Here is a 53283-nt window from a genome sequence, read left to right as displayed (position 1 = left end):
CAAGGAGAAAGCGGAAACGGAAAGCGTGGGCGGTTTCAATGCCGACATCCCGCTGCCCGCAGAGGACGGGATTATAGCGGACAAGCAGACCGCCTACGAGCAGGCGATGATGAGCCGGAAACGGCAGGACAGGATACAATCCCTTCAGGACTTCGGTTTCATAGGGGACGAAGAAACGGAAGAACCGCAGGCGGAAGCCGGACTGATGCCGGAAGAAGATCCGAAGCCCGTGCGGGGCGGCGGCGCTTCTTCCTCGGCGACCGCCTACCGGGACATCAACCGCCAGTTGAGCACGTTTTATGAAACGCCCCCGGAGGACAGGGAAAAAGAGGACTTGAAACGGCAGGTGGCGGAACTGACCGAAAAGCTGGAACGCCAGCGGGAAGCCACGCCCACCGCTGACGAACAGATGGCTCTCTTGGAAAAGTCATACGAGCTTGCCGCCAAATATGCAGGCGGCGACAGGCAGGCGGCACAAGTGCCAGTCGTGGGCGACATCGAAAAGAAGCCGGAAGCGGTGTCCGTGCAGGCAGTACGGGACAACGCCGTTTCAGGGCTGCAACAGCCCATGAGCGATGCCGATTTTATCCGTGCTTACAGCCAGCCACGCAACTACGGCTTCAACACGGCGGTAGGAACGGGTTACGCAATGGGCAGGAATACGATAGCCGCCTGCATCCATCAAGACCAGACGCTGACGGACGGGCAGACGGTAAAACTCCGTCTGCTTGAACCCATGCAGGCGGGCAGCATCGTCATCCCGAAGAATACCCTTGTGGCGGGTACGGCAAAGGTACAGGGCGAACGTCTCGACATACTGGTGTCCTCGATAGAGTATGCGGGAAACATCATCCCGGTGGAACTCGCCGTGTTCGACACGGACGGGCAAAAGGGGCTTTCCGTCCCGTCCTCGATGGAGCAAGAAGCGTTCAACGAGGCGATGGCGAATATCGGCAGCGGGCTGGGTACAAGCATTTCCTTTACGCAGAACGCCGGGCAACAGGTGGCGATGGACGTTACAAGGGGGCTGATGCAGGGTGCGTCCGGCTACCTTGCCAAGAAGTTCCGAACCGTGAAAGTGAAGCTGAAAGCCGGGTACAGGGTGATGCTTTACGCCAAACAGCAATAATCATTTGACAAACCACTAAAATTTCCAATTAACGATGAAACAGATTTTTGTAATGTGCGCCCTCCTGCTGGGCGTGTGTGCGGCAAACGCACAGGAAACCGACACGGTGAAATATGCGGCAGGCAACGACTTGTACCGGGGTATCACCCGAAATCTGCCTTACCGACAAATGGTAACGCCCTACGGCGTGGAAGTGACTTTCGCCAAGACGGTGCATATCATTTTCCCCTCCGCCGTCCGCTATGTAGATTTGGGGAGCAACCACATCATAGCGGGCAAGGCTGACGGTGCGGAAAACGTCATCCGGGTGAAAGCCACGACCGAAGGCTTTCCGGGAGAAACGAACTTCTCCGTCATCTGTGAGGACGGCAGCTTCTATTCATTCAACGCCAAGTATGCCCGTGAGCCGGAAATGCTCAACATCGAAATGAAGGACTTCTTGGAAAATGAAGATACGTCCGACTTTTCGCATACCCGCATGAACATCTATTTCCGGAAACTGGGAAATGAAAGCCCGCTGCTGGTAAAACTGATAATGCAGAGCATCTACAAGAACAATGACCGTAAAGTGCGACACTTGGGCAGCAAGCGTTTCGGCATACAGTTTTTAATCAAGGGGATTTACACCTATAACGGGATGCTTTACGTGCATACGCAGACGAAGAACAGTTCCAACGTGCCTTTCGATACGGACTTCATCAAGTTTAAGATTGTCGATAAGAAAGTGCCCAAACGCACGGCTATTCAGGAAACGGTACTGGATGCGGTACGCAGCTACAACGAGGTGATAGAGATTGCCGGGAAAAGCACAGTCCGGACGGTGTACGCTCTGCCGAAGTTCACCATCCCGGATGACAAATTGCTGCTGGTGGAGCTTTACGAGAAGAACGGCGGTCGGCATCAGACCATACGGGTGGAGAATGCCGACATCGTGAACGCCGAAGTGATAAACGAACTGAAAATAAAGTAGGGAATGAAGAAACACATCTTTATAATGACACTCTTTGCGCTGTGCCTGAATTTGAACCAGGCACACGCACAAAGATACCTTCCGGGCATGAAAGCCTTGCAGGTAACGGCGGGCATGGCGGACGGGGTACATTGGAACTCCGACACGGATTTTGCCTGCCACATCGGGGCGGCATACAGTGTTTACACCAAGAACGCCAACCGCTGGGTGATTGGCGGGGAATACCTGCATAAGAAGTATGACTACAAGGATATGCGCATTCCGGTAGAACAGTTCACGGCGGAGGGCGGCTATTACCTGAAATTCCTTTCGGACAGGCGAAAGACTTTTTTCCTCTCGCTGGGGCTGTCGGCTCTCGCCGGGTATGAAACCAGCAACCGGGGCGACAAGCTGCTGCCGGACGGGGCTACGCTGCTGGACAAGGACTGTTTCATCTACGGCGGTGCGCTCACGCTGGAACTGGAAACCTACCTGACCGACCGGGTGGTGCTGCTCGTCAATGCGAGGGAACGTATGCTGTTCGGCTCGGACATCGGCAAGTTCCACACGCAGGTAGGCATGGGACTGAAATTCATTATCAACTGACCGCTATATAATAATGTATATGAAGAATGTAATGTATAAAATCATCGTGGGCTGCTACATCGTGGCCGCCCTCGTGCTTGTAACCTCCTGTAATGACAGCTTGGACATTCAGCAGGCTTACCCGTTCATGGTGGAAACGCTGCCCGTACCCAAGAAACTGAAAGTGGGCGAAACAGCCGAAATACGCTGCCAACTGGTGCGTGGCGGCGATTACCAGCCTACGACCTACCAGATACGCTATTTCCAGCCTGACGGCAAAGGAAAGCTGGAAATGGATAACGGTACGGTGTTCCTGCCCAATGACCTGTACCCGCTGGAAAAAGAGACCTTCCGGCTCTACTACACATCGGCATCGACCGACCAGCAGACGATTGACATCTATATCATCGACAGCTTCGGGCAGATGCAGCAGGTTTCGTTCTCGTTTAATAATAACAACGAGGAAAAATAAGTTTGTAAAACAATATAATGTGTTAAGAAGCATTGGATTTTTTTCTTTCCAATGCTTCTTTGTAGTATCTTTACAATAAAAAAGAATATGCCTCAAATAGAACCATTATATAATAAATTTATTACGCATATTGAATTATTGCGCAATGCGAATATTTTAACAGAGATGGATAACGATTATATTTGTCCAATTTGTTTGCGAAAATTCTCTAAAGAACAGATTTCTGCTTTGTCATTAGAAGATGCTCCACAAGATTCTTTAGGTGGACACAAGATCGCTATAACTTGCAAAGATTGCAATAATTCGTGTGGGCACAATATCGATATTCATCTTGTAAATTTTCTAAAACGATTAGATGAAGTTGATTTTGTAGAAGGTTCTACTCGACGTATAGAAATACCTAATAATGGTAAAAAGATAAATGCAATGTTAGAGGTCGGTAACAATAAAGAATTAAAAGTCATTCTACCTCAAAAAATTAATAATCCACAATGGCTACAAGAACATATAAACAATGTCAAAGAGGGGGATATTATAGATATAAAGAATCAAAGGTTAGATATTGATATGAAAAAGGTATCAACAGCTATTCTAAAAAATGCATATATCATTCTATTTTCTCACTTTGGATATTCTTTTTTACTTGATAAGCATTATGATAGAATCAGAGAACAGATAAAAAATCCAAGTAGATATATTGTACCTGATTTATGGACAAAGCAGTCCATAAATATGCAAGATGGAATATATTTATCTAATGATAATAGACATCGTGGATTCTTTATAATATACACATGTCAATATAAAACAGCTAAAAAACATCACTTTTGTTGTTTTATTCCTACACCTTTAATGCCATACGAGTTTGCATATCATTTCTTTGATGAATACCAACCGAATACACCTATGTATATGCAAACTATAAATGGTGATTTTTTAACTGATGAAAAAAACATAAAGACACTTAATAAGTGGGTATATAGCTGGGATATGAAATTATAGTATTAATTATAAATTTGAAGTTATGGAAAAAGTAAAGAAGTTTAAAGAGCTTTGTTCCGAGATGGAACGGCGAGAAAAGAATCTCAACGAAGAGTTAAAAGAATATATTCAAAAGGCTAATAATGTTTGTAAATTAGGAGGGTTTGTTTCATATGAAGATAAAATTATAGATCCTTTTGATTCTATTCCTGATGAATTAAAAAAAGAATATGAATATATATTTTCGCAAATACATGAACATGTACGGTCTCAATCTCAATGGAATAATGAAATAAATCAAGCCTATAAGGAAGCACAAGATGAAATTTTAGATTATGTTCAACAAAAAACACAATCTCAAGATATGGTTAATCATATACGACAAACAATGGGGAGAATTGCACAAGTTAATAGACTTGTAGCAATAGAATATGGAGAACAATCTATTTCTAATATTTAGACAATAAGCAGAATCTGTATAGAATAAGAAATATGGATAGCCCGCTGAAAAGTATCGGCGGGCAGGTTCCATGATAGAGAAAACAAAAGGTTTCTTTGTAATTTTTTTCACCGCAAACGGGCTCACGGAAGAAAGTAACGTAACGGCGGCAAGAATTCCACTGTTCTTTATTAACTGATTTTAAGGCTCTGTATGGGTACATTTTTCTCTAACCACACCTTTACCTGTTCAAAGTTGTATTCTCCCGTTATGACCGCCGTATGGTCGTTTATGGCTACAAACCTGACACTTTCATAGCTGTTTATCCAACCTTGCAAAGAAGAAACACCCCAAGTAGCAACATCTTCAAAAACGCTGCGGTCTATCTGGCTGATAGGCTCACCGAAAACTACTGTCATCGTCTGAAAGTCCGGTTCGTCTGCCAACAGTCGCAAATGGTGCAGCGTGCCGAACTCGTCCGTCTTGCGTCCCCATGCCCAATCTTCCGTGTACAAATCATCGCCCCACTGCTGCGGCTTATCGAAATGCACTTTCACGTTTACAGAATACTTGTTTTCCTCGATGTCCTCAATAACGCCCGTTACCATCATGCCCGTAAAAATACACTCGCAACGTCTGCCGATTAGTTTCTTGTTTACTTCTGTCGTTTTCATACCCTTAAAATTTATCTGTTATTACCCTGTTCTTTCTTTTCTATCCATTTATCCCGCCTGTGGCGGCACTCTGCCAGCGTTTTAACCACTGTGGAAAACAGTTCCCCGTCCGTGTGGCGGTAGTCGTACTGGTAAAATATCCGTCCCTTGAATGCGACCGGACGGTATTTTACAAACTTTTCCTCTCCCGGTGCTTGGGTGATGCTCACCCCGTTTCTGTTCAATGACTGCATGATATTCTGTTTTTATTCGTTATATACTCAATAGGGAAAGCAACAGCAGGAAAAGCAGAGCCACGCACAACGCATAAAACGCCGACAGGCAGACCCGGAGCAGGAAACAGGCGGCACGAAATACAAGATATGCCGTTACCGCCGTGATTGCTCCGGCTGTGCAGGCGAGCCGCCACACAAGGCAGAACAATAACACCCGCAGGATGATTTTATAAATGCTTTTCCGTTTCATCGTTTCTCTGTTTATGCGGGCAGGGCTTTTAATCCCGTCCGAATGGTCGTTTAAGCCGCCCGGAATACAAACCTGTCATCAAACCAGTAGTCGCACATGAACAAATCACGGGCAAACTGTTTGTAGTCGAAATAGGTTTTTGCGAACTCCGGCAGGTCGTAACATTCTTCCACGATTTGGTAGGCGAAATCTTCTTCATCGTCATATTGTCCCTGATATTCGTCCTGAAAGTCCCGTACAAGGTCGTCCGCATCTTCCTCGCTCAAATCATGGCTTTTGTAGTTGCACCACACGAAAAAGGCTTCCTGTTCGGTGTCGCCCAACTTTTCCACCGCATCCCGCAAGGTGAAGAAGTTCTCGGAAATCCAGCTTTCGCCGATTAGGTTTTCCGGTACGTTCTCCCAGTCCTGAAACATATACTCCGCATCTTCCTCGTCCTTGTGAAGCTCCCGGCAGGCTTCGTAAAAATCTTCCTTGTCTGAATAGTCCGACAGGTCAAGCCATGCCCCGAACAATGAACCGTTGTTGTACTTGCCATAAGTGCCTACATAAACTCTTGCTTCCGATAATGTTGCTGCTTCCATATCCTGTAATTTTTAAGTTTTTAATTTTATGCGGATTTGAGAGGTGAGGGAGTTGAAGTTTCACTGAACTTTTTTCCTGTTTCCCGTAAATCCGACTTTTTTTTTATGCGTCTTCCGGTCGGGTCGGTCGTTTTCGTTTCACATAGGCTTAAAAGGGCAGTGTTTAGAGTTTGCAGGGTTTTGTGGAAAAAATACCTCGCAACGAATGTCGCAGGGAAGATTTTTTTCGCCAAACCTGAAAAGGCTTGACCTTGCAAACCCGTGAAGAACACGTAACTACCTTTGCCTATTGAAATGATAAAAACGACCTCCCGGCTGGAGGACTGCTTAATGAGGAAGATTTACAGGTTGGGAAACAGGGAAAAAGTTCTTGTTCCCCATTCAGTCCATTAGGGAATTGCCTATGCGGGCGGGAAAAACAAGTGTGTCGGGAGTTCACCTTCCGATACTCTTGTGCGGGTTTCCAAAGGCTCTTTTCACGAAAGACAGTCTGCGATGCCATGCACCGCTGGCGTTTCGGGGAATGTGCCGGAGGGAAAGGAGATAAAAAATGCGGATAGCCCGGTGGACTGCCCGCAAAATAAATGGAAACCACTTGTTAGAATACAGTATATTAAACAGCATTTTATTACCAAAACCGTTACCTGTCTGTTTCCGGTTTGTCATAGGTAACGAATCCGATTCTGCGGCGTTGCTTCTGCTCTTGGGACTGGCTCAAAAGCTGCGTCAATGCCTGATAGATGTCGTTGAACTGCGTATCGGTGCTGGCTTCCAGTTCCTCAATGCGTTTCAACAGTTCTTCATACCCTGCGACCATCTGACGCATAAGGACAAATGCCCGCATAATGGAAATGTTCACTTCGATGGCGGTCTGGCTACGCAATACGGATGAAAGCATGGCTACGCCCTGTTCGGTGAAAGCCATAGGCAAGGCTGCGCCAAAGTTGTAATCAGGGGGTATCACATTTTGTGATACCCCTATGGATAACAATAAGTTGGCTTCCTCTTTCGAGAGGACAAACATAAAGTCGGATGGAAAACGACCAATGTTGCGTTTGACCGCCTGTTTCAAGGCACGTGTCTCTACTTGGTAAAGTTCCGCCAAATGAAAGTCAAGCATCACTCGGCAACCCCTGACTTCAAAAATTTTGTTTTGAATGATCTGCAAATCCATAAACTTCAAGATTTTATTGTGATTAAACGCTTGTTTTCCTTTCATTCAGCCTTTGGGCGAACATATCCATGTCGGCACTCAGTTTCGTGTCGATGATTTTAGCGTAAATTTGTGTGGTTCTGATGTTTGTGTGTCCCAACATCTTGGAAACGCTCTCAATGGGTACGCCGTAACTGATACTGAGGGTCGCAAAACTATGGCGGGCAACATGATAGGTGATTTTCTTGTTTATACCGCACACCGTTGCGATTTCTTTTAAGTAATCGTTCATCTTTTGGTTGCTGATTATCGGGAGAATTTTGCCGTCAGGCAATTTCCCGTCATATTTCTGCAAGATGGCTTTGGGAATATCCAACAGACGGATATTGGACGTTACGTTTGTCTTGTGCCTTTTCTTGATTATCCACAGGTTACCGTCAAAGGAAACCTTTATGTTCTCTGCCCGCAACTCGCACACATCCACATACGACAAGCCAGTATAACAGCTAAAAATGAACATATCACGCACCTGCTCCAGCCGCTTGCTAGCAAAGGTTTTCTGATAGATGCGGTCTAATTCTGCCTGTTCAAGAAAATCTCTTTCTACATACTCAAATTTCAGTTTATATGCCCCGAATGGATTAAAAGTAATCAGTCCCAAGTTGTGGGCAAACAGAACAACAGTCCTAAACCGCTGCATAAATTTCATGGCTGTATTGTGGGTACACGGATAATTTTCTCGGATAAACAGGTAGAAGCCCTCGATGAACACGACATTTATTTCCCGAAAGGTAATATCTTCCAAATTATATTTATTGTGGATATATTCTGCAAGGCGATTTTTGGTAAGCTCATAACGGGTATATGTTTTTTGCGTGGCTGTTTTCCCGACTTTCAGCGCATATTGTTCGTTATGCTGTGCGAACACTTGCAGGAGGGTCTTAGACTTTTCCTCCTTGCCTAAAAAGATGTTGCGTACTTTCTCTGCTGTTACATAGCCATCCCGTTCTAAAATGGTTTGATAGTGTCTGTGTAAGGTCGCCTTGATGCTATCCAGCATTTCATTCATGCGGGTAAATTCTGACCCTCTGCCAGTTACTTTTCCTGTTTGTGCAGACCAGTTCTTAGGATTGACTTCAAGTTTGGTGTTGAATTGGACTAATTTTCCGTCAATGGTAATACGTGCCATAATAGGCATATTACCGTTCTTTTTTACCTTGTCTCGTTTCAGGAAGAACAATACTCGAAATGTTGATTTCATACCTCATTGTTTTAAGTTACAAAACTACTTTTATTAACTCATAATGAGATAAATACAGGGTCGCCAATTCCCGACAACATTTCGCCATTTTCAGTCAAATCGTACCCCTTTTTTGAAGATTTTGTCGGGGGTACGAATAAGCCACTATTTTTTGTCCGTCAGTGACCTTTTCGTGGCGGTTTGGGTAGCCAAAAGGCAATAAAAAAAGTCCCACAAAATATTGATTTTGTAGGACTTGTCTTTTTATTGTCGCCTTTTGGCTTTTCTTTTGGTGATCCGCCTGGGGCTCGAACCCAGGACCCCAACATTAAAAGTGTTGTGCTCTACCTGCTGAGCTAGCGAATCTCCTGTTATATGTGCATCGATTTCTCAAATGCGTTGCAAAGGTAGTGCAATAATTTTAACTGCCAAATTTATCAAAGCTTTTTTTCTTCATTTATTAACTATACGAAAACTAAATATATAATTTTCAACTGTTTAAATATATTATATTTTTTAGTTTCATACTACACGATTTTAAGAATCTTCCAGTTCATCGTCATCATAAAGATTATTTAGCTCAAAAGCCAAACTATCCAACTCTTTTTTCCAAGCATCTACTACTTCCTTAGGAGTATCAGGTGCAGCTTTCGCAATATTATTCTGCGCTATCTCTATCTCCTTTTCAAGTTCCATACGACGGCTCATACCAATAAACATTTTGATTTTAAAACCAATAACAACCGTCTACGCAAAAAGTTTTACAATTACAAATTCCTTAATTATGTGTGTAACACAATTTTCGGTATACAGGAATATTTTGAATCATCTTAAAGCCTCAGCCAAAAATATCATTGCTTTCATGCTTTATCATCCAAATTATCCAGTACAATACAAAAGAAAAGAACCTTCAGACTCAGATTCCGGATTGCCAGAACAACAAGCATGCCCAATGACTGATGCTGCTCATGTAAGAGCTGGAAAGCATATTGCAGATACGCACCTAAAAACGCAAAACCTGAATTAGCCCCAAATATTCTCAAAAAGGCAAAAGAGTTTGGAGTTAATATCGAAAGTAATCTTATCTGGGAATGGGCAAAAAAGTAAAATATCTTCCTAAAACCTTAGAAAGATATAAATTAATGATTCGTTTCCGTACTTCCCAAACACCAAGCGAAACTCATTAAAATTTTTTATCCCCATTAAATTAAAAACAAAAAATCTTTTTAATAAAAAAGATTTTTATCCTTCACACTTGTAAATGGATATTTATCATTAAATTTGTATCGTCTCATTTACTTAAAAACATGCTATGCGTGCAGAAGAAGGATACAAAGCCTCCGCTGTGCACGCAATAGTTATGTGCCTAAAAGTAAGTGAGACGACTTTTTTCGGCGGAGGCTCTTTTTAATAAATAAAACAAAACCCTTTAATTTTAGTACCAATGTCATTCATACTCGTAGCCGATAATCTATTAAAGTTACATAACCAGCTTTTAAAATTTGCATATTCTCTAACATTAAACGACGATGATGCAAAAGACCTTCTTCAAGATACTATCCTTAAAACATTAGAAAACCACGAAAAGTTTATAGAAAATACAAATTTTAAATCTTGGGCATTTACCATAATGAAAAATTTATTCATAAACAAATATAGAAAAGAATCTGTTCATAATAACACGTTCATTGATTTAGACGAAATTGCGGATAATATCATGGGACCAGATAGAACAGATTATTTATACGATTATAAATTTATAAATAAAGTTATTTCCAGTATAAATAATGACAAACAGAAAGTTATATTTGGACTTTATATGTCAAAATATAAATATGAAGAAATAGCTCAAGAAATGAATTTACCTCTGGGAACGATAAAAAGGGAACTCCACACAATCAAACTTGACTTGCAAAAGAAACTTATAGAATTCAAAGCTGATTCCCTCAATAAATAATCGGGAACATCTATTGTGTAAGTTATAGATAAATGTTCCCGATTGTCAAGTTATGTCTATATAGAGAAATCCTTGTTAAAATAGAAAAATTTATTTCTTAAAGAATCTATTATACAAACCTTCGAATGCTTTACCATGACGAGCTTCGTCTTTACACATTTCATGAACAGTATCATGTATTGCATCCAATCCCAATTCTTTAGCACGAGTAGCGATTCTTTTTTTATCTTCACATGCTCCGGCTTCTGCATCCATACGAGCCTTTAGATTTGTTTTGGTATCCCATACTACTTCACCTAAAAGTTCAGCAAATTTTGCAGCATGTTCAGCTTCCTCCCAAGCAATACGCTTATATGCTTCTGCCACTTCAGGATAACCTTCGCGATCAGCTTGGCGACTCATAGCAAGATACATACCAACTTCTGTACATTCTCCATTAAAATGAGCTTTCAATCCTTCTAATACCTCAGCATCTACTCCTTTTGCGACACCAATTCTATGTTCGTCTGCAAACTGAAGAGCTCCTTCAGTCTCCACAACTTCTTTAAATTTGCTTCTAGGTTGTTTACATTGCGGACAAAATTCGGGAGCTTCTTCACCTTCATGTACATAACCGCATACTGTGCAAATCCATTTCTTTTTCATAATTCAATTCCTCCTAATTAAGTTTTAAGATATAATTATTCAATAAAGGTCGTCATTGACGACACTTTTTACAATAGCCTTTATAATAAACTTGAACTTCATCAACTTCAAACTCTCCTACTTTTCCCGTAGGTATAATACTAAAATACTCTTTTGGTAAATCATATATTTCTCCACAAATCTTACATTTAAAATGCCCATGCTGAGAAATATCTGCATCAAAACGAGTGTTTTTCTCATCGATCGTCAGCACTTGGACAGCTCCTTGATCCGCAAATAACTTTAATGTATTGTATACCGTCGTTTTAGAAAGAGTCGGAATTTGCGGATATAAATCATTAAATATTTTATCAACTGTCGGATGTACTTTATGCTCAAACAAATAATCCATAATAGCAATCCGTTGCATAGAAGGCTTTATTTTATGACTTAATAAATATCCGTGTATGAATTCCTGTTTCATTATAAAATTGTAATCATTACATTTTTAATTTCATTGCAAATATAATAATATTTTTTTCACATTATACTTTTATTTGCCAATAATTAACATAATTTTCTACTCAACCATACTACTTATATAGTCAACAACCGGTTAAAAATAAACTATATTTTCGACCTTATTTCAACAGATTATATCTTTAGAATCAGAAGTTTAAACTCTTGCTATATAAAAAATAATACTATTATTAGAAAGCTCCTATCAGTCGAGATATCAAGAACAAAAAAATATTTATGAATTCACTCTTATTGTAGAAATTTTTGTTTACAAAAACAACTATGAAATTGAAATATCGAAAGAAAATTTTAAAAATATAGTATTTAAAAAAAAACGCATATTTGTTCCGAACGTCATAACGAAACTGGCCCTATTAATGAATCCTTCGTACACAAAATACCTTATAATTTGAAAATATACATGCCTGTATTAATACCATACTGGCATGAGTCACAAATTATAAGGTATATTCAAAATATATTTTTCACTTCCAATTATTCATTTTTATAGAAATTACAAATCATCTGAATAATAAGCTTTAGGAAGACTACGACAATTATATTGTGAAGCCATGATTTCCCCATAAGCACCTGCCGAACGTAATGCAATGATATCCCCCCTCTGTGTTTGATTAAGGGAAACTATCTTACCAAAACAATCCGATGATTCACATATCGGCCCTACAACATCATATTCTTCCTCAATTTTATCAGACGTTATGTTCTCTATTTTATGATAAGCCTGATAAAGTGCCGGACGTATCAGATCCGTCATTCCGGCATCAACTATTACAAATTTTTTATTTACCCCCTCCTTTACATAAAGGACTTTGGTTATCAATGAACCACTCTGACAAACGACTGCCCGCCCCAATTCAAAATGAAGCTTTTGTTTAGGACGTAACTTTAAATGTTTATAAAACGTTTCAAAATAGTGATGAAAATCCGGTATCGAATTACGATCTGGGTTTTCATAGTCAACTCCAAGACCACCTCCAACATTGATTATATCTACAATCAACATTCGCTGATAAAGATGTTCCTGTATTTCATTGATACGTATACACAGACTTTTAAAAGCATCCATATCCGTTATCTGTGAGCCAATATGAAAATGAAGCCCAAGCAAACGTATATTTTTCAATTCAGACAAATGATCCAATACTTGGTCAAGATGAGAAAGGCTTATACCAAATTTATTTTCATTTAAGCCCGTCGTTATATAATGGTGTGTATGTGCATCGATATTCGGATTGACACGCAAAGCAATCGGAGCCACCATATTTTTAGCTGCCGACAGTTCATTTATTACATCTAACTCAGGAACCGACTCTACATTAAAACAAAAAATTCCGGCATCAAGCCCTAAATTTATCTCCCAATCAGCCTTGCCCACACCCGCAAATACAATCTTATCAGCAGGAAAGCCCGCCTTCAAAGCGGCTTTTATTTCACCTCCGCTTACACAATCAGCCCCCAATCCGTTTTCTCTAATAATCGATAATATACGATTATTTGCATTCGCTTTGACAGCATAGTGCACATGAAAATTATGCCTCCCCGCCTCTTTGTTTATTTCAAATAAAGTATCTCGTAATAATTGGGTATCATAGTAATAAAAAGGAGTGCTCAAATGACTAAATTTTTCAATAGGAAACGTTCCTTTCATCGCTTGTCGTTTTAATTTTTAAAATCAAAAAACACGGGTTATGATAGGCCCGTGTTTGGTATTATTTATTGTTAAAAAGAGAATCACTTAGAGCTTGTAAAGCCTTTTTCTTATCTTCTGCTTTTATCAGGAAAGATATATTGTAATTGCTCCCTCCGTATGATATCATACGTACCGGCACATTTTTCATTGCCTCCATCGCATTCGATTCAAATCCTATATTATTCCATTCCAAATCTCCCACAACACAGATGATTACCATATCTTCATCAACTGTTACTGTGCCAAATTTTTTCAAGTCATCCAATATCTCCGTCAAATGCTTTGTATTGTCTATCGTAACAGAAACACCTACTTCCGAAGTTGTCACCATATCGATAGCAGTTTGGTAGCTCTCAAATATTTCAAATACTTTACGCAAGAATCCATAAGCCAAAAGCATTCGACCCGACTTTATTTTTATAGCTGTGATGCCATCTTTGGCTGCAACAGCCTTAATTTTTCCCTGCTCAGTCTGATTATAAATCAGTGTTCCCGGAGCATTAGGTTCCATTGTATTCAACAAACGTACAGGAATATTATTTAATTTAGCGGGTAAAATACATGTCGGATGCAATATCTTAGCTCCAAAATAAGCTAACTCTGCTGCTTCCTCAAAATGTAATTGACGCACAGGAGAAGTATGCTCTACAAAACGTGGGTCATTATTATGCATACCATCAATATCTGTCCAGATTTGTATCTCTTCTGCTTTTATAGCTGCCCCCACTAACGAGGCGGAATAATCGCTTCCTCCTCTCTGCAAATTATCAACTTCACCGTAAGCGTTCCGACAAATATATCCTTGCGTTATATATATATCTGCACCTTTATTTGCCCCCAACAAATCATTTAACTTTGTCTTGATATAATTAGGATCCGGCTCGGCATTTTTATCGGTACGCATATAATCAAGAGCCGGAATAAGAACAGACTTTATCCCTTTCTCTAATAAATACAAATTCATCATAGCGGTAGAAATAAGTTCTCCCTGAGAAAGGACAACTTTTTCTTCAAACATGGTAAACAGGTCTTTTGTAAAAGAACGGATATAATCAAAATGAGTCTTTACAATTTCAGCAGCTTTCTGTTTATACTCCTCCGTCGTATAAAGTTCATCTATAACACCGGCATATTTCCGTTCCAGTGCATTAATCGTCTCATTTGCACCATCAGAATTTTTCTTATACAAATAATCTGATATCTCCACGAGAGTATTAGTCGTTCCCGACATAGCCGAGAGTACAACTATCTTTTGCTCTCCATCGCAAATCAGGTTGGCAACATCCTTGATTCTCTGTGCTGATCCTACAGAAGTTCCACCAAATTTTAAAACTTTCATTTTCGTTTTTTAAATTGTTACGTTGTTATATTTACCTGTTATAAATTACGTTTTTTCAAATTGCCTGCAAAGGTATTGTTTTTATACTGAATTACAAATAGTTGATATTAGTCTTTTGTATTATTGACTTCTACAAGTTTTTTGTTTTCACATTTCAAAATTCTGCCCGGAAACTCATCGACCAAATGATGATTATGAGTCGTCATAATCACGGCCGTCCCTGTCTGGCAAATAGAATGCAATAATGAAACAATCTGTTGTCCGGTTTGGGGGTCAAGATTCCCTGTCGGCTCATCGGCCAAAATTATTTGTGGTGAGTTCAACAAGGCTCGGGCAATAACAATTCGCTGTTGTTCACCTCCCGATAACTCATGAGGCATTTTATATGCTTTCTTCTGCATCCCTACCTGTACGAGAACCTGCTCTACCCGCTCTGCAATATCAGCTTTATCTTTCCATCCGGTCGCTTTTAATACAAACTCAAGGTTTTCATTTACCGAACGATCGGTCAATAACTGAAAATCTTGAAAAACAATACCGATTTGCCGGCGCAACATAGGAATGTCTTTTCTTTTCAGCATCTTCATATTATATCCCAAAACAGAAGCCTCCCCTTCCAAAATGGGAATGTCAGCATACATTGTTTTCAAAAGACTGCTCTTTCCCGTCCCGACTCGTCCAATAAAGTATACAAATTCTCCTGCATATAATTTAAAATCTACCTCTTTAAGGACAATAAGTTCTTTCCGGCAAACTTCGACTTTGTTATATTGTACCAGCAATTTTTCTTCCATTTCAAGATTATTCTTTATGTCTTGACTGCAATTCCCGTGCCAAATCTTCGATTCTATATCCTTTTGATGTAAGTAACACTATCAAGTGATATATCAAATCCGATGCTTCGTATATCAACCGGTCGTCCGTACCGTTCGTTGCTTCTATAACAGTCTCTACAGCTTCTTCCCCCACTTTTTGAGCCATACGATTAATACCTTTATTAAATAAAGATGTCGTGTATGAGCCTTCAGGCATTTCTTGCTTGCGACGATCGATAAAATCCTGCAAATATTTTAAAAACATGATGTCTTCCACATTCTTTTCATCAAAACAGGTATCACTGCCCGTATGACAAACCGGACCTACCGGACGAACTTTTATCAAAAGGGTATCCCGATCACAATCTTCTTTTATGGAATCCACCAAAAGGAAATTTCCACTCTCCTCCCCCTTTGTCCATAAACGATTCTTTGTACGGCTAAAGAATGTGACTTTGCCCAATTCTTGAGTTTTTTGCAAAGCCTCTGCATTCATAAATCCTAACATCAGTACTTTCGAGGTATAACTATCCTGAATTATTGCAGGGACCAAACCTCCCATCTTATCAAAATCTATATTCATTTTTATAATCTTTATTTTCTCCATCAATCAAATCCGAAAATATGAAAATCGTTTATTTACATTTTACTTTCGGATACATATATTTTCCTTTTCCAGATATTCTTTCAATTCGCCAATAGATATTTCTCCAAAATGAAACACACTGGCGGCAAGGGCTGCATCAGCCTTCCCTATCTCAAAAGCATCTCGAAAATGCTCCTTTTTACCGGCTCCTCCCGATGCTATTACCGGGATATTTAGCATTTCGTTCAACTGGGCTAAGGCACTATTTGCATAACCATTTTTCACTCCATCATGAGTCATACTGGTAAACAATATCTCTCCAGCACCTCTTTCCTGTGCCTCCTTTGCCCACTGAAATAGGTCCCTGCCTGTAGAAACACGCCCCCCATTCAAATAACAACACCAATTTCCCTTTTCAAAGTTAGCATCTATTGCGACAACACAAACCTGAACCCCGAAATTTTTTGCAATTTCAGTAATCAATCGAGGATTTCTCAATGCTGACGAGTTCAACGATACCTTATCTGCACCAGCATTCAATAAACGGTCAACATCAGACATCTCATTTATTCCTCCTCCGACAGTAAAAGGAATATTCACATTTGCTGCTACTTTACGAACCAGTTCTGTAAACGTTTTACGCCCTTCATATGAAGCTGTAATATCAAGGTACACCAACTCATCGGCTCCCTGCTCACTATATGCCTTGCCTAAGGCTACCGGGTCTCCCGCATCTCTAAAATTAACAAAGTTTATTCCTTTGACCGTTTTCCCCTCTTTTATATCCAAGCAAGGTATTATTCTTTTTGCTAACATTCTTTAATTATTCATTTATTTAGAAAAAGCGTTGCAGGTCTTTCAGCCGTATATGTCCTTCATAAATCGCTTTTCCGAATATCACCGACTGGACACCTGCACCTTCAAGCTCCTCAATATCTTGTAGCGAACTTACGCCACCGCTTGCTATCAAACAAATATCAGGCAAAGCGACAAGCATTTTTCTATACAAATCCAAAGACGGCCCTTGTAACATTCCGTCTCTACCGATATCTGTAGTTATTACCTTATTTATACCTGATTCCATATACCCCGAAACAAAAGGTATCAATTCATAATCTGAGGCCTCAAGCCAACCGGAAACTGCAATTTTATTATCTCTCACATCAGCTCCCAATATAATACGGTCAGGGCCATATTTTTCAATCCAAGAAACAAAAGTTTCACGGCTTCTGACTGCAATACTTCCTCCGGTAATCATCGATGCCCCAGAATCAAAAGCTATATCCAAATCTTTATCAGACTTCAACCCTCCACCAAAGTCAATAATTAAAGATGTATGACCGGCAATGCGATCAAGTGTTTTATAATTTACAATATGCTGTGCCTTGGCCCCATCCAAATCGACCAAGTGCAACCTACGTATTCCATTGTCTTCGAACGCTTTAGCTACATCCAGAGGATCTTCATTATAAATCGTCTTCCGCGAGTAATCTCCCTGTGCTAAACGGACACATTTACCATCAATAATATCTATAGCCGGTATTATTTCAATCATATCTTCCTACAAATTCAAGAAATGGGTTAATATACTTTCGCCAACCTTGCCGCTTTTTTCTAAATGGAATTGGGTCGCATAGAAATTATCCTTGTGTAGCGCTGCACTAAAAGGTTGTATATAATCTGTCACGGCTGTCGTATATTTGCATTCGGGCACATAATAACTATGCACAAAATATACATATTTGCCTTCAAGGTCCACCGGAAACATGTGGCTATCGACACGTTCTATACTGTTCCATCCCATATGCGGAATTTTCTCATTTTTCATCGGACAGAAACGCTTTACATCTACATCAAATATATTCAGACAATCGACATCTCCTTCCTCCGAATGACGGCACATCAACTGCATACCGATACATATACCTAAAACGGGTTGAGTGAAACTTTTTATCAGTTTATCCAAACTCTTTTGCCGTAAGTAATGCATAGTAGAAGCAGCCTCGCCCACCCCCGGAAATATTATTTTATCAGAAGATTTCAAAACCTCCTCATCATCAGTGATTACAGCATCTACCCCTACCCGTTTCAAGGCACAATCGACCGAATATATATTTCCGGCATTATATTTTATTATGGCGACCTGCATTATAGCTCTATCCTTTAATTGAAAACAACTGTTTTATTTTTATAAACCAATATCTTTCTTTCAATATGTTTCTCCACAGCCCGAGATAACACTATTTTTTCCAAATCTTGACCTTTGTGCACAAGATTAGATACCGTATCTTTATGAGAAATACGAGTAATATCTTGTTCTATAATAGGACCTGCATCCAAATCTGTCGTTACATAATGACTAGTAGCTCCAATTAATTTTACTCCTCGTTCAAAAGCTGCATGATAAGGCTTTGCCCCCACAAAAGCCGGAAGGAAAGAATGATGAATATTGATTATACGATTGGGATAATGACCTATAAAATCTGCAGAAACAACCTGCATATATCGAGCCAATACGATAAAATCAATATTATACTTTTCAAGCAAGGTCAATTCAGCAGCTTCTTGTTCAACTTTATTTTCCTTATTTATCGGGAATATATGATAGTCTATATTAAACCTTTCGGCAACGGTAGCTAAATCTGGATGATTACTAATAATAAGTGGTATCTCAACATTCCATTCCCCAGCTGTGTACCGAGCCAACATATCATATAGACAATGGGACATTTTCGAAACAAAAATTGCCATTCTTGGCATCGTATCACTAAAATAGAGATTAAAACTCATATTGTATTTTTGCCCATAAAGAGTATTAAAATAATCTTCAATTTTTTCTTTGGGTATACTGAAATGTGTCAAATCCCATTCCACTCTCATAAAAAATACATGTTCTTCCCGGTCAACATGCTGATCAAGATAAAGAATATTACCTCCATTTACATTTATAAAGTCCGTTACTACTGCAATAATTCCAGGTTGGTCGGGACAATGCATTAATAAAACAGCATTTGTAGACATATTTTTTTGTTTCGACATACTTATTTCAAATTTAAATTGCAAATATAACAAAACAAAAGCGAATATCCATATTTTAACAAAAAATTGTTTTAAAATCCAATTTATTTCTTTCGTTTTGCAAGTTTATACATCCTATTTCAATATTACAATTCCCCTCACAACAAAGCCTTCCATTCATCAGGTTTAAAACCTACCCAGACTTCTTCTTTCCCAATCAGTAATGGACGTTTAATCAACATTCCATTCGAAGCTAATAATTTCGTGATTTCATTATCACTCATCCCTGACAACTTATCTTTCAAAGCCATCGACTTATATAACAAACCACTGGTATTAAAAAATTTACGTATAGGCAACCCACTTTTCGGAATCCATTCTGCCAACTCTTGCTCTGTCGGATTTTGTTCTACTATATGCCGCTCTATAACTTCTATTTTATTTTCCTGCAACCACCGTCTCGCTTTACGGCAAGTATCACATCCTGGATACCAAATAAAAAGAATCTTGTCCATTATTACCTATCATTTAAAACTGTAAAACTAAAAACGCTTACTATTTTAATATAACCTTATGATTTAAAAAATATCTTATCCTATAACAACACCCCAAATAAACGCACCGGATATTCTTCTATTTCTTCAAAATTATATATTTTTCTCATTATTTATTCTTAAGTAACTTGAATAAATAGGGCATCATACATAGATACATTCTTTATTTCAACATACTGCTTCACAAAAATAGTGATATCAGAAAAAAATATATCCTATTTCGCAAATTTTATATTCATTACTATGAACTTTTTGATAGGTTTAACTGTATCTTTGTCTACAACTAAATAATTTAATATGAGAAAACTTTTGTGCCCACAATGTAAAATTCCTTCTTTTTATGTAAAAAATGACCAAGGAAACACTTTGCTCGTATACATTACCGATTCGTTTGAAGTCGTTCCTAAAAATCCAAATCAATCTACCGAAGGATTTGACCTATCCACAATCTATTGTCTCGGATGTTCTTGGCATGGGGCACCTCGAAAGGTGGTAAAATATTAAAATAATAAAAATTTCTTATTGAGAAACATTAAAACCCTTTGTTATAGCATAAGCATCCCAATAATCCATTTCTAAAATTATCGAGTCTGTCTGATTTTTATCAAGCATATAATAAACTGAATCCTTATCCCAACTCTTGAATAAATTTTCAATAGAATCTATTTTTTCTTGTCGAATTTGACGAAATAAAGTCTTTAAATCATGTCCATATGGATTACTTATCGCAAAGTTTCCACTTTCAATCCTCATATTTACTTGAGGGGCTGTTATAAGTTGGTCATCAAACACAAACCCTATACGTTTACCAATAGCCTTTTCTGTTGCGTCTGCCCATTTGCCCACTTTATGTTTACTTATCGTACCTACTATTTGATACTTCATCGGATACCCGGCTGAGTCCAACCGAACAGCCGCAAATTCTTTTACCGTAACAATAGGGTTCTGAGATAGACTATCTTCTTGCCCTTCTATAATGTAATACCAACCGTTCTCTCTATGTTTTTCATGTATACCTTTGACTTGACACAGAAAAAATATCAATCCTAATAATATGAATGATGTAACCTTCATTATTCCCAATGATTTATAATAAACTCTTTACTTTTTTAAACAAAGTATATATCCACAATCTTTGTTACAATTACAAACTTTCTGCATTATTTTTATTTCTTCAAATTTATTTTTCAAGCATCTGCATAATTTCAGTTTACGAATCATTTCCAATACTTTTACCATATTTCATCTTATGCTTTTTTACTTTACAAATATATATAAAATATTGATTTTCTTAATAGTATATTATAAAAAACCATGCTCTTATATCAAAAAGTAATTATCTTTGTACGATATATATCAAAAAACATGACAGACAATACATCTTTATTGCATACAAAAATAAAAAGACAGCTCAGGCAATGGGCCAAACAATACAATACTAAAGACTTTATCCTATCTGACCCTATCCAATTTCCCCATCGATACAGCCAAATAAAAGACATCGAAATAAGCGCATTCTTAACAGCATGGATATCCTATGGTAATCGCAAAATAATAATCGCAAAAGGACATGAGTTGGACCAAATGTTCAATGGCTCTCCTTACAATTTTCTAATAGAACGAAAATTCCAACCTTTTAAAAATAACAAAAGCAGTTTCTATCGTTTTTTTAAATATGACGATTTATATCAAATATGTGACAGATTATATAAATGTTATATACAATATGAATCCTTACAAGATGCCATAAGTAATTCTCCGGGAAAGTACCCCATTCAAAAAATACAATCAGCATTCGCCGGTATTAAAGGGATTCCAGTCCTGTCAGGGACATCGGCCTGTAAACGCCTGGCTATGTTTCTTAGATGGATGATACGAAAAGACAATCTTGTAGATTTCGGTATATGGGATAAATTTTCGCCCGCTGATTTAATTATACCCTTAGACACCCATGTACACCAAACTGCACTGAAATTGGGTATCACCCACAGAAAAATCGCTGATATGAAAACCGCTATCGAAATAACAGAATACATGTACTCTATATTTCCCGAAGACCCATGTTTAGCAGACTTTTCTCTATTCGGATATGGTATAGCAACAGCCAACAACATGAAGAAACAAATTATCCATCCAAATGACTAATTTCCTTCCACATATATTTATGTAAATCGACACAACCATTTGTCCTAAAGCATATTCCCTCCTGCTCAAGCAAAGCCCTCTGTTCCGGCCAATTCGGAGCTATGCGCCCTTGGCTGTTCACCACCCGATGACATGGCAAACCTGACGCTTCAGGAGTATGAGCCATAGCATAACCGACCATACGTGCACATTGGGGAAATCCGGCCAACCGCGCCAGTTGCCCATACGTTACTACGCTGCCAAAAGGTATCTCACCTACTATTTTATAAACCTCAGATTCTAATTTTTTCCTATCTACTTTGCCCATAATTTTCAAAACTTTTTCAGTAAAAAAGAGTTCTGTACATTACTCGACAATAACTATGAAGAAATCTTTATATATTTGCCCAAAGAATTACTTCGATGTAATTCAATTAAAATTTGTGGTGTAAGTTAATAAATAATTTCTTTATTCATCTATTATATCTATAATGAAAACTGAAAAAGAAAAAATGTTGGCCGGAGAAGTATATTCGCCTTATGACAAAGAGCTAATGCAATTGCATAAACAAGCTCTTATATGGGTTGAGCAATATAATAAAGAAGCTTTTACTGACTGTATGGAAAGAAAGGAGCTATTGAGAAAACTCCTTCCTAACACTCATCCATCATTGACAATACAACCACCTTTTCTCTGTGATTACGGCATTCTGATTTATGGAGGAGAAAACAGCTTTATCAATTATGGTTGTACGATACTCGACACAGCCCCGATAACATTAGGAAAAAATCTCCTTATCGGCCCCAATGTACAGATTTATGCTCCAGTACATCCCTTCAACTTCAAAGAAAGGGCGACAGGTGTAGAATGCGGAAAGCCTATCTCCATCGGTGATGACTGCTGGATTGGCGGAGGTGTAGTTATCTGTCCCGGTGTAACTATAGGGAACCGGTGTATCATTGGAGCAGGAAGTGTAGTAGTAAAAGATATTCCGGACGACAGTTTTGCTGCCGGCAACCCGGCTATTGTCAAAAGAACCCTTCTTTAAAAGGAATACCCCCCCGGCAAATAGATGATTTCCTTCAGTACAAAATACACAGTATCATATCACAAATCATAACGTTTTATTCTGTACGGTTCTCTAACTTTCGCTTCTATTATAAAAACAACCCATAAACCACCGTAATCGTCAATAGCTTTTCCAAATATATATTCAGAGAGATTTACTGTCTACAAACCACTATCTAAAGCCTCAAAAGAAACACTACAACTTTTCCATTTCTACAATACATGTAAAGTCTGTTTATAATAACAACATCCCTCTTTCTCCCTTTTAAAAAAATCATAGACAAATCTTTATATACACCAAACATTAACGAGGATTAAATTGTTAATACCTTACAAATCATCAACCTAAAAACAAATATGAACAAAAAACAACTAACATCTGAAAACGGCAGACCTATCGCCGATAATCAGAATATCCAAACAGCAGGAGTCCGTGGACCCGCAATGCTTCAAGACCCATGGTTCATGGAAAAACTCGCACACTTCGATCGTGAAGTAATTCCCGAACGCCGCATGCACGCCAAAGGCTCAGGAGCATTTGGTACTTTCACGGTAACTAACGACATTTCCCAATATACAAGAGCTTCCATTTTCTCCAAAATAGGAAAAAAAACCAACTGTTTTGTACGGTTTTCTACTGTCGCCGGTGAACGAGGAGCTGCCGATGCAGAACGTGACATACGGGGTTTTGCCATGAAATTTTATACCGATGAAGGAAACTGGGATTTGGTAGGAAATAACACCCCTGTATTTTTTCTCCGTGACCCGCTAAAATTTCCGGATTTAAACCACGCCATAAAACGCGATCCCTATACCAATATGCGCAGTGCCAATAATAATTGGGATTTCTGGACTTTACTTCCAGAAGCATTACACCAAGTTACTATTACAATGAGCCCACGCGGTATCCCCTTCTCATACCGGCATATGCATGGATTTGGTAGCCACACTTACAGTTTCTATGATAAAGACAATAAACGGACATGGGTCAAATTCCACCTTGTCACTCTACAAGGAATCAAAAACTTGACCGATGCAGAAGCCGAAGCAATCATTTCTAAAGATCGGGAATCCCATCAAAGAGACCTACACGAAGCCATAGAACAAGGAAATTTTCCCCGATGGAAAATGCAAATACAACTTATGTCCGAAGAGGAAGCCAAAACCTATAAAATAAATCCTTTCGACTTGACCAAAGTATGGTATCACAAAGACTTTCCCCTACATGACGTAGGTATATTGGAACTAAACCGTAACCCTGAAAATTATTTTGCCGACGTAGAACAAGCAGCATTCAATCCGATGAATGTAGTAGAAGGCATAGGCTTCTCTCCGGACAAAATGTTACAAGGACGCTTATTCTCGTATGGAGATGCCCAACGGTACCGCTTAGGTGTGAACCATAATGAAATCCCGGTAAATAAACCTCGTTGTCCCTTCCACGCTTATCATCGTGACGGTCAAATGCGTACAGATGGTAATTATGGTGCAACTAAAGGATATGAACCTAACAGCTATGGCGAATGGAAAGATAACCCATCCAAAAAGGAACCACCACTAAAAACCAATGGCCCTGTATACAATTATGATGAAAGAGAGTATGATAACGACTACTTTACTCAACCAGGCAAGTTGTGGCGATTAATGTCAAAAGAAGATCAAAAAACGACTTGTGAAAATACAGCTCGGGCAATGGGCGATAGTGAACTATTCATCAAACAACGCCACGTGCGTAATTGCTCTTATGCTGATCCCGATTATGGAAAAGGGGTGGCAGAAGCATTGGGTATAGACTACGACGAAGCTTTGAAAGCAGAAGACCCGGCCCATCCCTCCTGGGACCCACGGTTTTCGAAATGACTCAACGAGGCTGTCTCAAAATAGAAAAAATAGATAGACTTACTCATAATCTATAAGTTGCAATATAAAATCTCCTGCTTTTGCTTTCATTTATCTCAATGATATGGCCAAAATCAGGAGATTTTTTACTTTTATGTTTCAATCTATAAAATTTTTACTTTAGCAATTCTATTTTGAGACACCCTCATCTATATTTATAGATAAAAGTCTCACATGTTATACCCCAAAACATAAACTTTATCACTTACAAAAGACTTATTATCCGCACCTATCTTATATTATCATCATTTGCAAATTGCATTTATTTTAGCACAATTACCTATCGAAAGGTTTTATCAAAATAATTTACCGAAAAAATACACCTATAATCTCTAATACCAATTTACCCTATGCCTTACAAATTTTTTATTCGAACAACTCTTTCATTTTACCATCTTTTACATAACCATTAGCATAATTGCCTATGATATTATAATTTTTATCATAAATATACCCATTAGAATAATACCCTCTAATATTCCTCTCATTATCAAAAATATATCCATTTGCATAATTGCCCACAGTCACCCCCTCATTATCCAGTATATACCCATTTCTATATGTCATAAGCCCCATCTTGCATGCCCCTAAACATACAAAACACACCATCAACAATATAACCCTCATAAACTTCTGCATACCATAAAAATTCAAAACTCCATTTCTTTATCAATCGATTTTCGCCCTTTTAATTTACTGATTTTCTTATCTTTATAAATTAAAATATCAATTTACGCCTAAGTAAAACATAAATCACAGGCTATTATCTTTACCAATTGCAAATACTTATTTCCCCTATCCTACCTACAAAATAGAAGAAACTGCCCCCTAATACAAAAATAGGAAAAATAATGAATAATAAAATCAAATAATCAAAAGAAAACAAATTATTATCTTTGCTATAACATTAGTCTAAAAAGGAGGATACATTATGTTAGCATATACATACGTTGAAAACGGCAAATTTGAGTTGCAAGAAAAAAACAAACCAAAGATAAAAGAACCGCAAGATGCAATAATTCGCGTGACACTTGGTAGCATCTGTTCCAGTGATCTCCACATCAAACATGGAAGTGTACCCCGTGCAATACAAGGAGTAACCGTCGGACATGAGATGGTAGGAATTGTAGAAGAAATTGGCCCTGATGTTATTTCTGTTAAACCTGGAGACAGAGTCACTGTAAACGTAGAGACTTTTTGTGGCAAATGTTTCTTTTGTCGTCACGGATACGTAAATAATTGTACCGATCCCAACGGGGGATGGGCACTGGGATGCCTTATCGATGGAGGACAAGCAGAATATGTAAGAGTCCCCTATGCTAACCAAGGGTTAAATCGTATACCCGACACGGTCACCGATGAACAAGCCCTATTTGTCGGTGACATACTGGCCACCGGTTATTGGGCTACCCGTATCTCCAAAATATCTGAAGATGACACAGTCCTCATTATCGGGGCCGGCCCTACCGGAATCTGTACATTATTATGTACTATGCTGAAAAAACCTCGGCGCATCATTGTATGTGAAAAGTCACCTGAAAGAATCCTATTTGTCCGCAAACATTATCCCGAAGTATTGGTAACAGAGCCCCAAAACTGTAAAGAAGTTGTACTTAGCAACAGCAGTCACGGTGGAGCCGATGTCGTATTAGAAGTCGCCGGAACCGAAAATACATTCCATTTAGCTTGGGAATGTGCTCGGCCCAATGCTATCGTCACCATCGTTGCACTTTATGATAAACCCCAGATACTGCCTTTACCAAGTATGTATGGCAAAAATCTGACTTTCAAAACAGGTGGAGTAGATGGATGTGACTGCGCTGAAATCCTTAAACTAATAGATGAAGGGAAAATAGATACCACCCCACTTATCACACACAAATTTCCTCTAAATGAAATAGGAAAAGCTTATCATATCTTCGAAAACAAATTAGAAGGAGTAATCAAAATAGCAATAACAGGGAACAATACCATTTAAAACTTTGTGTCTTCCAATCAATAAATATAAAATACAATGAGAAAGAATTTTGGAAACAAAACATGGCTATACCCGATGCCTGTCTTTATTGTGGCAGCATACGACAAAAATGGAAAACCCAATGCCATGAATGCAGCATGGGGAGGTGTTTATACTGATAATATGATTGGTATATGCCTTGCTGAAGAACACAAGACCACACAGAACATTCTCGACAGCAAAGCTTTCACTGTAAGTATGGCCACGGTAGATAATGTCATAGCCTGTGATTATGTAGGCATCGTTTCCGGGAACAAAGAACCGGACAAATTTGCCAATGCAGGTTTTCATGAAATAAAATCAGAATTCGTAAATGCTCCTATTATTGAAGAACTACCCATGACATTGGAATGTGAGCTTGTTTCATACGACCCTCGAAGCAACTATATGATAGGTCGAATTGTAAATGTTTCAGCTACAGAAGAGGTGATAAACGAAAAAGGGAAAATAGACCCGTTCAAATTACAACCCATTCTCTACGACCCATGTAACCACAATTACCTGTCTATTGGAAAGAAAATTGGAAAAGCCTTTTCTGATGGAAAAAGCTTAAAGTAAAAAATTGGAAAATCTATAATCAATTTTATATTACTAAATATCAACAATTTACAAATCATTTTGAATATAAACAAATGATTGGAGGCACAATCTTTATACCCAAACTATTATTGCTTGAAATCAAATAATTACATAAAAGAACATCTAAATTATAAACAATACAATTCTAAAAAACAAACACAATTAAGCCTAAAACTACTTGCAACAAACTATTCCCCCAATTATTGAGGAATAGATAAAATAAATCGGGTCTTCAATGAATATTTATATACAGGAGGTATACCAAAACTAAAATGTCCACTCCAAAAAATTACAGATTGTAACTATAACACTAAAGAAAGGGGCGCATCAAACTCTGTATTGAGTAATGATACGCCCCTTTTTCTTCAGTCTTTTAAGATGCTCAAATTTCAAATTATAAGTTCATATTTTCAAAAATTGAATTTTGATACACCCTCATTTTTATTTCCTAAATGGAATAACCATATTCCATGAACGAGAAGCATTCTCAAAACCTCCGGGACCATCCATTGTCGCGAAAAAAATACAACAAGGTTTACCCTCCTCAAAATAGATGAAAGGACGTTCCAATTGACCTTGCATTTCTACAGTACCATCTTCCCACTCCACAGTACGTGAATAAGCTTTTGAATCAGCATCAATCATCCAATGTGAACCATCCGTAGAGTGAGCCAATGCTCCACCTCCCCGTTCTCCCGTATATTTAGCAACATGGTCTTTGAATATGACATGATATCCCCGCTTATCCTTCCAAAGAAAAGGATCCTCTGCCTCTCCTTGCCCATCAACCTGAAAAATCGGTTGTCCACCATTTAATACAGTATAAGGTCCATAAATATTGGGAGCATGTGCTATTCCAAGAGACATATCTGAATATTTACCATTTTCCCTATATGCACGCCCCTTAAACAGAATTGTCACAGACCCATCTTCTTCTATAACAGGCGATGGATTTGAAATCAAATAACTGTAAAATGTCCCAGGTTTTGTTGTCAACAACGGTTCATCAAATCTTTTCCATGGACCATAAGGAGAGTCAGATACAGCCAGACCAATACGTTTATTGGACCGTGCCACAGTACACCAAGGACTGTCCAATGTCAATTCATTATAAGTAGGTTCCACAAAAGGATGCGTTGAGCCCATATAAATTAAGAAATACTTACCACCATACCGTAAAATACGAGGATTGTGGGTAGAACGGCCATCCCAATATTCTGCACCACGAGCCGGTAATGCAATATCACTGAATCGATAAGGCCCCGTAATAGATTTAGATACCGCATGAACAATCTCTGACGCAACCATCCATCCAGGATGGAAAGGCAATGTCTTAGGAAATCGGGAAACATATAAATGATACATTCCATCATCACCTTTTACAACAGAACTTCCCCATACCCAATAATCAGGTTCTTCATAAACCGGTGCACATAAGGCCGGAGCCAAATAATGAAAAATTTCATTGTGGGAATTCTTCTTAAGCTCCACCAAATTCTCAATTTTCTGTGCATATGCAGATGATAACAATAAAATTGACAGTATAAATATAAAAAATCTTTTGTACATAAATATTTGTTTACATAAATAATGATTCACAAAATAGAAGATTTTTATTCACATTTATGTGCACAATCGTACATAAAAAGTATATCTTACATTCATAATATCCTTTAGTTTCTCAACTTTTCATTTTATCGCCTTTTCCACTCTTTACTGCACAAATTCTTGCATTACTGTTTTTACTTGCCCACAAAGGAAAAAAGCCAGACAAAGACGTCCAGGAAAAAACAAAAGCGGTCACCTAAACCAAACAAACAACACCTCAAAAAACATCCCATCCCAAGCCACACACACCACCATAACACAAAAAAGGACGCCACCAAATACCCGGTGACGCCCTCCCTACCGATATAACCAAACAAACAATCAATCCATCTGCATCTTCTCCGTCGAAGCCGGAACCTTTCCCCCCTTACGAGTCAGAAAACGCTCCTGCACAGTCTGCATCAAATGATAAAAATTAGGTACAAACAAAGTCCCCAGCAACGTATTGAATGTCATTCCGAACACCACCGCCGTACCCAGCGCAATACGGCTCTCGGCACCCGCACCCGACGCAAACATCAACGGCATCACACCCAGGATAAAAGCAAAAGAAGTCATCAATATAGGACGCAACCGCACCCGGCCAGCCTCTATCGAAGCCTGAGTGATAGACTCCCCGTTGTTGCGGTAATCGATGGCAAACTCCACTATCAAAATCGCATTCTTTGCCGAGAGAGCAATCAGCAATACAATGCCTATCTGGCTGTAAATACTGATAGGCAAACTCATCACCATACAACCCAGCACCACACCCAACAAAGCCAGCGGCAAACTCAAAATCACGGCAATCGGGCTCGTCCAGCTCTCATACTGGGCCGCCAGCACCAAAATCACAATTACGATAGCCAGCACAAATATCAAGCTCACCGACGAACTCGACTGCGTCTCCTGGTACGCCTCCGAAGTCCAACTATACCCGAAATTCGTACCCAGCACATTCCGCGTCAACTCCTCCATACCCTCTATGGCCTGGCGCGTACTATACCCCTGAGCCGGTATCGCCGTAATAGCAGCAGCTGTATACATATTGTACCGCGTCACCTGGTCGAGCCCCTCCTGTTCCTCAAGAGTCGTAAACGACGAGAACGGTACCATATCCCCCTTCTGGTTACGCACACTCAATTTCATCACATCATCGATGACCGCACGGCTCCGCGCATCAGCACCCAGTTTCACCTGATACACACGGCCGAACTCCACAAAATCATTCACATAAGCCGTACCCATATAAGAAGACAAAGTCGTAAACACATCCTTCAATACCAGGCCCTGCATCTTCACCTTGTCCCGGTTGATATTCAAAAAATACTGAGGCGTATTACCCTGGAACATCGAATTCAACATCATCAAAGACGGCTCCTCCCGTACCCGGCCCAACAAGGCATTCACAGCATTCTGCAACTCCGTAGCACCCAAGTTGCTACGGTCCTCCAGCTCAAACTCCAGTCCGCCCGTAACCCCCAGTCCCGAGATAGCAGGCGGGTTCACCGCAAAGACAGTAGCCTCCTCGATAGCCGACGCATCCGCATTCAGCCGTTTCACCACCGAAAACACACTCTCATCCTTCGACTTGCGCTCGTCCCAGCTCTTCAACATCACGAAAAACGTAGCACCATTAGACGAGTTGCCACCCTGCATCATCGAGAAGCCATCGATACACAAATACGTCCTCACCTCCGGATAAGAATCCAGTATCCCCCCGATACGCCGCGTCACCTGCTGCGTACGGTCCAGCCCCGCCGCATTAGGCAACTGCACCGATACCACAAAATAACCCTGGTCCTCCTGAGGGATAAAAGAAGTAGGCCATTTCACAAACATCCACAACGTCACGGCCGAAACCGCGACAAACACCAACATCGTCATTCCGGGACGCCCCAGCAAAAAAGTTATCACACGCACATACCCCCGCAACGTAGCATCATACCCCTTGTTGAAGACCCGGTACACAAACGACTTCGCCTCCTTCGTCGGTTCCAGAAATATAGCACACAAAGCAGGAGTCAAGGTCAAAGAATTAAATCCGCTGAAAAAAGTCGCTGTCGCTATCGTCAAGGCAAACTGCTTATACAACTGCCCCGTAATACCGCCGATAAAAGCCGTCGGGATAAACACCGCCAGCAACACCAGCACCACCCCCACCACCGGGCCCGTAATCTCCTTCATCGCAATCGTCACCGCCGTCTTACGGTCATACTTGCCCGTATCCAGAAGCCGCGTAGAGTTCTCCACCACCACGATAGCATCATCCACCACAATGGCAATAGCCAGTACCAACCCGAAAAGAGTAAGCGTATTTATCGAAAAGCCGAACAACTTCATCACCGCAAACGTACAAATCAGCGACACCGGAATCGTAAGCGACGGGATTATCATCGCACGGAAGTTCTGCAAGAAAAGCAATATCACCAGCATCACCAGCAAAGTAGCCTCAAGAAAAGTAACCAGCACCTCATCTATCGACGCCGATACAAACTCCGTCGTGTCCAGTACCACATCATACGTGATATCCGTAGGGAAATACCGCTCCAGTTCCTCCATCTTGGCCCTCACAGCCTTCGCCACATCCAGAGAATTAGAACCCGGCAACTGATATATCGCGATAGCAGCCGATTGCTTCCCCTTCTGCGTAGACGTGACCCCGTACGTCGAGCTCCCCAAATCTATCGTCCCCAAGTCCTTCAACCGCAAATAACTCCCGTCGGGCAAAGTCTTGATGACAATATTGCCAAACTCCTCCGGAGTAATCAGCCGTCCCTGGGCCGTAAGAGTAAACTGGAAATCGACAGGCCCATTCATCGGAGGCTGCCCCACCGTACCCGCCGAGACCTCCATATTCTGCGACTGCACCGCCGCATACACATCCGACGGCGTCAACTGCCGTATACGCATGACCTCCGGGTCCAACCAGATACGCATACTGTAATCACCCGCACCGAACACATTCACCGAGCCCACCCCCGGCAGGCGCGACAACTCGTCGGTCAAGTTCAAAGTCGCATAATTCGACAAATACAGGCCATCATACTGCGCATTATCCGACTGCAACGAAAGGAACATCACGATATTCGTAGACTGCTTCCTCGTGATGATACCCTGCTGTATCACAGCCTCCGGCAAACTCCCCTGCGCTATATTCACGCGATTCTGCACCAAGACCGTAGCCATGTCGATATCCGTACCCACCTCAAAAGTCACCGTCAGCGTATACTGCCCCGAACTCGATGACGACGAACTCATATAAATCATCCCGTCCACACCGTTCACCTGCTCCTCTATCGGAGCACCCACAGTACGCGCCACCGTCTCCGCACTCGCACCCGGGTACGTAGCCGTCACCTGCACCGTAGGAGGAGTAATGTCAGGAAACTGCGCCACAGGCAACGTATTCAACGTCACCACACCCGCCAGCACCATCAATATGGCGATGACAGTAGCAAAAATCGGTCGGTCTATAAAAAATTTCGAAATCATAACCATCAGTTTTACAGAGAAAACACACCCCTCAATCCTTACTCTCCACCGGAGCGATCAACATCCCGTCACGCACCTTCAGCAAAGCCTTCGTCACATAACGGTCGTTCGCATCCACCCCCTTTACAACCTCTCGCAAAGTATCGTTCACCAGCTCGCCCGTCTCGATATGACGGTAAACCACCCGGTTCGAGTCATTCACCAGATACACATACTTGCCCAGCTGGTCAGTACCTATCGAAGCATCCCGCACCAGTACCGCCTCACTATTCTCCCCATAAGGCAAGCTGATAGTCACATACAACCCGCTCTTGAGTTCCCCCTTCGGATTATCGATTTCAGCACGCACATTCAACGTACCCGTCGACAACTCCACATTCGGAGAGAGATAATCCAGCCTCCCCACATACTCCTCCGACAAAGGCTCCTGAAACGACAATTTTACCTCCTTGGGCATACGTCCCCTCAATTCCCCCTCCGGAGAAGCCATAATCATCCTCAAATACTGGTTATCCTCGATATTGAAATAAGCATACACCTTATCATCCTGATACAACGTAGCCAACGTCGTAGCCTGCACAGCCCCGCTGATATAACTCCCCACATCGAACAAGCTCCTCGACACACGGCCCGTAAACGGAGCACGTATGTAGCAATAACCCAGATTAGTACGAGCCGTCGTCAACTGCGCATTGGCATCCTTCAAGGCAGCCTCCGCCTGCTGTACATTCGACTCCGCCTGTATCAAGTCAATCTTCGATATCGCGTCGCTCTGCGCAGCCTCCCTCATACGGGCATAACTGTTCCGCGCATACGACAACTTCGCCTCAGCCGACTTCACGCCCGCCTCAGCCTGGCTCACCTGGTCCTGATACAACGTCGGCTCTATCGTAAAAAGCAAGCTCCCCTTCTGCACCATGCTCCCCGGAGCAAAAGACACACTCTGCAAATAACCATTCACCCGCGCCACCAGATTCACCGTCTTCTCCGAAACCAGATACCCCGGATAAGACTTATGCAAAGTAACAGGCATCACCAACGGCTTAGCCACAGATATCTCCGGAACAGGAGCCGATACCTGCCCTCGCTCTTTCGAATGACAAGCAGTCATGCACACAACGACCGCCATCACCACACCCATACCACTATGATAAAAAATACATCTCCCCATTTCCATAAAATTATATAAAAACATCCTTAACAAAATCCCGCATCCGCACGACGACATCACTCACTCACCCAGCCCCCGCCTACCGAACGGTACAACTGTATCAAATAAGAAAGAGTGCTCCCCTGAGCCGACACCAGCGAATTCTGGTAACTCAACACCGACCGCAAAGCATCCAAGACATTCTGGAAAGTAGTCAATCCCCGCTTGTACAAGTCCAGCGACAAGCGCAAAGTAGTCTCCCCCTGCACCACCACCTCCCGCAAAGCAACCACCTGCTTCAGCGAATGAGTATACCCCGTCATGGCATTATCCACCTCCTGCACAGCCGTCAATACCGTCTGGTTATACTGGCGGATACTCTCGTCCAGTTTAGCCTTCGCACCCGCCAAAGCCTGAGTACGCTGCATACCCTGGAACAAGTTCCAGCTCAACGTCGGAGCAATCTGGTAAGTCAGGCTCTTGCGATTAAAAAAATCATCCATATCACGAGCCGCAAAACCGATACTCCCCTTCAAATAAAACTTAGGCAGAAAATCCGAACGGGAAGCACCCGCAGAAGCAGCATAAGAAGCCACAGTACGCTCCGCCGCACGAATATCAGGACGCTGTCTCAACAAGTTCGCAGGAATACCCACACTCACGATACGGAGATAATCAGGAATCGGAGCCGGTACACGCAACACAGGACGCAAACTCTCCGGATACACCCCCAACAAGACCGCAATCGCATTTATCTGCTGCTCTATCGAAGCCTCCAGAGCCGGCAGAGAAGCCTTCGTACTATAATACACCGACTTGGCCTGCGACACATCCAGCTGCGAAGCCAAGCCCGTATCATACCTCACCTCCGTAATATGCAATATAGCCTGTTGCGAAGCAATATGCTGCTCCGCCACAAGATACTGCTGCTGCCACGTCCGCAGCTGGGCATACGCCGAAGCAACCTCCGCGCACAACGATACCATCACGCCATTATAATCCTCACGTGTAGCCCGGTACAACTCCTTCTCAGACCGCACCCGGTTACGAATAGAACCGAAGAGGTCTATCTCCCAGTTAGCCGACAAGTCAGCCGAAGCATACTGCGTTATCCGGCTTATCCCCGGTATCACTATCTGAGACGAGTTCCGGCTGCTCTGCTGCCGCATCCATCCCGCCGTAAAGTCCACACTCGGATAGTACGCCGCCTGCTCCCCACGCATCACCGCATGAGCCTGGCGGATACGGTCCCCGGCCTCCAGCAAATCATAATTATTCGCCACAGCCACAGAAATCAAAGAATCCAGCCGCACATCGCCCAGCTCCTTCCACCACCGGTCCTCTACCGGCAACTTCTGTACAAAAAGCGTATCCGGCTCCCAAGCCTCAGGCAACGCCCTGTCCAGATACCGGCCGTCATTCTGAGCAGCCACCGCCCCACACATCAGTATCAGGCAAGAAGCCACCGCCCCAACAAAAAAATAATACCTTCCCAATATACCCATAATCAAACCTTACCGTTTTAGAAGCCATTAATAAACCCGTCGAAAACAGACAAGAACAAGCCCAAAAACATCCCGCAGGAATACGGACATGCCACCCCGTCCATAAAAAATACAACCAAGGTTCGAGACTATAACAAACGATTTTACGATTTGTTTATCACCCCTTTCCCTAAAATAAACCTCAAAGCGCAACTAAAATTCCCCTCTCAAGAGGGGAATCCTCACACTCAACCCATTCATTACCAACAAAAAAGCACCACCCAAAACCTCCCCTCTCGAGAGGGGCAGGGGGTGTGTCACGCCCAAGCATAGCTACCTGAAAATCAAAAGCAACCACCAAAAGCCAACAAACGCCACATCTCCAAACAGCAGAAAAAACACCTCATCCCATGCCGCACATCTCACCATAACACTCCCCTTCATCCCCAATCAAATAACTCATTATCAAACAGAAAGCTGTATCCAAAACTCCCCTCTCGAGAGGGGCAGGGGGTGTGTTACGCCTGCGCACAGCCACCTCAAACCTNAAGCCCAAAAACATCCCGCAGGAATACGGACATGCCACCCCGTCCATAAAAAATACAACCAAGGTTCGAGACTATAACAAACGATTTTACGATTTGTTTATCACCCCTTTCCCTAAAATAAACCTCAAAGCGCAACTAAAATTCCCCTCTCAAGAGGGGAATCCTCACACTCAACCCATTCATTACCAACAAAAAAGCACCACCCAAAACCTCCCCTCTCGAGAGGGGCAGGGGGTGTGTCACGCCCAAGCATAGCTACCTGAAAATCAAAAGCAACCACCAAAAGCCAACAAACGCCACATCTCCAAACAGCAGAAAAAACATCTCAAACCAACAAACTCTGCCTCTAAAAAAACACAAAGTAAACTCGGTCCGATTACTTTTATCAGAAAATGTAATCAAGCTCTCAAAAAATGATTACCTTTACGCCCTCGGAAAAAGTTGTATTTAACGAGAATTATTGTTCACACCAAGAATGAATTACGAAGAACTGATAAAGGAACAACGAGCCTTTTTCAACAACCGCACGACCGGTGACATATCTTTCAGAAAACAATCTCTGACAGCACTGCAAAAAGCCATCCGGAAATACGAAAAAGAACTATCCGAAGCCCTGCGCAAAGACTTGGGAAAAGCCCCGTTCGAAAGTTACATGACCGAAATAGGATTCATCCTTTCAGAAATTCGCCATACACTCAAGCACCTGGACAAATGGGCCGCCGCAAAACGCTGTAAAACACCCCTGTTTCTCTTCGGTTCCACCAGCCACACCCGGCCCGAACCATACGGCATCGTACTTATCCTGTCCCCCTGGAACTACCCCGTACAACTGTTGCTCGCCCCGCTCGTCGGAGCCATTGCCGCAGGCAACTGCGCCATACTCAAACCCTCGCCGCGTACCGTTCATACCAACCACATATTAGGCAAACTCATTTCCGAAACCTTTCCCCCGCAATACATCGCCTTTCTCGAAACCGACAACCGGCAGACCGATAACCTGCTGAAACAACACTTCGACTACATATTCTACACCGGAGGCGTCGCATTCGGCAAACGCATCATGATGGCCGCAGCCAAAAACCTGACCCCCGTAACATTGGAATTAGGAGGCAAGTCACCCTGCATTGTCGACAACGACGCCCATATCCAAATCGCAGCACGGCGCATCGTCTGGGGCAAATACCTCAATTGCGGGCAGACTTGCGTCGCCCCCGACTACATTTTCGTACACCGGGAAGTAAAAGACAAACTCATCACAGCCCTACAAGCAGAAATCGAAAGACAATACGGGAAATCCCCCCAGGAAAGCCCCGACTACCCCCGCATTATCAGCCAAGACCATTTCTACAACCTCCTGCTCCTGCTCAAGCAAGGACACATCGTCGCCGGAGGCAAATACGACGACAAAGACCTCTATATCGCCCCCACCGTAATATCCGGCATCCTCCCCGAAAACCGCATCATGAGCGAAGAAATTTTCGGGCCCATACTCCCCCTGCTCGACTTCGACGATATAGACAACGTCATCGACTACGTCAACAACCAGGAAAAACCCTTGGCGCTCTACTACTTCGGACAAAACAAGAAAAAAGCCCGGTACGTACTCCAAAACACATCATCCGGCGGAGCATGCATCAACGATGTCGTCACCCACGTAGCCAATACCCACCTCCCCTTCGGAGGAGTAGGAAGCAGCGGTACAGGAGCCTATCACGGCAAATACAGCTTCGACACATTCAGCCACACCCGCTCCATCGTGCAAAGCACGACCCGGTTCAATATCGGCATGAAATTTGCACCCTACGACGGGAAACTCAAATGGTTGAAAAAAATCATGAAATAAAAACAACAAACACATAAACCCTTCGATTATGGAAAACTTTACATTCGAGAATCCCACCAAACTCATTTTCGGAAAAGGCACCATCTCCAGACTGGCCACCGAAATAGCACCCGAAAAAAGAATCATGGTATGTTACGGAGGCGGCAGTGCCAAACGCAACGGTGTATACCAACAAGTAAAAGACGCACTCAAAGACCATTTCAGCATCGAGTTCTGGGGCATAGAACCCAATCCCGACTATGACACCGTAATGAAAGCCGTGGCACTGGCACGCCAAAATGACATCGACTACCTCGTTGCCGTAGGCGGAGGCTCCGTAATAGACGCCACCAAATTCATAGCCCATGCCATTCCCTACGACGGAGAAGACCCCTGGCAACTCGCCATACACAACGAGCTCATCACCCGAAGCACCCCGCTGGCAGTAGTCCTTACCCTGCCCGCAACCGGTTCCGAAATGAACCACCGCGGAGTACTCTCCCGCCGTCGCACAAAAGAAAAAGTATCATTCATCACCCCCTTCTCCTTCCCCCGGTTCTCCATACTCGACCCCGAAGTCACCTATACACTGCCCCGCAAGCAACTGTCAAACGGCATAGTAGACTCCTTCATGCACATCATGGAACAATACATGACCACGACCGGCAACAGCGTACTCATGGACCGTTGGGCCGAAGGCGCCCTGCTATCGCTCATCGAGATAGGCCCCAAAGTATTGGAACACCCCACCGACTATGACACCATGGCTAACTTCATGCTATGCACCACAATGGCACTCAACGGGTTCGTCGGCATGGGAGTACCCCAAGACTGGGCCACGCACCGCATCGGTTACGAACTCACCATACTCTACGGTTTAGACCATGCCGAGACACTCGCCGTTGTATTTCCCGCACTGCTCACCATACTCAAAGAGCAGAAAAAAGAAAAACTGGCACAATACGCCGAGCGAGTATGGCACATACAAGACGGCAATACCGACCAGAAAGCCGACAAAGCCATAGAAAAAACCGTAACCTTCTTCCGGCAGATGGGACTGCGTACCCGCATGAGCGAATATGGCATCCCCGCCGAAGCCGTCGATATCATCTACCAAAGACTCAAAAAAAGCGGAGCAGTCTACGGAGAAAAGAAAAATGTCGATGCCGAAATGGCACGAGCCATCTTCGCCCAAAGCCTTTAATACCTTATTATTTCCCCTCTCCAGAGGAAGAAACAATACAATAATACCCTAATTTACAAAAAGACAAGCACCATCAAAACCTCCCCTCTCGAGAGGGGCAGGGGGGTGTGTTACGCCCGTGCATAGCTACCTGAAAATCAAAAGCAACCACCAGAAGCCAACAAACGCCACATCTCCAAACAGCAGAAAAATCATCTCATCCTAACCCGCACCTCTCACCATAACACACCCCTTTATCCCCTCTCAAGAGGGGAATCAAAAACACCACAAACTCCTAATTTTCAAATAGAAAAGCACTATCCAAACCTCCCCTCTCGAGAGGGGCAGGGGGTGTGTGACGTCTGCGCATAGCCACCTAAAACCAAAAACATCCACCCGAAGCCAACAAACGCCACATCTCCAAACAGCAGAAAAATCATCCCATCCCAGCCCGCGCCCCTCATCGTAACACACCCCTTCATCCCCTCTCAAGAGGGGAAATCTCACACCACAAACCACTCATTACCAAGAAGAAACAAACGCCAAAACCGCATATCCCTCATAAAACAAAATTCACTCCCGGCCCCTCTCGATATAATCCATCAATACCGACAGTACATTATCTATATCTCCCAATACCTCATTATCCTCAAAGCGGAGGACTTCAAGACCCAAACTTTTTAAAAAGGCCTCTTTCGACGCATCATTCAACATACTCTCCTCATAATGATGTGAAGCACCATCCAGTTCTATCACCAGAGACAGCTCCTTACAATAAAAGTCCACGATATAATTCCCGACGACTTTCTGCCTGATAAAACGTACTCCCAGCTGTTTCCCTTTCAAATAACGCCATAAAAACACCTCCGATTTTGTACCATTGGCTCGCAATTCCGATGCCAAAGACTTCAGATTTTTGTTATAATGAATTATCATGGTATGATACTATTACTCTTTTACCACAAATATAAAAAATAATCCTCTTCCATTTTTCTTTCCTTTATTCTTAATGACATATTCTGTATTCCTACAACAATTTCCGACCTCTCTTAGCAAGAGGGAAAAACAATATACTAAAATCCTCACCATCAAAAAGAAAAACAACATCCAATTCTCCCCTCTTGAGAGGGGCAGGGGGTGTGTCACGCCCGTGCATAGCTACCTGAAAATCAAAAGCAACCACCAAAAGCCAACAAACGCCACATCTCCAAACAGCAGAAAAAACAACTCAAACTATGCCGCGCCTCTCACCGTAACACACCCCTTTATCCCCTCTCAAGAGGGGAATCAAAAACTACACAAACCACTCATTTCCAAGAAGAAAGCAGCATCCAAAATCTCCCCTCTCGAGAGTGAAGTGCCCCCAAAAAGTTGGACGGGTTATACATTATCCGGTAATGGAAAGGGTTCGGTATTGTACCGGGCTCTTTCCCTTTAACCGGGATTTTATTCTCCTATGGTTATAATAATCGATATATTCCTCCAAAGCTCTCGTGAAGGCTTCAGGGGATTCGAAGTTTTCGGCATAGAGCAGCTCGGACTTCATGATGGCGAAGAAGCTCTCGGCCATGGCGTTGTCCAGACAATTGCCCTTGCGTGACATGCTTTGGACCACGTTGCGCTCTTCGAGCCGTTGGCGGTAGCCGTAATGCTGGTATTGCCAGCCTTGGTCGGAGTGCAGGATTAGTCCTTCCAGGTCGTCATTCCGGGAAAAGGCTTTGTCCAACATATCGTAAATCTGTTCCATGTTGGGGGTTTCGGAGAGGTTATATGAGATGATTTCTCCATTGAACATGTCTATTATCGGCGAAAGGTACAGCTTGGCCGGACCGATGTTTATCTGCGTCACGTCCGTGGCCCATTTGCGGTTGGGGGCTTCGGCCCTGAAGTTCCTGGCGATGATGTTGGGGGCTGTCTTGCCGGCCTGGTGCCTGTATGAGCGGTAACGGACTTTGCGGATTCTGCTCTTGAGCTCCATTTCATCCATGAGCCGACGTACGGTCTTATGGTTGGTCGTGAAGCCTCTGTTGCGCATCTCGGCCGTCACCCGACGGTAACCGTACCGGCCCTTATGTTCATGGTAAATGGATTTGATAAGTTCCTTTTCGTGTGCATACTTGTCCTTGTCTTTCAGATGCTTAAGATGATAGTAGAACACTGAACGGGCCATCCTTTTTAACTTTAGCAATAAGTCAAGGGGGTATTCCGGCCTTAGTTCGTCGATGGCTTTTGCCCATTCTCTCGTGCCCGGGCTTTCTTTTCCTCGACTAAGGCCTTCACTTTTTTTAGCAGCGCATTCTCGGCTCTGAGCCGCAGGTTTTCTGCCTGGAGTTTCTCCAGTTCTGTCTGTGGTTCTTTTTTCTTGGGTCTTGCCATGGGGCTCGGCTGTTTTATCCGGTAAAGGGAACCTCCTGTGCGGGCCTTTCTCAGCCAGGATTTTATGGTACTGCGGTCTACATCGTAACGGAGGCTCAGTTCTTGCAAAGATATTCTTTTTTTTGTATGTTCCCATATTATTCTTTCTTTTTCTTGGGTGTTGAAGTGGTATTTTGGGGTACGTATTCGGAGGCCTTGGTCTCCGTACTTTTCGTATCTCAGCAGCCAGTCTCTGACCATATGGCGGTCGAGATGTAGGGCCTTGCACAGGCTCGAGAGGGGACGGCCTCTCTTGATTTGCCTGACTATGTCCCGCTTTTCTTCTAAGGTGTGTTTCATTATTGTACTGTTTTTATTGGGTTTTTTGTCCAACTTTTTGGGGGCACTTCAGAGGGGCAGGGGGTGTGTGACGTCTGCGCATAGCCACCTAAAACCAAAAACATCCACCAAAAGCCAACAAACGCCACATCTCCAAACAGCAGCAAAAACAACTCAAACTATGCCGCGCCTCTCACCGTAACACACCCCTTTATCCCCTCTCAAGAGGGGAAATCTCACACCACAAACTCCTAATTTTCAAATAGAAAAGCACTATCCAAATCTCCCCTCTCGAGAGGGGGTCGGGGGTGTGTCACGCCCGCGCACAGCCACCTAAATCAAAAAACAAATACATAAAGCCGACAGATACCACCTCAAAAAACTCCTCATCCCCAAAAATAAAATAAGAAAAATTAACAATCCGACCCACGCAGTATTTCTCGATTTCCGCATTTAATTAACAAACTCAAAGCTCTAAGAGCCTCTCAAATCTGACTCAGGCAAAATTCAGATAGGCTCTAATTTCATACTCAAAACAAACAAGAGCAAACCGGGCTGTAACCCTCCCCGCAGGGGTTTACAGCCCGGTCTTTTATCTATCACGAAACCCGTTCGCCTACATATTCACAAACTTCCACACATACGAGCGTCCATCAGGCCGGCAATAACGAATAACATACACACCCTTCTCATAACCCGAGAAGTCCATCCGCAGCTCATCCGGGACAGCCGTAGCCACACGGCACAGCCGTCCCCTCGCATCATACACCACAACCCGGCCTCCCGGTTCCATATTCCGCACAATCGCAGTCGCTGAGCCCCGTTCCCATACATACACAGGCCCGTCATCACGCCCCTCGTCCAAACCGCTGTAATCATTATCCGCCAACGACACCTCTATACACTGTCCCATTCTGTCGGTGACATCAAACACCACATCCGTCCTGTCGCCATTCGCCTCCAGCCTTACCCGGCCATCCTCTCCGACCATGCGGTAACTGCCCGCCAGAGACAACCGTACAGACGTCTGCTTCCAAGTCGGGTCAGCCAGCGAAACATAAAGCATCCCCCTATCCTCCCGTACCATTACAGCAGCCGGAGCATCACAAACGATATCATCCACCTGTCCCGCCTGCCAGAAGTTGATACCCATGACACGCAGTCCCGTCTCCCTGACAGCCTGTATATTATCCGTATTACAAACCACCTCTATCTCCGGGCGGGCAGCATACGCCTCAGTCTCCTCCCTCGTCGACGACGGCAGCAGCACATACGCATACCCCTCGTTCTCAGGACTCGTACCATGGTCGAAATACAACTGCGTAAACCCGTTATAGTCCCTCTTGGCATTCACCGTCGACGGCTGCGGGAAATAATAACCGCCCGTACCCTCAAGGCTTATCCACCGAGGATTCGGCAACGCCTCAGACCAGCCCTTCGTAGACGGCTTCAGTACCCCATCCACATAAAGGCTCTTCAAACTGTTCCGGTTCTCGACAACCGTCTCGGCAGCACGCTCCTCTGTCATGGAAATACCCGCACCCAGCGCGACAACCTCATTATCGAACATAAACCATGACTTCCGGCCTTCGAGCGAGCCCACCTCACTGACCAGATGCATACCCGCAACACCATAAACACCATTAAGGCTCGCACCCCCCGTCCAGTCCTGAGCATTCACCGGAATACCGAAAAGTCCGTAATTGCTCGTCTTCAAGACAGAACGCGCAAGCACATCCACCGTCGTCCCCGGCAGCCGCTGCATATTCACCAGGTTGAAGTAATTCACATACTGGCTTCTGTCAGTACTATTATAAATATAAGTCATCCCCTCACCCAGATACCAACCCCGCGTATTCTCGTTGTTCAAAGACTCAAACTTGCCGATACGCGACGACGACATGGAAATCCCGAAACGGAAATCCGGCCGGTTATGTATCACCCGGTCACCCGCCGCCATGACCACATTAAACGGAGTCACCCCCGCTACCGGTACAGAAACATCACCCAACAAACGGTCTACCCGCGGCTTGTCCAATATCGGGTCGAAGCCCGAATACACATCCGGATAATAACCGTTATCCGTCAACATCCTCTTGCATACCCCTTTGATATCCCTTTTCTGGTCCGCATCCGTCAGCAAGTCCGCCGACTCCGCGATATTAAGAGCAATCGCACGAGCCACATCATGCGGATTCCGTTTCACACCCCGGCCCATATACATCATCATCATCTCACCCTCATATATCGTCGGGAAATAAGCCTTCGTCACCCACGTATAAAGACTCTCCACAATCTCATCGGGCAGCCCGATTCCCGAACCTTCCAATATCGCCGACACCTTGGACGAAGCCTCTATAATCTCGCTCCCGTACCCGCCGATATAAGGCAGCGCAATATGCTGTATAAAAGTACCATCCTCATAAAGGCCCTCTTTCTTCCCTATGGCAGGCATATAATCATGATAATCGCCCTGCGCCTTCCACAACTTCTCAAACTCCGCCTGTGCCGTCTTCCGTTGGGAAACCGTCGTCTTGTCCACAAACGCCCTCACCAAGCTTCTCAGCGCAATATCGATATCCTCCGCACTATTGCACAACACACCGCAGTACAACAACCTCACACAAGCCGTAGCCTGGTTGCCGTACGTATAATTACCCCGCTCCACAAAATTCCGCAACTGGGCCACTATCGTGTTGAAATAATTCGTCTTCACCCGTTGAGGCAACACATCATACAACAACGAAACGATACGCGCATAATAATCGGGAGTTCCCATATGCCACTCCCAGAAATTCCCGATACGCGAAGTATTCTCATTGAACGCATACTCGTACATGAAGTCCAGCCCCGCCACAATATCATTCAGCAACTCCTCATCATGATACAAGCGCCCCTCATAACAATAAGCCTGCGCCATGGTCAGCAACCGGCCGTACGTATAATACACATGCCCCGGAGTATTCGAAGCATCCCCCTTGAGCTTGTTGTAATCAGACCACAAATACGTCGACGGGCTCTTCTCCATTGCCGACCAATAATTCTTTGCACTCGTCGTTATAGAACCGATGCGGCTGCTCACACTCCCGTCAGACACATCATACCCCTTGCCCAGCACAATCTTCTCCAGCATGTTCTGCCGCATCAGAGCAAAAGTCTGCTCATCTATCACCGGCTCCTCCGGTACATCATCCTCCGGCAAACCCTCCCCATAAGCGCTGATGCTGATACTCTTTATCGAAGGCCACGCAGCCTGATTATAAAACAACCCGATGCGCACCTTGCCCGGCACGTTGATATCCATCTCCACCTGAGTCACGTCGCCCGACTTGTTCGGTATCGACAGTCCCCCCTTCCATTCCCAGTCACTGCTCTGCCCCTCCACAAAGTAATTCACCTGGATAGGCCGGGCCGTACCATCCGAGACATACCCGCACAAGCGTATACTCCCCACACCATCCGCCATGGTAGGGAAATAAATCTTGGCCATCTCCTTTTGGTTATTCCCCAAAGGCAACACCGGGTTATTATTATGCAAACATACCGACGCCTCCCAAGCAGGCGGGAAAGTACGCTCCGCAATCACAAACTTGTAAAAGCCGATATTATCCTTCTCCTGCAACTCCTCGTTCATCACCAAGTCCGTCGTCGACCATTTCGTAAAATCCACATCCACCGAATGCACCGGAGTACCCCAATACGTCCCGTCAGGACTGTAATTCTCTGTCTCGTTAGTCGGTCCCACCTGAGCCCGCACCACACCGCTCATTACAAAGGTCATCAGACCCGCAACCAAAAGTAAACGTTGTTTTTTCATAAGGTAAATCATTTTTTAATGTATTAATGTTTAAACAAAGGGCAACCCCTTCTTTGAATTCCTGTTGTAAAATTATTCCCCGAAAACATCTTTTATTTGACCTCTTAGGCAATTATGTAGCCCATTTCGGCAAAAACCGGCCAATCACCCCCGCCCCCTCATCTTAGCCAGAAAAGCAGAAGGCGTATCACCGAACTCCGCCTTAAAAGCCTTCGTAAAATAAGACGCCGACTCGATGCCCACCAGTTGAGGAATCTCCTTGATAGCCAAGTTCTCCTCCACCATCAGCCGGGCAGCATACCGCATCTTGTAACTCCGTATAAACTCCACCACCGACTTGCCCGTATTCGCCTTCACCAGCGAGAACAATTTGCGGCGGCTCATCATCATCTCCCGCGCAATATCCTCTATATTCACATCCCGCGAAGCAATCTCACGCCTCAATATCCCCGTCAGCCTCTCCATGAAATCATTCCCCGCCTTATTCTTCACACGCTCCCCCGTATCGATAAAATAACTCTCCGCATAATGCCGGCGAAAGCCCTCCCGCAACGCCAGCAAGTTGTTCAAAGTCCCTACCAGAAGCTTGAAGTCCAATGGCTTCTCCACATACGCCTCCGCTCCCGAAGTACACCCCTCCAGACGATTCTCCGCACCACTCCGTACCGTCATCAGCACAAAAGGAATATGAGACCACCTCTCGCTCCCTTTCACCTCCCGGCAGAGCTCCACCCCATCCATCAAAGGCATCATCCAGTCGCTCAATATAAGGTCTGCCTCCCTCGACTCCAGCACACCGAGAGCCTCCCGGCCGTTACCCGCCGGCACCACGGTAAAATAAGGCGACAAGCGATGCTCTATCATCGCCCGCAAGTCCTCATTATCCTCTACCAGAAGCAACGTCCGCTTATCCGAAACCGCATAATCCAATGCAAAATCCGATACAACCCCGGCAGAAGCAGGAACCGGCAGAATAATCTCCTCCGTCACCGCCTCCGCCTGTACCGGAGTACAATTCTCATCCCCCTCCTTCAAAGGCAGCCCCACCACAATGTCCGTACCCTTGCCCCGCTCGCTCGATATCGTTACAAAACCCCCATGCAACAAGACCAGCGACCGCACAAGAGCCAGACCGATACCCGAGCCCAAATGCTCCTCGCCATCCTCATCATCCACCCGGTAAAAGCGGTCGAACACCTTAGAAATAGAATCTGCCGAAATGCCTATCCCTGTATCCTTCACCACAAAGCCGAAATAGTGCCGGCCCACCACCAGCTCGCCCTCCGTATGGCTCACCGCATACTCCGTCTCAAACCGGCACACATCACTATACGTCTCCAGGCACACCCGTCCCCCCGCCGACGTATATTTCACCGCATTATCCAGCAAGTTCAGCACAATTTTCTCCACCATCTGGTAATCAAACAAAAGACCCTCCGGGACCGACGCACTCGCCATGATGCGGAACACAATCTCCTTCTTTATCGCATACTCCCTCAACTCCGAAGCACAACTGTGCACCAGAGCATTCAAGTCACCCCGCCCCAGCTTCACGCTCATCATACCCTTCTCCACCATCCTGAAATCAATCACCTCGTTTACCAGCTTCAGCAGACGGGTAGAATTACTCTTCAAAGCCTGCATATAGCCCTCCGGTATCCGCAACTCATCCTCCTCCATACTGTCGATAGTACCCAGAATCATAGTCAAAGGAGTCTTGAAATCATGCGTAATATTCGTAAAAAAACGCAACCGCGCCTGGTGGCTCTCCTCCTGGTCCCGCTTCCGGCAAGCCGCCAGATAAATCTCATTCTCCAACCTGTGGTTGCGCAACCGGTTCCTGTTATAGAGATACAACGCCAGCAAAAACAAGCAAGCATAAAAAGCATACGCCCACCAACTCGCCCAAGGAGCAGCCTTCACCACGAACGTCACCGACCGGGGCTCGCCCCACACACCGTCATTATTAGAAGCCATGGCCTCAAACACATATTTGCCAGCCGGCAATTTAGGATAAGAAATATACCTGCGCGACACATCCACCTCCACCCACTCGTCATTATACCCTTTGAGACGATACCGGTACCGGTTCTTCAAAGGCAACACATAATTCGTCGACGACAATTCGATAGACACATTATTTTGATTATGAGACAATTCCACCCTATCCCCCCTCGACAACTGCGAAACCACCTGACAGAAAGAAGACCCATTGAAGACAGACTCGTTATTGAGCTGGAAATCAGCAATCAGTACCCTCGACCTGAAACCATTGATATGCACCCTCCCCGGCTCGATACAAGTAAAACCCTCCGTACCGCCAAAATAAATCTCGCCCTTCGTATCCGAATACACCGCATGAGGATAGAACACCAGCCCCTGGATGGCATCATTATTATCATACCGCAGAAAACTATGCTCCGACTTGTCAAACCGGAACAGCCCCGAATTGCTACCCAGCCACAAATTACCCTTGCTGTCGGCCGAAATACTGTTTATCGTTATCAAGCCGAACTTCAATATCGCATCATACACCGTACACTTCCCCGTCGCCACACAATACTCCACCAGCCCTTTATTCTGAGTACCTATCCACAAAGACCCCCTCCGGTCGTCGAAAAACAACGAACGTATATTATAAGACCCGTCCCTCGAAACCGGTACCGTCTCGCTCTTCCGCCTCCGGATATCAAACCGGAATATATCATCATACGACGCCAGCCACAAATACCCGTCCTTACTGCGGCAAACATCGATAATACGCTTATTCTCATACCCGATATTCTCATTCCCCAGAAAATAATGATTCGAACGCTCGCCCCCGAACGGGAAATAAGTCAGCATCGTACCACTCACCTGGTATACCACCCACATGCCCGAGTCAGCCTCCGCCACCACCTTGCTTATCTCATTCGACAACACCCTCCGGTCCGAAGAATTACTGTTATAGTTCCTGAACACCCCGCTCCGCGTATCCAAGCAATCTATACCGCCCCGGTACATCCCTATCCACAAATTGCCCGACCCGTCCGCCAGCAACGTCTTCACATAATCATAACTCAAGCTGTTGCTCCCCGACCGGTGGCTGTAAGCATGCACTATACCCCGGTCACGGTCATAATAATACAACCCTCCGCCCTCCGTACCCAGCCACAGACGGTCGCCCTGGCGCACAAAAGCACTTATCGGACGAGGCGTGAATCCATACTGGTCCAGCGTCTGCGTATCGAAGCCCGTCGTCTCATTCAATGCCAGATAACTGATACCCCCCGAATACGTACCTATCCACAAATTACCCTGCTCATCCCCCGCAATCGTCCATACCGAATTATTTACAAGGCTGAAAGGCTCCTTCACATCCCGCGTAAACAACCTATGCTCCTCGCGCTCCGGGTCGAACAGGTACAACCCCTGCTGAGTACCTATCCACATACGGCCCTGATTATCCACATAAAGGCACTTCGCCGGAACCTTGTTTTCCGCCTCCTGCAACAAAAAATCATACCTCTTCTCAATCCTCTTCTCCCGGACATTCAAGACAAACAACCCCTTCGTTTCCGACAACACCCACAAGCGGTCACCGACAAAGCGAGCCGCCGCAATCCGGGTCCTCTCCGGAAACGCATACACGACATCGATTTCCCGGTCACGCCCCTTAATGCAGAAAATCTTGCCCCAGTCCGTCCCTATATAAATATCCCTGCCCCCGGGAGCCGAGCACAACACACTGTTCATATACGTACTCTCGCTGTCCATCATATCAAAATGAGTATAATCGCCCGTCTCTGGGTTATACAGCCCCAGCTCGTCCCCCGTAAACCACAACGAGCCCGACCCGTCCTCATAAATACGGGTCACTGCACCCCCATACACCCTCTCGAACATATCCGAGTCCTCATTATACAGAAACACGCCTTGGGACGTCGCCAGATACAAACGCCGCTTCGAATCCGAAAAAACAGACTGGAAGTACACCGACGACGAAAACTCATTACGCACAGCCATACGCTTCGAATACCGCTTATAATTGAACCCGTCGAAATGGAACAACTCGTCCGCCGTCACAATCCAGATAAAACCATTCCGGTCCTGGATTATCGACTTCACACCGTCATACCCCAGACCACCCGAAGGCGACATCGTCCTGAACTTATACTCACGACCATCACCGGCGTACACGCAAGCAAGACACAAAAGCCCGCACAAAACAAGTCCCAGCACCCTCGCACGATATGACAACACACTCCGACCCATATTCACAATAAGCATTTACATTCACTCAAAAAAACTACTCGATAACCAGGCGCACCACACCCCGGTCAATTTTCCTGTCCAGTCGGATAGCTATCCGCGTCATTTCCGGGCCGTTCTCCTGAAGCTGCTCCGACGTCACCGAGAAACCGCAATCCCCCGGAACCGTCACCCTCACCCTCACACGCTCGTCCTTACCCTCTATCTCGATGCAGTCGCGCCCCTTCATCGACCAACGGCCGAACGTTATCAAAGCCGACTCATACGCCCGGGGCCACTCGCAATCGATACTGTCCTCCACTATCAAAACACCCCCGCCCGAACGGTCATACGTAAAAGACCGCGTCAAGCCCCGCAAGCCATCCACCGGATAGGCCGAAGTCAAGTCCAGCATAAACACATCCCGCTCCTCCGTAAAGTCCGCCCTTGCCACCCGGGCACGAGCCTCCGCCCCCGGCAGCTGGCACACCCCGTCCACACACGGCACAGGATGCCCGTAAGACGACAACGTCTTGAACGTATAACGCTTGTCCGTCCACATGTCACCCGCATAATTATAAGGACCGCCCGCATCGCCTATCAACATCTCGCCGCCCTTTACCACCACGAAAGAACCCAAATCATTATGATTATGATTCTCCCCGTTATTTCCGCCCTTCAACGCCACCGAGACTGTACCTTCCGGATTCCGATGCCGGGATATCAGCACCCCCGCACAATCGAAATACTGGCGCAACCGGTCCACCTTCCTCCCGGCACTCCCCGCCACCGCACAAGACGCCGTATTCGGGAAACACCTCATTGCCGTCGCAGACAAGACCGGTTCCACATCCGTCTCCCAAGCAGGCTCCGCCGCATAACGCTCCAAGCCCAGCCCCAGATTCCGGTTACAATACCACAATATATAAGGCATCACACCCGTTCCTATCTTACAATCGGCAAACGCCGGATACACCCCATTCTGAATCTCGAAATTTACCCCGTACAAAGCGATTTTACCTATCTTGTCATCATCAAACAAATCTATCCTTCCCCCCGTACTCTGATACAACTCCTCCCTCAGTACGATATAATTCGAAAAACCATAATTAAAATAACCCAGCCCCTCGGTACAATAACCATCATCCGTAAAGCCCAGAATGCTGTTGCGCGAATAATACTCAGCAGCAGCCACATAATAAGCACGCTCATGCACGTCCTCTATCAAGGACAAAGCCGCCCCCGTCACCCCGTTCAAGCAAACCGAGTTCCAGTTATCCGTCCGGTGAACCCACGAATTATTGCCCCGGCCCGTCTCCAACGTCTCCCTCGTAGGGACAAAGACCCGGGAATAAACAGAGTCCACCACAGCACGCCTCACGCCGGCCGACAACTTGTCCCCCAACATATACAGCGCCTGACCCAAATCCTGGGCAAAAAGAGAAGCCACCAAATCCACATGATAACGGCGACCGTAAAAATTGTCCAGACTGCGGTCATGCGCCGGCAACACCCAGGAACGATGCGAAATCAACTCCCGCAACGTGTACTCTATCGCCGGGACATACTCCCCCCGATTCTCGATACACTCCGCCCACACAAGATAAGACAAGCGGCCCTTCCGCCGGTTTATCATCCGCTCACCCGGCGGACGCACCCCATTGCGCGAAAACTCAAGATACGCCTCATCATCCCAGGCAGGCATCGCAGAGTCCCTTATCTCCCTCGCCTTATCCAGAATCGGAGACACATCATACCTGCTCGCAAAACCCGCCCAGGCAGCCCGGTTCCGGTACGTAGGGCCGAAACCCCGAGGCTCCCGAGGCAACATCCCGCACACCTCGCGGATACGCCCCTCCATCCGGCTCCCGAAAGGCTCCATTACAGGAACATGAGCCGTCACACCACCCCAAAAAGTCAAAAATACCAATACAATAAAAACACGCTTCATCTCCATAATCCCTTATATTTTCCGGCCGGGAATACACCCGTCACTCCTTCACACTATCAAGATACACCATAATCTCCTTGCCCGCCAGCATAAAAGCCCCCGCACCATACACCTCGGTCATCTCCTTTGTCACCCTCTGGGGGTCAGCACCCACCGGCTGCACCCAGCCCAACATCCCGTCCGGCTGTACCGAAGCCACCAGAGCCTCCCAGCCCCTGCGGGCATAAGGCAGATAAATATCCTCGTCCAGCAAGCCCGCATTTATCCCCCACCACAAAGCAAACGTGAAAAAGCCCGTAGAACTCGTCTCAGGAGAAGGATACGAAGCCGGGTCCAAAAGACTCGCATGCCAATACCCCTTCCCATCCTGGAAAGTAACGATACGGGACATCATCTCCTTAAACAACTCTATATACCGCCCCCGAGAGACAAAATCATCCGGCAACTGCGGGATAAGCAAAGACAAGCCCGCAACCACCCACGCATTGCCACGGCCCCAAAAAACCTTCTCTCCATTCCTCTCCCGCTTCCCGAAATAACTCGAATCCCGGTAAAACAACTTCTCCCTCTTGTCGAAAAGAAAACGGTAAGACATCCAGTACTCCCGGTCCATAAACTCCCGCAAGCGAGGATTGCACGTTATATTCGCAAACGCCGCAAACACAGGAGGAGCCATATACAAAGCATCACACCACGACCAACGGTCTTTCGCATGAGGCGTATCTATATAAAAACCCGAAGGAGACGGATGATTCATGATAAACTCCAGCCTCGAAACCGTCGGATGAATAATACAATCCTCCTGCCGCTTCATATAAAGCCGGGCATACATCAACGCGACGGCCAGGTCATCAGCAAAATATATACGGTTGGCACCACCCGACAACTGGTACCTGTTACGCTCACACACCGACTCGTACCACTCGATAAACTCCCCGTTCCCGTCAAACTCCGCCCATGAAGCCAGAGCCGACAGAAAAACTCCGTTCTCCCAACTCAAATCACCATTCGATTTCCAATAACGCTTCTCGTCCATACGCGGATAAGCCTCTATCTGCCACGCAGCCACATCCGTCACTACCCGCCTCACATCAGCCTTATCCAGCTGGTCCGAATACACCCTCGCCCCCGCCGGCGAGCACCACACACAACACCAAACAACCAAAAACAATATTCCAAATCGTCCCATAAACAATAAATTTCCAAAAAAATTTCCACAACACACTACAAAGCCAGAAAACGAGTATGCAAAAGATGGGCAATACCATTCCTCGGCCTTAAATTCGTCGTATGGCACTTACTGTAATTCACCGTACCGTCACTGTTCACATCCCCCGCCTGCATCGCGTTCAAGTCCTGGCTCGATGTCGGCGGATTAGGATACAGCCGCAACCGCACCGACAACACCCCGTTGCAAGTAAGCACATCTATCGGAGTCGTCGTCAAGTCAGCCGAATGATACAAACCCGGCAACGTATACCCCTTCAACATCGTCTGCAATACCGACTTCGGGACAGAAGCCACAGAAGCATATTTCTTCGTAGTCAACCAACTCGCAAACTCCTCGTCATCCAGCAGGAAATAAGTCATATTGTCCGTCTCGTAAAACTCCTGCATCTCCGCCCGGTTGATAGCCTCGTACATCAGCACCAAATCCAGATTGCTGCGGCTGCGGACAAACTCATAACAAGTCATATCCATCTCCTTCGTCACCGGAGACGACTCATTCTCATAATCGAACTGGTAATCCAAACCGAAAAGACAGCAAGAAGACAAGCCCGCAACCATCCACACAGCAAGCAGATATACCACACATTTCATAAACCCTCTCATAAACCTA

48 protein-coding genes, 1 tRNA gene and 1 pseudogene are annotated in these 53283 nt (G+C 44.2%); 16 read left to right on the top strand and 34 right to left on the bottom strand.

Features of this window, described 5'->3' with window-relative positions:
- The 6 genes from traM to BN2628_RS16560 all read left to right on the top strand — a co-directional run.
- The coding region (traM, locus tag BN2628_RS16585; protein ID WP_055100228.1) for a conjugative transposon protein TraM at positions 1-1129 on the top strand (1129 nt) is incomplete at its 5' end.
- 34 nt (positions 1130-1163) lie between these two features.
- Positions 1164-2099 (top strand): conjugative transposon protein TraN, encoded by a 936-nt coding sequence (gene traN, locus BN2628_RS16580; protein ID WP_055100223.1) that lies wholly within the window; start codon positions 1164-1166, stop codon positions 2097-2099.
- A 3-nt stretch (positions 2100-2102) separates the two neighbouring features.
- Positions 2103-2684 carry a conjugal transfer protein TraO gene (locus BN2628_RS16575; protein ID WP_055100218.1) on the top strand — a complete coding sequence of 194 codons (582 nt, stop codon included), beginning with the start codon at positions 2103-2105 and terminating at the stop codon, positions 2682-2684.
- A 13-nt stretch (positions 2685-2697) separates the two neighbouring features.
- A complete protein-coding gene (locus tag BN2628_RS16570; protein WP_055100212.1) occupies positions 2698-3135 on the top strand; it encodes a DUF3872 domain-containing protein in 438 nt (145 codons plus the stop codon).
- 87 nt (positions 3136-3222) lie between these two features.
- Positions 3223-4137, top strand: a complete 915-nt coding sequence (locus BN2628_RS16565; RefSeq protein ID WP_055100210.1) for a hypothetical protein — start codon at positions 3223-3225, stop codon at positions 4135-4137.
- Between the two features lie 22 nt (positions 4138-4159).
- The gene (locus tag BN2628_RS16560; protein WP_055100206.1) at positions 4160-4576 is read left to right on the top strand and encodes a hypothetical protein; all 417 of its coding nucleotides are present in this window, start codon (positions 4160-4162) and stop codon (positions 4574-4576) included.
- 170 nt (positions 4577-4746) lie between these two features.
- On the opposite strand, the gene BN2628_RS16555 is transcribed toward BN2628_RS16560, so the two are convergent.
- From BN2628_RS16555 to BN2628_RS17695, 8 genes are all read right to left on the bottom strand, one after another.
- The gene (locus BN2628_RS16555; RefSeq protein WP_055100201.1) at positions 4747-5229 is read right to left on the bottom strand and encodes a DUF7258 domain-containing protein; all 483 of its coding nucleotides are present in this window, start codon (positions 5227-5229) and stop codon (positions 4747-4749) included.
- A gap of 11 nt (positions 5230-5240) precedes the next feature.
- A complete protein-coding gene (locus BN2628_RS16550; protein ID WP_055100199.1) occupies positions 5241-5462 on the bottom strand; it encodes a DUF3873 domain-containing protein in 222 nt (73 codons plus the stop codon).
- Between the two features lie 19 nt (positions 5463-5481).
- Positions 5482-5694: a hypothetical protein gene (locus tag BN2628_RS16960; protein WP_074024222.1), complete on the bottom strand. Its 213-nt coding sequence runs from the start codon at positions 5692-5694 to the stop codon at positions 5482-5484.
- A 50-nt stretch (positions 5695-5744) separates the two neighbouring features.
- Entirely contained in the window at positions 5745-6278 is a 534-nt protein-coding gene (locus tag BN2628_RS16545; protein WP_055100197.1) for an antirestriction protein ArdA, read from the bottom strand.
- Positions 6279-6918: 640 nt separating this feature from the next.
- Positions 6919-7452, bottom strand: coding sequence for an ORF6N domain-containing protein (locus BN2628_RS16540; RefSeq protein WP_055100684.1), 534 nt, complete (start codon positions 7450-7452; stop codon positions 6919-6921).
- Positions 7453-7474: 22 nt separating this feature from the next.
- The gene (locus BN2628_RS16535) at positions 7475-8692 is read right to left on the bottom strand and encodes a site-specific integrase (protein WP_055100195.1); all 1218 of its coding nucleotides are present in this window, start codon (positions 8690-8692) and stop codon (positions 7475-7477) included.
- 269 nt (positions 8693-8961) lie between these two features.
- Positions 8962-9037 (bottom strand) — tRNA-Lys (locus tag BN2628_RS16530).
- A 171-nt stretch (positions 9038-9208) separates the two neighbouring features.
- Complete coding sequence (locus BN2628_RS17695) at positions 9209-9379, bottom strand: hypothetical protein (protein WP_257606532.1); 171 nt, start codon at positions 9377-9379, stop codon at positions 9209-9211.
- 76 nt (positions 9380-9455) lie between these two features.
- Here BN2628_RS17695 and BN2628_RS16520 point away from each other — a divergent pair, with 76 nt between their 5' ends.
- Together BN2628_RS16520 and BN2628_RS16515 are read left to right on the top strand one after the other, a co-directional pair.
- Positions 9456-9698 (top strand): hypothetical protein, encoded by a 243-nt coding sequence (locus BN2628_RS16520; RefSeq protein ID WP_044229082.1) that lies wholly within the window; start codon positions 9456-9458, stop codon positions 9696-9698.
- Positions 9699-10115: 417 nt separating this feature from the next.
- Entirely contained in the window at positions 10116-10628 is a 513-nt protein-coding gene (locus BN2628_RS16515; protein WP_021930437.1) for an RNA polymerase sigma factor, read from the top strand.
- 90 nt (positions 10629-10718) lie between these two features.
- On the opposite strand, the gene BN2628_RS16510 is transcribed toward BN2628_RS16515, so the two are convergent.
- From BN2628_RS16510 to BN2628_RS16460, 11 genes are all read right to left on the bottom strand, one after another.
- Positions 10719-11273: an NADH peroxidase gene (locus BN2628_RS16510; RefSeq protein WP_021930436.1), complete on the bottom strand. Its 555-nt coding sequence runs from the start codon at positions 11271-11273 to the stop codon at positions 10719-10721.
- A gap of 52 nt (positions 11274-11325) precedes the next feature.
- Complete coding sequence (locus tag BN2628_RS16505; RefSeq protein ID WP_021930435.1) at positions 11326-11682, bottom strand: Fur family transcriptional regulator; 357 nt, start codon at positions 11680-11682, stop codon at positions 11326-11328.
- Between the two features lie 603 nt (positions 11683-12285).
- Positions 12286-13440, bottom strand: a complete 1155-nt coding sequence (lysA, locus tag BN2628_RS16500; RefSeq protein WP_021930434.1) for a diaminopimelate decarboxylase — start codon at positions 13438-13440, stop codon at positions 12286-12288.
- A gap of 61 nt (positions 13441-13501) precedes the next feature.
- The gene (locus BN2628_RS16495) at positions 13502-14821 is read right to left on the bottom strand and encodes an aspartate kinase (protein ID WP_021930433.1); all 1320 of its coding nucleotides are present in this window, start codon (positions 14819-14821) and stop codon (positions 13502-13504) included.
- Between the two features lie 107 nt (positions 14822-14928).
- The gene (locus BN2628_RS16490; protein ID WP_021930432.1) at positions 14929-15615 is read right to left on the bottom strand and encodes a cell division ATP-binding protein FtsE; all 687 of its coding nucleotides are present in this window, start codon (positions 15613-15615) and stop codon (positions 14929-14931) included.
- A 7-nt stretch (positions 15616-15622) separates the two neighbouring features.
- The gene (hisIE, locus tag BN2628_RS16485; RefSeq protein WP_021930431.1) at positions 15623-16219 is read right to left on the bottom strand and encodes a bifunctional phosphoribosyl-AMP cyclohydrolase/phosphoribosyl-ATP diphosphatase HisIE; all 597 of its coding nucleotides are present in this window, start codon (positions 16217-16219) and stop codon (positions 15623-15625) included.
- Positions 16220-16282: 63 nt separating this feature from the next.
- Positions 16283-17038 carry an imidazole glycerol phosphate synthase subunit HisF gene (hisF, locus tag BN2628_RS16480; protein WP_055100187.1) on the bottom strand — a complete coding sequence of 252 codons (756 nt, stop codon included), beginning with the start codon at positions 17036-17038 and terminating at the stop codon, positions 16283-16285.
- Between the two features lie 19 nt (positions 17039-17057).
- On the bottom strand, positions 17058-17777 hold the full coding sequence (gene hisA / locus BN2628_RS16475; protein WP_021930429.1) for a 1-(5-phosphoribosyl)-5-[(5-phosphoribosylamino)methylideneamino]imidazole-4-carboxamide isomerase: 720 nt from the start codon (positions 17775-17777) through the stop codon (positions 17058-17060).
- Between the two features lie 6 nt (positions 17778-17783).
- Positions 17784-18371, bottom strand: a complete 588-nt coding sequence (gene hisH, locus BN2628_RS16470) for an imidazole glycerol phosphate synthase subunit HisH (RefSeq protein WP_021930428.1) — start codon at positions 18369-18371, stop codon at positions 17784-17786.
- Positions 18372-18385: 14 nt separating this feature from the next.
- Positions 18386-19243, bottom strand: coding sequence for a formyltetrahydrofolate deformylase (gene purU / locus BN2628_RS16465; protein ID WP_055100678.1), 858 nt, complete (start codon positions 19241-19243; stop codon positions 18386-18388).
- 155 nt (positions 19244-19398) lie between these two features.
- Positions 19399-19755 (bottom strand): arsenate reductase family protein, encoded by a 357-nt coding sequence (locus BN2628_RS16460; protein WP_055100182.1) that lies wholly within the window; start codon positions 19753-19755, stop codon positions 19399-19401.
- Positions 19756-20091: 336 nt separating this feature from the next.
- Here BN2628_RS16460 and BN2628_RS16455 point away from each other — a divergent pair, with 336 nt between their 5' ends.
- Positions 20092-20298, top strand: coding sequence for a hypothetical protein (locus BN2628_RS16455; RefSeq protein ID WP_021930425.1), 207 nt, complete (start codon positions 20092-20094; stop codon positions 20296-20298).
- Between the two features lie 15 nt (positions 20299-20313).
- Here BN2628_RS16455 and BN2628_RS17095 read toward each other — a convergent pair whose 3' ends face one another.
- Positions 20314-20868: a SecDF P1 head subdomain-containing protein gene (locus BN2628_RS17095; RefSeq protein ID WP_257606530.1), complete on the bottom strand. Its 555-nt coding sequence runs from the start codon at positions 20866-20868 to the stop codon at positions 20314-20316.
- Positions 20869-21159: 291 nt separating this feature from the next.
- Between BN2628_RS17095 and BN2628_RS16445 the strand changes: the two genes are divergently transcribed.
- Positions 21160-21939: a TIGR02757 family protein gene (locus BN2628_RS16445; RefSeq protein WP_055100177.1), complete on the top strand. Its 780-nt coding sequence runs from the start codon at positions 21160-21162 to the stop codon at positions 21937-21939.
- Here the strand turns inward: BN2628_RS16445 and BN2628_RS16440 are convergent.
- Entirely contained in the window at positions 21920-22246 is a 327-nt protein-coding gene (locus BN2628_RS16440; protein WP_021930421.1) for an MGMT family protein, read from the bottom strand. The two genes, BN2628_RS16445 and BN2628_RS16440, sit on opposite strands and share 20 nt — an antisense overlap.
- A 163-nt stretch (positions 22247-22409) precedes the next feature.
- Between BN2628_RS16440 and BN2628_RS16435 the strand changes: the two genes are divergently transcribed.
- Together BN2628_RS16435 and BN2628_RS16430 are read left to right on the top strand one after the other, a co-directional pair.
- On the top strand, positions 22410-22967 hold the full coding sequence (locus BN2628_RS16435) for a sugar O-acetyltransferase (protein WP_055100172.1): 558 nt from the start codon (positions 22410-22412) through the stop codon (positions 22965-22967).
- A gap of 377 nt (positions 22968-23344) precedes the next feature.
- On the top strand, positions 23345-24847 hold the full coding sequence (locus tag BN2628_RS16430) for a catalase (RefSeq protein WP_055100169.1): 1503 nt from the start codon (positions 23345-23347) through the stop codon (positions 24845-24847).
- A gap of 405 nt (positions 24848-25252) precedes the next feature.
- Here BN2628_RS16430 and BN2628_RS16425 read toward each other — a convergent pair whose 3' ends face one another.
- On the bottom strand, positions 25253-25525 hold the full coding sequence (locus BN2628_RS16425) for a 4-fold beta flower protein (protein ID WP_154668494.1): 273 nt from the start codon (positions 25523-25525) through the stop codon (positions 25253-25255).
- A gap of 292 nt (positions 25526-25817) precedes the next feature.
- Here BN2628_RS16425 and BN2628_RS16420 point away from each other — a divergent pair, with 292 nt between their 5' ends.
- Positions 25818-26864: an alcohol dehydrogenase gene (locus BN2628_RS16420; RefSeq protein WP_044229041.1), complete on the top strand. Its 1047-nt coding sequence runs from the start codon at positions 25818-25820 to the stop codon at positions 26862-26864.
- 36 nt (positions 26865-26900) lie between these two features.
- Positions 26901-27461 carry a flavin reductase family protein gene (locus BN2628_RS16415; protein WP_021930416.1) on the top strand — a complete coding sequence of 187 codons (561 nt, stop codon included), beginning with the start codon at positions 26901-26903 and terminating at the stop codon, positions 27459-27461.
- Between the two features lie 462 nt (positions 27462-27923).
- Here BN2628_RS16415 and BN2628_RS16410 read toward each other — a convergent pair whose 3' ends face one another.
- The 4 genes from BN2628_RS16410 to BN2628_RS16395 form a co-directional block, all read right to left on the bottom strand.
- Positions 27924-29051, bottom strand: a complete 1128-nt coding sequence (locus BN2628_RS16410) for a glycoside hydrolase family protein (protein ID WP_055100163.1) — start codon at positions 29049-29051, stop codon at positions 27924-27926.
- Positions 29052-29411: 360 nt separating this feature from the next.
- Positions 29412-32564: an efflux RND transporter permease subunit gene (locus tag BN2628_RS16405; protein WP_044229035.1), complete on the bottom strand. Its 3153-nt coding sequence runs from the start codon at positions 32562-32564 to the stop codon at positions 29412-29414.
- Positions 32565-32595: 31 nt separating this feature from the next.
- Complete coding sequence (locus tag BN2628_RS16400) at positions 32596-33705, bottom strand: efflux RND transporter periplasmic adaptor subunit (protein WP_154668506.1); 1110 nt, start codon at positions 33703-33705, stop codon at positions 32596-32598.
- Positions 33706-33791: 86 nt separating this feature from the next.
- Positions 33792-35219, bottom strand: coding sequence for an efflux transporter outer membrane subunit (locus BN2628_RS16395; RefSeq protein ID WP_082002274.1), 1428 nt, complete (start codon positions 35217-35219; stop codon positions 33792-33794).
- 1002 nt (positions 35220-36221) lie between these two features.
- Between BN2628_RS16395 and BN2628_RS16385 the strand changes: the two genes are divergently transcribed.
- A complete protein-coding gene (locus BN2628_RS16385; protein WP_044229033.1) occupies positions 36222-37589 on the top strand; it encodes an aldehyde dehydrogenase in 1368 nt (455 codons plus the stop codon).
- Between the two features lie 28 nt (positions 37590-37617).
- A complete protein-coding gene (locus tag BN2628_RS16380; protein ID WP_021929917.1) occupies positions 37618-38772 on the top strand; it encodes an iron-containing alcohol dehydrogenase in 1155 nt (384 codons plus the stop codon).
- 552 nt (positions 38773-39324) lie between these two features.
- Here the strand turns inward: BN2628_RS16380 and BN2628_RS16375 are convergent.
- The 8 genes and pseudogenes from BN2628_RS16375 to BN2628_RS16340 form a co-directional block, all read right to left on the bottom strand.
- Entirely contained in the window at positions 39325-39687 is a 363-nt protein-coding gene (locus BN2628_RS16375; RefSeq protein ID WP_044229031.1) for an endonuclease domain-containing protein, read from the bottom strand.
- Positions 39688-40138: 451 nt separating this feature from the next.
- Positions 40139-40978, bottom strand: a pseudogene (locus BN2628_RS16370) (IS3 family transposase); the annotation flags it as partial.
- Complete coding sequence (locus BN2628_RS16365) at positions 40963-41466, bottom strand: helix-turn-helix domain-containing protein (protein WP_154668362.1); 504 nt, start codon at positions 41464-41466, stop codon at positions 40963-40965. The pseudogene BN2628_RS16370 and the gene BN2628_RS16365, both read right to left, overlap by 16 nt.
- Before the next feature lie 595 nt (positions 41467-42061).
- Positions 42062-45262: a polysaccharide lyase 8 family protein gene (locus tag BN2628_RS16360; protein WP_257606529.1), complete on the bottom strand. Its 3201-nt coding sequence runs from the start codon at positions 45260-45262 to the stop codon at positions 42062-42064.
- A 144-nt stretch (positions 45263-45406) separates the two neighbouring features.
- The gene (locus BN2628_RS16355) at positions 45407-49516 is read right to left on the bottom strand and encodes a two-component regulator propeller domain-containing protein (protein ID WP_257606528.1); all 4110 of its coding nucleotides are present in this window, start codon (positions 49514-49516) and stop codon (positions 45407-45409) included.
- A gap of 34 nt (positions 49517-49550) precedes the next feature.
- Complete coding sequence (locus BN2628_RS16350) at positions 49551-51197, bottom strand: heparinase II/III family protein (protein WP_257606527.1); 1647 nt, start codon at positions 51195-51197, stop codon at positions 49551-49553.
- A 286-nt stretch (positions 51198-51483) separates the two neighbouring features.
- On the bottom strand, positions 51484-52632 hold the full coding sequence (locus tag BN2628_RS16345) for a glycoside hydrolase family 88/105 protein (protein ID WP_154668493.1): 1149 nt from the start codon (positions 52630-52632) through the stop codon (positions 51484-51486).
- A gap of 35 nt (positions 52633-52667) precedes the next feature.
- Positions 52668-53283: hypothetical protein (locus tag BN2628_RS16340; RefSeq protein ID WP_257606526.1), on the bottom strand; the 616-nt coding region annotated here is incomplete at its 5' end.

This window comes from Gabonia massiliensis, from assembly GCF_001403595.1.
Taxonomy (GTDB): domain Bacteria; phylum Bacteroidota; class Bacteroidia; order Bacteroidales; family Coprobacteraceae; genus Coprobacter; species Coprobacter secundus.
This window is presented reverse-complemented; position numbering and strand designations above follow the sequence as displayed.

Coding starts and splice junctions, on each gene's coding strand:
- traN (WP_055100223.1), top strand. CDS start 1,164: ATGAAACAGATTTTTGTAATGTGCGCCCTCCTGCTGGGCGTGTGTGCG.
- BN2628_RS16575 (WP_055100218.1), top strand. CDS start 2,103: ATGAAGAAACACATCTTTATAATGACACTCTTTGCGCTGTGCCTGAAT.
- BN2628_RS16570 (WP_055100212.1), top strand. CDS start 2,698: ATGTATATGAAGAATGTAATGTATAAAATCATCGTGGGCTGCTACATC.
- BN2628_RS16565 (WP_055100210.1), top strand. CDS start 3,223: ATGCCTCAAATAGAACCATTATATAATAAATTTATTACGCATATTGAA.
- BN2628_RS16560 (WP_055100206.1), top strand. CDS start 4,160: ATGGAAAAAGTAAAGAAGTTTAAAGAGCTTTGTTCCGAGATGGAACGG.
- BN2628_RS16555 (WP_055100201.1), bottom strand. CDS start 5,229: ATGAAAACGACAGAAGTAAACAAGAAACTAATCGGCAGACGTTGCGAG.
- BN2628_RS16550 (WP_055100199.1), bottom strand. CDS start 5,462: ATGCAGTCATTGAACAGAAACGGGGTGAGCATCACCCAAGCACCGGGA.
- BN2628_RS16960 (WP_074024222.1), bottom strand. CDS start 5,694: ATGAAACGGAAAAGCATTTATAAAATCATCCTGCGGGTGTTATTGTTC.
- BN2628_RS16545 (WP_055100197.1), bottom strand. CDS start 6,278: ATGGAAGCAGCAACATTATCGGAAGCAAGAGTTTATGTAGGCACTTAT.
- BN2628_RS16540 (WP_055100684.1), bottom strand. CDS start 7,452: ATGGATTTGCAGATCATTCAAAACAAAATTTTTGAAGTCAGGGGTTGC.
- BN2628_RS16535 (WP_055100195.1), bottom strand. CDS start 8,692: ATGAAATCAACATTTCGAGTATTGTTCTTCCTGAAACGAGACAAGGTA.
- BN2628_RS17695 (WP_257606532.1), bottom strand. CDS start 9,379: ATGAGCCGTCGTATGGAACTTGAAAAGGAGATAGAGATAGCGCAGAAT.
- BN2628_RS16520 (WP_044229082.1), top strand. CDS start 9,456: ATGTGTGTAACACAATTTTCGGTATACAGGAATATTTTGAATCATCTT.
- BN2628_RS16515 (WP_021930437.1), top strand. CDS start 10,116: ATGTCATTCATACTCGTAGCCGATAATCTATTAAAGTTACATAACCAG.
- BN2628_RS16510 (WP_021930436.1), bottom strand. CDS start 11,273: ATGAAAAAGAAATGGATTTGCACAGTATGCGGTTATGTACATGAAGGT.
- BN2628_RS16505 (WP_021930435.1), bottom strand. CDS start 11,682: ATGCAACGGATTGCTATTATGGATTATTTGTTTGAGCATAAAGTACAT.
- lysA (WP_021930434.1), bottom strand. CDS start 13,440: ATGAAAGGAACGTTTCCTATTGAAAAATTTAGTCATTTGAGCACTCCT.
- BN2628_RS16495 (WP_021930433.1), bottom strand. CDS start 14,821: ATGAAAGTTTTAAAATTTGGTGGAACTTCTGTAGGATCAGCACAGAGA.
- BN2628_RS16490 (WP_021930432.1), bottom strand. CDS start 15,615: ATGGAAGAAAAATTGCTGGTACAATATAACAAAGTCGAAGTTTGCCGG.
- hisIE (WP_021930431.1), bottom strand. CDS start 16,219: ATGAATATAGATTTTGATAAGATGGGAGGTTTGGTCCCTGCAATAATT.
- hisF (WP_055100187.1), bottom strand. CDS start 17,038: ATGTTAGCAAAAAGAATAATACCTTGCTTGGATATAAAAGAGGGGAAA.
- hisA (WP_021930429.1), bottom strand. CDS start 17,777: ATGATTGAAATAATACCGGCTATAGATATTATTGATGGTAAATGTGTC.
- hisH (WP_021930428.1), bottom strand. CDS start 18,371: ATGCAGGTCGCCATAATAAAATATAATGCCGGAAATATATATTCGGTC.
- purU (WP_055100678.1), bottom strand. CDS start 19,243: ATGTCTACAAATGCTGTTTTATTAATGCATTGTCCCGACCAACCTGGA.
- BN2628_RS16460 (WP_055100182.1), bottom strand. CDS start 19,755: ATGGACAAGATTCTTTTTATTTGGTATCCAGGATGTGATACTTGCCGT.
- BN2628_RS16455 (WP_021930425.1), top strand. CDS start 20,092: ATGAGAAAACTTTTGTGCCCACAATGTAAAATTCCTTCTTTTTATGTA.
- BN2628_RS17095 (WP_257606530.1), bottom strand. CDS start 20,868: ATGAAGGTTACATCATTCATATTATTAGGATTGATATTTTTTCTGTGT.
- BN2628_RS16445 (WP_055100177.1), top strand. CDS start 21,160: ATGACAGACAATACATCTTTATTGCATACAAAAATAAAAAGACAGCTC.
- BN2628_RS16440 (WP_021930421.1), bottom strand. CDS start 22,246: ATGGGCAAAGTAGATAGGAAAAAATTAGAATCTGAGGTTTATAAAATA.
- BN2628_RS16435 (WP_055100172.1), top strand. CDS start 22,410: ATGAAAACTGAAAAAGAAAAAATGTTGGCCGGAGAAGTATATTCGCCT.
- BN2628_RS16430 (WP_055100169.1), top strand. CDS start 23,345: ATGAACAAAAAACAACTAACATCTGAAAACGGCAGACCTATCGCCGAT.
- BN2628_RS16425 (WP_154668494.1), bottom strand. CDS start 25,525: ATGCAGAAGTTTATGAGGGTTATATTGTTGATGGTGTGTTTTGTATGT.
- BN2628_RS16420 (WP_044229041.1), top strand. CDS start 25,818: ATGTTAGCATATACATACGTTGAAAACGGCAAATTTGAGTTGCAAGAA.
- BN2628_RS16415 (WP_021930416.1), top strand. CDS start 26,901: ATGAGAAAGAATTTTGGAAACAAAACATGGCTATACCCGATGCCTGTC.
- BN2628_RS16410 (WP_055100163.1), bottom strand. CDS start 29,051: ATGTACAAAAGATTTTTTATATTTATACTGTCAATTTTATTGTTATCA.
- BN2628_RS16405 (WP_044229035.1), bottom strand. CDS start 32,564: ATGATTTCGAAATTTTTTATAGACCGACCGATTTTTGCTACTGTCATC.
- BN2628_RS16400 (WP_154668506.1), bottom strand. CDS start 33,705: ATGGGTGTGGTGATGGCGGTCGTTGTGTGCATGACTGCTTGTCATTCG.
- BN2628_RS16395 (WP_082002274.1), bottom strand. CDS start 35,219: ATGGGTATATTGGGAAGGTATTATTTTTTTGTTGGGGCGGTGGCTTCT.
- BN2628_RS16385 (WP_044229033.1), top strand. CDS start 36,222: ATGAATTACGAAGAACTGATAAAGGAACAACGAGCCTTTTTCAACAAC.
- BN2628_RS16380 (WP_021929917.1), top strand. CDS start 37,618: ATGGAAAACTTTACATTCGAGAATCCCACCAAACTCATTTTCGGAAAA.
- BN2628_RS16375 (WP_044229031.1), bottom strand. CDS start 39,687: ATGATAATTCATTATAACAAAAATCTGAAGTCTTTGGCATCGGAATTG.
- BN2628_RS16365 (WP_154668362.1), bottom strand. CDS start 41,466: ATGAAACACACCTTAGAAGAAAAGCGGGACATAGTCAGGCAAATCAAG.
- BN2628_RS16360 (WP_257606529.1), bottom strand. CDS start 45,262: ATGAAAAAACAACGTTTACTTTTGGTTGCGGGTCTGATGACCTTTGTA.
- BN2628_RS16355 (WP_257606528.1), bottom strand. CDS start 49,516: ATGGGTCGGAGTGTGTTGTCATATCGTGCGAGGGTGCTGGGACTTGTT.
- BN2628_RS16350 (WP_257606527.1), bottom strand. CDS start 51,197: ATGCCTGCCTGGGATGATGAGGCGTATCTTGAGTTTTCGCGCAATGGG.
- BN2628_RS16345 (WP_154668493.1), bottom strand. CDS start 52,632: ATGGGACGATTTGGAATATTGTTTTTGGTTGTTTGGTGTTGTGTGTGG.